This window comes from Arthrobacter sp. LAR12-1-1.1 (assembly GCF_040676555.1).
In the GTDB taxonomy this organism is placed as follows: Bacteria; Actinomycetota; Actinomycetes; order Actinomycetales; family Micrococcaceae; genus Arthrobacter.
The window spans coordinates 57206-112741 of the sequence record NZ_JBEGIG010000078.1; the positions used below are offsets into that span (position 1 = coordinate 57206).

General features: G+C 67.1%; 52 protein-coding genes and 1 riboswitch (2 of these 53 only partly in view). Of the genes, 25 read left to right on the forward strand and 27 right to left on the reverse strand.

Going from position 1 to position 55536, the window contains the following annotated elements:
• The 4 genes from MRBLAR12_RS22365 to MRBLAR12_RS22380 form a co-directional block, all read left to right on the forward strand.
• Positions 1-527: the 3' portion of a hypothetical protein gene (locus MRBLAR12_RS22365; RefSeq protein ID WP_364748549.1), read on the forward strand. Its footprint begins 1369 nt before the window's first position; only the last 527 of its 1896 coding nucleotides appear in the window; its start codon lies off the left edge, out of view; it ends in the stop codon at positions 525-527.
• On the forward strand, positions 517-894 hold the full coding sequence (locus tag MRBLAR12_RS22370; protein WP_364748552.1) for a hypothetical protein: 378 nt from the start codon (positions 517-519) through the stop codon (positions 892-894). The genes MRBLAR12_RS22365 and MRBLAR12_RS22370 overlap by 11 nt, the downstream gene beginning before the upstream one ends.
• Positions 891-1070, forward strand: coding sequence for a hypothetical protein (locus MRBLAR12_RS22375; protein ID WP_364748554.1), 180 nt, complete (start codon positions 891-893; stop codon positions 1068-1070). The genes MRBLAR12_RS22370 and MRBLAR12_RS22375 overlap by 4 nt, the downstream gene beginning before the upstream one ends.
• A gap of 71 nt (positions 1071-1141) precedes the next feature.
• Complete coding sequence (locus tag MRBLAR12_RS22380; RefSeq protein WP_364748557.1) at positions 1142-1870, forward strand: hypothetical protein; 729 nt, start codon at positions 1142-1144, stop codon at positions 1868-1870.
• A gap of 31 nt (positions 1871-1901) precedes the next feature.
• On the opposite strand, the gene MRBLAR12_RS22385 is transcribed toward MRBLAR12_RS22380, so the two are convergent.
• Positions 1902-2504 carry a phosphoribosylanthranilate isomerase gene (locus MRBLAR12_RS22385; protein ID WP_364748560.1) on the reverse strand — a complete coding sequence of 201 codons (603 nt, stop codon included), beginning with the start codon at positions 2502-2504 and terminating at the stop codon, positions 1902-1904.
• A 169-nt stretch (positions 2505-2673) separates the two neighbouring features.
• Here MRBLAR12_RS22385 and MRBLAR12_RS22390 point away from each other — a divergent pair, with 169 nt between their 5' ends.
• Positions 2674-3366 (forward strand): HutD family protein, encoded by a 693-nt coding sequence (locus tag MRBLAR12_RS22390; protein ID WP_364748563.1) that lies wholly within the window; start codon positions 2674-2676, stop codon positions 3364-3366.
• Here MRBLAR12_RS22390 and MRBLAR12_RS22395 read toward each other — a convergent pair.
• The 4 genes from MRBLAR12_RS22395 to MRBLAR12_RS22410 all read right to left on the reverse strand — a co-directional run bounded on the left by MRBLAR12_RS22395 (position 3363) and on the right by MRBLAR12_RS22410 (position 7512).
• Positions 3363-4190, reverse strand: coding sequence for an ABC transporter permease (locus tag MRBLAR12_RS22395; RefSeq protein WP_229994084.1), 828 nt, complete (start codon positions 4188-4190; stop codon positions 3363-3365). The genes MRBLAR12_RS22390 and MRBLAR12_RS22395 overlap by 4 nt on opposite strands.
• A gap of 13 nt (positions 4191-4203) precedes the next feature.
• On the reverse strand, positions 4204-5133 hold the full coding sequence (locus MRBLAR12_RS22400) for an ABC transporter permease (protein ID WP_229994083.1): 930 nt from the start codon (positions 5131-5133) through the stop codon (positions 4204-4206).
• 70 nt (positions 5134-5203) lie between these two features.
• A complete protein-coding gene (locus MRBLAR12_RS22405) occupies positions 5204-6391 on the reverse strand; it encodes an ABC transporter substrate-binding protein (RefSeq protein WP_229994082.1) in 1188 nt (395 codons plus the stop codon).
• 5 nt (positions 6392-6396) lie between these two features.
• Entirely contained in the window at positions 6397-7512 is a 1116-nt protein-coding gene (locus MRBLAR12_RS22410) for an ABC transporter ATP-binding protein (protein ID WP_229994081.1), read from the reverse strand.
• Between the two features lie 244 nt (positions 7513-7756).
• Here MRBLAR12_RS22410 and MRBLAR12_RS22415 point away from each other — a divergent pair, with 244 nt between their 5' ends.
• The 5 genes from MRBLAR12_RS22415 (at position 7757) to MRBLAR12_RS22435 (ending at position 11356) form a co-directional block, all read left to right on the forward strand.
• Entirely contained in the window at positions 7757-8497 is a 741-nt protein-coding gene (locus MRBLAR12_RS22415) for a FadR/GntR family transcriptional regulator (protein WP_229994080.1), read from the forward strand.
• Between the two features lie 175 nt (positions 8498-8672).
• Positions 8673-8740: riboswitch (guanidine-III (ykkC-III) riboswitch) on the forward strand.
• A 9-nt stretch (positions 8741-8749) separates the two neighbouring features.
• Positions 8750-9073 carry a DMT family transporter gene (locus MRBLAR12_RS22420; RefSeq protein WP_229994079.1) on the forward strand — a complete coding sequence of 108 codons (324 nt, stop codon included), beginning with the start codon at positions 8750-8752 and terminating at the stop codon, positions 9071-9073.
• Positions 9073-9495, forward strand: a complete 423-nt coding sequence (locus MRBLAR12_RS22425) for a DMT family transporter (RefSeq protein WP_229994107.1) — start codon at positions 9073-9075, stop codon at positions 9493-9495. Before MRBLAR12_RS22420 ends, MRBLAR12_RS22425 begins: the two co-directional genes overlap by 1 nt.
• A 178-nt stretch (positions 9496-9673) precedes the next feature.
• Positions 9674-10684, forward strand: a complete 1011-nt coding sequence (locus MRBLAR12_RS22430; RefSeq protein WP_229994078.1) for an aldo/keto reductase — start codon at positions 9674-9676, stop codon at positions 10682-10684.
• 21 nt (positions 10685-10705) lie between these two features.
• A complete protein-coding gene (locus MRBLAR12_RS22435; protein ID WP_364748570.1) occupies positions 10706-11356 on the forward strand; it encodes an MBL fold metallo-hydrolase in 651 nt (216 codons plus the stop codon).
• Positions 11357-11479: 123 nt separating this feature from the next.
• Here MRBLAR12_RS22435 and MRBLAR12_RS22440 read toward each other — a convergent pair whose 3' ends face one another.
• Both MRBLAR12_RS22440 and MRBLAR12_RS22445 read right to left on the reverse strand, forming a co-directional pair.
• Positions 11480-13384 carry a DEAD/DEAH box helicase gene (locus MRBLAR12_RS22440; RefSeq protein WP_229994076.1) on the reverse strand — a complete coding sequence of 635 codons (1905 nt, stop codon included), beginning with the start codon at positions 13382-13384 and terminating at the stop codon, positions 11480-11482.
• A gap of 343 nt (positions 13385-13727) precedes the next feature.
• Complete coding sequence (locus MRBLAR12_RS22445; RefSeq protein WP_229994075.1) at positions 13728-14045, reverse strand: hypothetical protein; 318 nt, start codon at positions 14043-14045, stop codon at positions 13728-13730.
• A gap of 198 nt (positions 14046-14243) precedes the next feature.
• Here MRBLAR12_RS22445 and MRBLAR12_RS22450 point away from each other — a divergent pair, with 198 nt between their 5' ends.
• The 4 genes from MRBLAR12_RS22450 to cycA all read left to right on the forward strand — a co-directional run bounded on the left by MRBLAR12_RS22450 (position 14244) and on the right by cycA (position 18427).
• The gene (locus MRBLAR12_RS22450) at positions 14244-15284 is read left to right on the forward strand and encodes a class I SAM-dependent methyltransferase (RefSeq protein ID WP_364748572.1); all 1041 of its coding nucleotides are present in this window, start codon (positions 14244-14246) and stop codon (positions 15282-15284) included.
• Between the two features lie 17 nt (positions 15285-15301).
• On the forward strand, positions 15302-16015 hold the full coding sequence (locus tag MRBLAR12_RS22455) for a class I SAM-dependent methyltransferase (RefSeq protein WP_364748575.1): 714 nt from the start codon (positions 15302-15304) through the stop codon (positions 16013-16015).
• A 202-nt stretch (positions 16016-16217) separates the two neighbouring features.
• Entirely contained in the window at positions 16218-16424 is a 207-nt protein-coding gene (locus tag MRBLAR12_RS22460; RefSeq protein ID WP_229994072.1) for a CsbD family protein, read from the forward strand.
• Positions 16425-16921: 497 nt separating this feature from the next.
• Positions 16922-18427: a D-serine/D-alanine/glycine transporter gene (gene cycA / locus MRBLAR12_RS22465; RefSeq protein ID WP_364748577.1), complete on the forward strand. Its 1506-nt coding sequence runs from the start codon at positions 16922-16924 to the stop codon at positions 18425-18427.
• 103 nt (positions 18428-18530) lie between these two features.
• Here cycA and MRBLAR12_RS22470 read toward each other — a convergent pair whose 3' ends face one another.
• Together MRBLAR12_RS22470 and MRBLAR12_RS22475 are read right to left on the reverse strand one after the other, a co-directional pair.
• A complete protein-coding gene (locus MRBLAR12_RS22470; RefSeq protein ID WP_364748750.1) occupies positions 18531-19877 on the reverse strand; it encodes an MFS transporter in 1347 nt (448 codons plus the stop codon).
• Positions 19878-20179: 302 nt separating this feature from the next.
• A complete protein-coding gene (locus tag MRBLAR12_RS22475; RefSeq protein WP_364748752.1) occupies positions 20180-21211 on the reverse strand; it encodes an Lrp/AsnC family transcriptional regulator in 1032 nt (343 codons plus the stop codon).
• Between the two features lie 212 nt (positions 21212-21423).
• Here MRBLAR12_RS22475 and MRBLAR12_RS22480 point away from each other — a divergent pair, with 212 nt between their 5' ends.
• Both MRBLAR12_RS22480 and MRBLAR12_RS22485 read left to right on the forward strand, forming a co-directional pair.
• Positions 21424-22689 carry a M20 metallopeptidase family protein gene (locus MRBLAR12_RS22480; RefSeq protein WP_364748580.1) on the forward strand — a complete coding sequence of 422 codons (1266 nt, stop codon included), beginning with the start codon at positions 21424-21426 and terminating at the stop codon, positions 22687-22689.
• Positions 22690-22712: 23 nt separating this feature from the next.
• On the forward strand, positions 22713-24002 hold the full coding sequence (locus MRBLAR12_RS22485) for an MFS transporter (protein WP_364748583.1): 1290 nt from the start codon (positions 22713-22715) through the stop codon (positions 24000-24002).
• A 110-nt stretch (positions 24003-24112) separates the two neighbouring features.
• On the opposite strand, the gene MRBLAR12_RS22490 is transcribed toward MRBLAR12_RS22485, so the two are convergent.
• Entirely contained in the window at positions 24113-25375 is a 1263-nt protein-coding gene (locus MRBLAR12_RS22490) for an MFS transporter (protein ID WP_364748586.1), read from the reverse strand.
• Between the two features lie 103 nt (positions 25376-25478).
• Between MRBLAR12_RS22490 and trmB the strand changes: the two genes are divergently transcribed.
• Complete coding sequence (gene trmB, locus MRBLAR12_RS22495) at positions 25479-26435, forward strand: tRNA (guanosine(46)-N7)-methyltransferase TrmB (RefSeq protein WP_364748588.1); 957 nt, start codon at positions 25479-25481, stop codon at positions 26433-26435.
• 104 nt (positions 26436-26539) lie between these two features.
• Complete coding sequence (locus MRBLAR12_RS22500) at positions 26540-27346, forward strand: DUF1206 domain-containing protein (RefSeq protein ID WP_364748591.1); 807 nt, start codon at positions 26540-26542, stop codon at positions 27344-27346.
• Between the two features lie 2 nt (positions 27347-27348).
• Here MRBLAR12_RS22500 and MRBLAR12_RS22505 read toward each other — a convergent pair whose 3' ends face one another.
• Entirely contained in the window at positions 27349-28032 is a 684-nt protein-coding gene (locus MRBLAR12_RS22505; protein ID WP_364748593.1) for an anti-sigma factor family protein, read from the reverse strand.
• Positions 28029-28529, reverse strand: a complete 501-nt coding sequence (locus MRBLAR12_RS22510; RefSeq protein WP_229994318.1) for a sigma-70 family RNA polymerase sigma factor — start codon at positions 28527-28529, stop codon at positions 28029-28031. Before MRBLAR12_RS22510 ends, MRBLAR12_RS22505 begins: the two co-directional genes overlap by 4 nt.
• A gap of 188 nt (positions 28530-28717) precedes the next feature.
• Here MRBLAR12_RS22510 and MRBLAR12_RS22515 point away from each other — a divergent pair, with 188 nt between their 5' ends.
• On the forward strand, positions 28718-29245 hold the full coding sequence (locus tag MRBLAR12_RS22515) for a hypothetical protein (protein WP_229994319.1): 528 nt from the start codon (positions 28718-28720) through the stop codon (positions 29243-29245).
• A gap of 113 nt (positions 29246-29358) precedes the next feature.
• Here the strand turns inward: MRBLAR12_RS22515 and MRBLAR12_RS22520 are convergent, their stop codons facing one another.
• Positions 29359-30270, reverse strand: coding sequence for a DMP19 family protein (locus MRBLAR12_RS22520; RefSeq protein WP_229994320.1), 912 nt, complete (start codon positions 30268-30270; stop codon positions 29359-29361).
• A 196-nt stretch (positions 30271-30466) separates the two neighbouring features.
• Between MRBLAR12_RS22520 and MRBLAR12_RS22525 the strand changes: the two genes are divergently transcribed.
• Complete coding sequence (locus tag MRBLAR12_RS22525; protein WP_364748597.1) at positions 30467-33916, forward strand: DEAD/DEAH box helicase; 3450 nt, start codon at positions 30467-30469, stop codon at positions 33914-33916.
• Between the two features lie 39 nt (positions 33917-33955).
• Here the strand turns inward: MRBLAR12_RS22525 and MRBLAR12_RS22530 are convergent, their stop codons facing one another.
• Together MRBLAR12_RS22530 and MRBLAR12_RS22535 are read right to left on the reverse strand one after the other, a co-directional pair.
• Positions 33956-34420: a hypothetical protein gene (locus MRBLAR12_RS22530; RefSeq protein WP_229994322.1), complete on the reverse strand. Its 465-nt coding sequence runs from the start codon at positions 34418-34420 to the stop codon at positions 33956-33958.
• 9 nt (positions 34421-34429) lie between these two features.
• A complete protein-coding gene (locus tag MRBLAR12_RS22535) occupies positions 34430-36352 on the reverse strand; it encodes a primary-amine oxidase (RefSeq protein ID WP_414645565.1) in 1923 nt (640 codons plus the stop codon).
• A gap of 118 nt (positions 36353-36470) precedes the next feature.
• Between MRBLAR12_RS22535 and MRBLAR12_RS22540 the strand changes: the two genes are divergently transcribed.
• Both MRBLAR12_RS22540 and MRBLAR12_RS22545 read left to right on the forward strand, forming a co-directional pair.
• Positions 36471-37061 carry a TetR/AcrR family transcriptional regulator gene (locus MRBLAR12_RS22540; RefSeq protein WP_229994324.1) on the forward strand — a complete coding sequence of 197 codons (591 nt, stop codon included), beginning with the start codon at positions 36471-36473 and terminating at the stop codon, positions 37059-37061.
• A 147-nt stretch (positions 37062-37208) separates the two neighbouring features.
• A complete protein-coding gene (locus MRBLAR12_RS22545; RefSeq protein WP_364748601.1) occupies positions 37209-38180 on the forward strand; it encodes a helix-turn-helix domain-containing protein in 972 nt (323 codons plus the stop codon).
• Positions 38181-38371: 191 nt separating this feature from the next.
• On the opposite strand, the gene MRBLAR12_RS22550 is transcribed toward MRBLAR12_RS22545, so the two are convergent.
• The 4 genes from MRBLAR12_RS22550 to MRBLAR12_RS22565 form a co-directional block, all read right to left on the reverse strand.
• Positions 38372-39385: an isopenicillin N synthase family dioxygenase gene (locus tag MRBLAR12_RS22550; protein ID WP_229994326.1), complete on the reverse strand. Its 1014-nt coding sequence runs from the start codon at positions 39383-39385 to the stop codon at positions 38372-38374.
• Between the two features lie 248 nt (positions 39386-39633).
• A complete protein-coding gene (locus MRBLAR12_RS22555; protein WP_229994327.1) occupies positions 39634-41103 on the reverse strand; it encodes an APC family permease in 1470 nt (489 codons plus the stop codon).
• Positions 41104-41267: 164 nt separating this feature from the next.
• Positions 41268-42578, reverse strand: coding sequence for a flavin monoamine oxidase family protein (locus tag MRBLAR12_RS22560; RefSeq protein ID WP_364748603.1), 1311 nt, complete (start codon positions 42576-42578; stop codon positions 41268-41270).
• 11 nt (positions 42579-42589) lie between these two features.
• On the reverse strand, positions 42590-42934 hold the full coding sequence (locus MRBLAR12_RS22565; RefSeq protein ID WP_229994329.1) for a cupin domain-containing protein: 345 nt from the start codon (positions 42932-42934) through the stop codon (positions 42590-42592).
• Positions 42935-43103: 169 nt separating this feature from the next.
• On the opposite strand from MRBLAR12_RS22565, the gene MRBLAR12_RS22570 reads away from it, so the two are divergent.
• Both MRBLAR12_RS22570 and MRBLAR12_RS22575 read left to right on the forward strand, forming a co-directional pair.
• Positions 43104-43682: a TetR/AcrR family transcriptional regulator gene (locus MRBLAR12_RS22570; RefSeq protein WP_229994330.1), complete on the forward strand. Its 579-nt coding sequence runs from the start codon at positions 43104-43106 to the stop codon at positions 43680-43682.
• Positions 43683-43829: 147 nt separating this feature from the next.
• A complete protein-coding gene (locus MRBLAR12_RS22575) occupies positions 43830-45239 on the forward strand; it encodes an aldehyde dehydrogenase family protein (RefSeq protein ID WP_229994331.1) in 1410 nt (469 codons plus the stop codon).
• Positions 45240-45253: 14 nt separating this feature from the next.
• On the opposite strand, the gene MRBLAR12_RS22580 is transcribed toward MRBLAR12_RS22575, so the two are convergent.
• The 8 genes from MRBLAR12_RS22580 to MRBLAR12_RS22615 form a co-directional block, all read right to left on the reverse strand.
• Positions 45254-47416 carry an elongation factor G-like protein EF-G2 gene (locus tag MRBLAR12_RS22580; protein ID WP_229994332.1) on the reverse strand — a complete coding sequence of 721 codons (2163 nt, stop codon included), beginning with the start codon at positions 47414-47416 and terminating at the stop codon, positions 45254-45256.
• Positions 47417-47507: 91 nt separating this feature from the next.
• Positions 47508-47906: a hypothetical protein gene (locus MRBLAR12_RS22585; RefSeq protein ID WP_229994333.1), complete on the reverse strand. Its 399-nt coding sequence runs from the start codon at positions 47904-47906 to the stop codon at positions 47508-47510.
• Between the two features lie 680 nt (positions 47907-48586).
• Positions 48587-49009, reverse strand: a complete 423-nt coding sequence (locus MRBLAR12_RS22590) for a heat shock protein transcriptional repressor HspR (RefSeq protein ID WP_229994334.1) — start codon at positions 49007-49009, stop codon at positions 48587-48589.
• A gap of 15 nt (positions 49010-49024) precedes the next feature.
• A complete protein-coding gene (locus MRBLAR12_RS22595) occupies positions 49025-50008 on the reverse strand; it encodes a DnaJ C-terminal domain-containing protein (protein WP_229994335.1) in 984 nt (327 codons plus the stop codon).
• Positions 50009-50272: 264 nt separating this feature from the next.
• Positions 50273-50947: a nucleotide exchange factor GrpE gene (grpE, locus tag MRBLAR12_RS22600; RefSeq protein WP_229994336.1), complete on the reverse strand. Its 675-nt coding sequence runs from the start codon at positions 50945-50947 to the stop codon at positions 50273-50275.
• A 2-nt stretch (positions 50948-50949) separates the two neighbouring features.
• The gene (dnaK, locus tag MRBLAR12_RS22605) at positions 50950-52818 is read right to left on the reverse strand and encodes a molecular chaperone DnaK (RefSeq protein ID WP_229994337.1); all 1869 of its coding nucleotides are present in this window, start codon (positions 52816-52818) and stop codon (positions 50950-50952) included.
• A 351-nt stretch (positions 52819-53169) separates the two neighbouring features.
• Positions 53170-53625 carry a hypothetical protein gene (locus MRBLAR12_RS22610; RefSeq protein ID WP_229994338.1) on the reverse strand — a complete coding sequence of 152 codons (456 nt, stop codon included), beginning with the start codon at positions 53623-53625 and terminating at the stop codon, positions 53170-53172.
• Positions 53626-53716: 91 nt separating this feature from the next.
• On the reverse strand, positions 53717-54493 hold the full coding sequence (locus tag MRBLAR12_RS22615) for a TetR/AcrR family transcriptional regulator (RefSeq protein WP_364748611.1): 777 nt from the start codon (positions 54491-54493) through the stop codon (positions 53717-53719).
• A gap of 122 nt (positions 54494-54615) precedes the next feature.
• On the opposite strand from MRBLAR12_RS22615, the gene MRBLAR12_RS22620 reads away from it, so the two are divergent.
• Positions 54616-55536 carry the 5' portion of an NAD-dependent epimerase/dehydratase family protein gene (locus MRBLAR12_RS22620; RefSeq protein ID WP_364748615.1) on the forward strand. The gene runs 42 nt beyond the window's last position, so 921 of the gene's 963 nt are visible here — the first part of the coding sequence; its start codon is at positions 54616-54618; its stop codon lies off the right edge, out of view.

A 55536-nucleotide genomic window follows, 5' to 3' on the forward strand; every position in this document is an offset into this window, starting at 1 on the left:
CCGTGTGCCTGGCGGTCCTGCCGCTGATGTCAGAAAACACTGCCGGGCTGAGCCTGCGCCGAGCCCTTGGGCTGCTGCTGATGGGCGCGGTACTGGCCACGGCCACGGTCGTTTCCCGCTACGGAAACGACGGCATGGAGAGCTTCAACGACGACGAAATCGCCGTAGTGAACCGCCTCTATTCGACTGCGCCCACCGGCGCCGTCCTCATTGAAGCAGTTCGCAACACCCCGTGGAGATACCAGCACTACGCGGACTATGACTACCGGGCGCTCGTTGCTGCCGAGCCCATTCCTAACGCCGCGCCGCTCAGCTGTGACGCGGTCAACCAGATCGCCCACAAAGCGGGCGCGTACCTCATCGTGACCGAAAGCCAGAAGGAGGCAGGCGAACTTCGCGGCTCGACTCCCATCGGCGATCTTCAACGTTTTACCGCCATATGCGCCACCAGTCCTGGCTGGACGAAGGTTTATGAAAACGCCGGCGGCGTGATTTTTCACATCGAAGGAGTTAGCAATGGCAACTGAACGCAGCTACGTGAGCTATGCGACGGCAGCCGTCGCCCTAGCCGCCTTACCGCTCTCGTTTGTCGGTCCCGAGGGCCTGCGCCTGGCGGTGATCGGCCTCTTGATGCTGGCCGGGCCTGGAACCGCGCTGGTGCTGCTCCTCCGCTTCGACCCCCCGCGCTCAGCCCAGGCCACTGGAGCGCTGCCCCTCAGCATCGCCATCGCAATTGCTTTCAGCCTCGCGATGTCCACCCTCGTGGCGACGGCGATGATCTATGCACGGCTCTGGTCGCCCCCGGCAGGCGTCTGCGTCCTGTCGTTGGTAACGCTCGCCTTCCTGGGCCTTGAGCTCAAAAGGCCAAAGCGGGCCCTGGTGCGTGCGAAATGATTATTTTCCTGACAGGGCTGGCCACAGTGACGGCACTCGTGAGTTGCGAAGTGCTGCGCGTGTTGAAGCCGGACAAGGCACTGCCGCGCGCCGTGGTGATCATCACCGCAGCCCTGCTGGCCATAGTCGGCGTCGCGGCGGTCGTGCAGTTGGTGCATCTGGCGCAGCTTGCATGACAGAAGCCGCCCTCCCGGTGCCGCGGCACTAAGGGCACAACAAGTCGAACCAATCACGGAAAGTATCTTCAATGAGAAAACTAAGAACCCTCAGCATGGTTGGGACGCTCGGATTGCTCGTAGCCGGTTCCCTTGTCTTCGGTTCCGCCCAGGCTGCTACCGCCGCAACGTGCAGCCCCGCGCCGAAAAACTCCTATCCCGGCACCATTGTGCTCGCCACGAGTTTTGAAGCGGGCGGCTTTTGCGGCCTCATCCCCAAAGTGTCGGGCACCGGCACGGCAACGATTTCCAGTTCGCGGGGGCATACCGGGACGCATTCAGCCAAGCTGCACGTGACCACGGATTCCGGTTCGCTCGCAAACCTTTCCGCCCCGGCTTTCACCTCGGGGACCAAGACCTCGTACGCAGACGGCTGGTTCAACATCACTGTGGCCGGCGTTTCCGGCAATGACGTCCCGTACTTCCGCTTCTTCTCTGGCTCCACCCGCGTCGCGGACATCTACCGCTACAACAGCAACGGGCAGCTGTGGCTCCGCGTCACCTCACCGAGCGGCACCTTTGTCTATACGAAACTGATCTCAGGGAGCATCTCCCTTGGCGCCTGGCACCATGTCAGCATGCGGGTGACCGCCAACGGCAGCGCCTCAACAATCCAGGTATGGTTCGACGGCGTGCAGCGATACAGCAGCTCGAGCGTCAAAATGCTGGGGAGCAGCCTGAGCAAAGTTCAGCTCGGGGCCGAGCACAACCGGCAAAAGGGCGACGAATACATCGATGACGTCATCATCAAACGCTCCTAGCTCCCTCCGATAGTGGGCGGGCGGTCCGGACTCATTCGGACTCCTTGGCCGCCCGCACGAAGTCCCCAATTTTGGCAAGGTCCTTGATGCCGCGCGCCGACTCGACACCGGAAGACACATCGACGCCCCAGGCCCCGGCCTCCGCCGCTGCCCGGGCCACGTTGGCGGGATCCAGGCCACCGGCGAGCAGCCACTTGCGTCCGGCCAGTGCCTTGGCCCGGACGGAGCCGTAGTCCCAGGCTTCCCCGGAGCCGGGGACAGCGGCGTCGATCAGGAGCAGCTCCTCACCCCAATGGTCGAAGGCTTCCGCAGGGGCAGCCATGGTGACGCCCCGGATCAGCTTCATCCCGGCGTCGTGCACCGTCCGGACGTCCGCCGGTGAACGGTCGCCGTGGAGCTGGACCCAGACCAGGCCCGCCTCACGGGCGACGGCGACGGCGTCGGCGGCCGGTTCGTGCCGGAACACGCCCACCGCGGGCAACCCGTTCGGGACGTGGGCGAGGAGGTTCCTGACCTGTTCCGGCGTGACCTCCCGGGGGCTGCGGGTCAGGACGAAGCCGACAGCGTCCGCGCCGGCACCTGCCGCGACGCGGACCGCATCCGCGGTGCTAAGGCCGCACACTTTGACAAACATTCAGGCTCCTTCCGCATGCTTCCTGCCTCTGACGTTAGCAAGACCGGACCGCCGCCGCCGACTTCGCGTCGGCGCCGGCAGGAGCATCGCCGTCGGCATCGGCATCGGCGGCGGCGCCGGCAGGAGCCACGGCGGCCGGGGCCCAGAGCCGGGCCGATAGGCTGGGGCCATGGAGATCATCCGCTATGCCGAGCTCAAAGCCCACCCCTGGCGCAACGGCGGCGGGGTGACGCGCGAAGTGGCACGCCATCCGCGGGCCTCGTCCGCGCAAACCGCCGCGCAGGAAAACGCATGGGACTGGCGAGTTAGCATTGCCGAGGTATCCAAGGCCGGCCCCTTCTCCGCCTTCGCCGGAATGGACCGCGTGTTGACGGTGATTGACGGCGAGTTGTTGCTCCTAAACGTGGACGGCGCCGAGCACCCGCTGGAGAAGTACCGGCCATTCCGGTTCTCCGGCGACGCGGCCTCGGCCGGGGCACTGCCCACGGGCGACATCCGGGATCTGAACGTCATCACCCGCAACGGCGCCTTCAAGGGCTACACGTCAATCATCGAGCTGTCCAAGAAACGCGCCCATCCGGTGTTCGAAGGCCAGTTCGGCATCCTCCTGCAGGGCCAGGGGACCGTCAGCCCCGGGACTGCGGGCCGCCCCGCGCCCGCAGCCGACACGGGCACAGAGCCGGTCCCCACGGCGCCGATCCCCACAGCGCCGACGGGCGCCGTCGCTGCTGAGCCGGAGCGCGTCGAGCTGAACCGTTATGACGCCGTCGTCGGCGCTGATACCGCCACGCCGGAAATCCTGGGCCGTGGCTTCCTGGCGGTCGTTTCCATCGATCCGGCGGCGGAGGCCGGCTCGGACTAGCGCCCGTCCGCCTTCACCCTGGCCTCGCTGACTCCCACCGAGTCCCCCGACAAGCGCTGGGCGAGCCAGATGGGGACGATCGAGACCACGATCAGCACGACGGCCACGACATTGACCACGGGCGCCTGATTCGGGCGGAAGAGGTTCTGCAGGATCCAGATCGGCAGCGTGGTCTCCCCGGCCCCGATCGTGAACGTCGTGACGATGATTTCGTCGAAGCTCAGCGCGAAGGCCAGCAGGCCGCCGGCCAGCAGGGCAGAGCGCAATTGCGGGAAGGTCACCAAGCCGAAGGTGGTGAAGACGCCGGCGCCGAGATCGGACGACGCTTCCTCCAGGCCGGCGCTGGTGCGGCGGAGCCGTGCAATCGCGTTGTTGAACACGGTCACCATGCAGAAGGTCGCGTGGGCGATCACCACTGTCCACAGGCTCAGCGGGACGCCCAGGATGGTGGTGAACATGTTGTTCAGGGCGATGCCCGTGACAACGCCGGGCAATGCGATGGGCAAGATCACCAGGAGGCTGATGACGTCGCGGCCGAAGAACTCATAGCGCTGCAGTGAGATCGCCAGCAGCGTTCCCAGCACCAGCGAGACGATGGTCGAGACCAATGCCACCCACACGGAGGACACGACGGCATCCCGTACGCCGGGAGAGTCGAAAGCCTTGCCCCACCATTCCAGCGTGAAGCCCTTGGGCGGCCAGCCGAACGTCCGGTCCGCGTTGAACGAGTTCACCACCACCAGCAGCAGCGGCGTGTAGATGAACAACAGCACCAGCCCGGTTATGACGCCCAGGACCACTTTGGCGCTACGGGAAAGTCTCATGAGGCGCCTTTCGCTACAGGCTGTTCAGGGCGCCGGTACGCCGGACGATGAAGAGATAGAACATGATGATGGCGATCGGAACCAGCGAGACCGCGGCGGCGAACGGCAGGTTGTTCGCCGCCCCGACGTTTGCGTAAACCACGGTGCCCAGCATCTGGGTGGTCCCGCCGACGATCTGCGCGGTGATGTAGTCACCCAGGGACAGGGAGAACGTGAAGATCGTGCCCGCGATGATCGAAGGGACCAGCAGCGGAAGCATGACAAGGCGCATGGTGGTCAGCGGCTTCGCGCCAAGATCCCCGGAGGCCTCAAGCAGGGAGTCGGGCACCCGGTCAAAGCCCGCGTAGATCGGCAGGATCATGTACGGCAGCCAGATGTAGGACAGGGTCACGATGACGGCGGTCTCGCCGTAGCCCGGCGACGACAGGCCGATCGGCGCCCCCAGCCACTCCAGCAGGCCACCCTCGGAAAGGACATTCCGCCAGGCGTAGGCCTTGACCAGGTAGCTTGCCCACAGCGGCATCAGCACGGCCACCACGAGCAGTTTCTCCCAGCGGGCCGGAGCCACCTTGGCGATGAAGAACGCGATGGGCAGGGCAAGGATCATGTCGATCACGGTGACCGCCACGGCAATCCACACTGTCCGCAGAGTGATCCGCTGGTACACCGGATCCGTCAGGACCGTGACGATGTTTTCAGTGGTCCACTCCGTGGACACCTCTCCGGTGAAGGTGTCCACGGTCCAGAACGCCGTGATCAGCAGTGCCGCCAGGGCCGCGACATAGACAAGGACCAGCCAGAGCGCCGGGGCCGTGAGCAGCCCGGCAAGCCGCAGCCTGGGCGAGCGGTGCAGCAGCGCCGAGAAGGAATTGGCTTTCGCCCGGGGTACAGCCCCGGCACTCTGCGGTGAGCCGGGCGGAAGCTGCTGCAATTGTTGTGCCATCTCGCCTTTGTTTCTGCCGACCCTCGGGCCGGCCGTTTCTTCCGGATCCCTTGCGGCCCGATGTCCGGAATCAGCCCTTGATTTCCGTCCAGGATTTGGTCCATTCCGAATAGTCGGTGCACTTGACGTCCTTGCGGCCATCGAGGCACTGGGCGACCGGGGTGGTCCAGTACCAGATCTTCTCGGCGTAGGCCGTATCACCGGAGTGGTACGTCTCGCAGTGCTTAGGGTCAGTGGTCAGCTCGCAGCTTTTCGCGTTGGCCGGGGATTCGCCAAAGTACTCGGCCACCTGGGCATTCGGCTTGGGGCTGGCGATGTAGTCAAGCCACTTGTAGGCGCAGTTCACGTTCTTGGTCTTGGACCCGATCATCCAGGTGTCCGACCAGCCGGTGGCACCCTCGTCAGGGACAAGGGTTGCGACCTTGGCGCCGTCGGCCGTGGCGATGTTGGCCCCCACCTGCCAGGTGGTGCCGACCACGGTACTCCCGGACGTGAAGGCCTGGACTTCCTTGAGGACGTCGCTCCAGTACTCGCCGATGTGCGCGCGCTGCTGCTTGAGCAGGTCGACGGCGGCGGCCAGCTGGTCCTTGTCGAGGGCATAAGGGTTCTTGATGCCCAGGTCCGGCTTGTGCGCCATGAGGTAGACGGCGGCGTCGGCGATGTAGATCGGCGAATCGTAGGCCGTGACCTTGCCGGTGTTCTGGGCAGCATCGTCAAACACCGCGCTCCAGGAGGTGGGCGCCGGGGTGACCTTGTCCGTGGTGTACATCAGCAGGTTGGCGCCCCAGCCGTGGGGCATCCCGTAGTTCACACCGTTGACGGTGTTCCAGGCCTTGTCCTTCAGGAACGGATAGATGTCCGGATAGTTCTTCAGCAGGCTCATGTTGACCGGCTGCACATCCTGGCCAGCGATCAGGCGCAGCGAGGCATCCCCGGAGGCCGAGACGACGTCGTACTGACCCGTGCGCATGAGCGTCACGGCCTCGTCCGAGGTGCCGAACGGCTTAAAACTGACCTTGCACCCGGTCTCTTGTTCGAACGGATGCACCCAGTCCACCGCCGGATCGTTGCTGCCGTCCTCGGCATACCCGGGCCACCCGAGGATGGACAGCTGGCCCTCACCGGTGCCGATCTCAGTCTTGGTAGCTTGCGCCGACGCTGAGGTACCCGATCCGCCGCTCGTTCCGCAGGCTGACAGCGCGAGGGTTGCCGCCGCGACCACCCCGACCACGAGGGAGGCCTTTGTTCCAGGAGCCATGATCCTTACCTTTCGATCTGTGGTGAATCGGTCTGCGGTGAATCGGTGTGGGAACCGCTGGCCGGAAGCCAAACGACGGCGTCGTCGTCCCAGCTGACCGTGACAGGCCCGTTTACCAGTTCCGCGTCGCTGCCGGGCAGCTTTTCCGGCACAAGGGCGACGACGGCGGGCCCGCCGTCGAGCTGCACCCGCACCTGGGTGGCGTGCCCGACGTAGACGAACGACGTCACCGTCCCGGGCCGGGAGGTGGTGCCGGAACGGTGCTCGGGTTTCCCGGTCCAGGCGACGCGCAGCCGCTCGGGACGGATGCAAAAGGGATCTGGCCGGCCATAGACCGCCTGGGCCTGGGCGGCGTCGAAAATGTTGGAGGTGCCGACGAAGGTGGCCACAAAGATGCCACCGGGCCGCTCGTAGATTTCGTGCGCGGTACCGATCTGTTCGATGCTGCCGTTGTTGAAGACGCCGATCCTGTCGCTCATGGTCAGGGCTTCCTCCTGGTCGTGGGTGACAAAGATGAAGGTGATGCCCAGCGAGCGCTGCAATTCCTTGAGTTCGACCTGCATCTGTTGCCGGAGCTTGAGGTCCAGGGCGCCGAGTGGCTCGTCCAGCAGGAGGACCTTCGGCTCGACCACGAGCGCCCGGGCCAGGGCAACCCGCTGCCGCTGGCCGCCGGAGAGCTGGGCGGGTTTGCGGCCGAGGAACTTCCCGAGCTGAACGCGGTCCAGGGCCTCCCTGGCCCGCTGCCGGCGCTGGCTTCCGGGCATGCCGCGCACCCGCAGCCCATAGGCGACGTTGTCCACGAGCGACATGTGCGGGAACAGGGCGTAGTCCTGAAAAACGGTGTTGACGTCCCGCTGGAACGGTGCCATCGCCGTGACGTCCTTGCCGTCGAGTTCAATGCTGCCGGAGGTGGGCAGCTCGAAGCCGGCGATCAAGCGCAGGACCGTGGTCTTACCGGAGCCGGACGGGCCAAGCATGGAGAAGAACTCCCCGTGGCGGATGTCCAGGTCCACGCCATTTACCGCGACCGTATCCCCGAAGACCTTGGTGAGCTTACGCAGGCGAATCGCCGGAACCTCTTCGGTTCCGGTCGAGCTGCCGGCGGCCAGTGTTTCGGTCATGGGGTGCGCCTTACTCCGTTGCCGGATCGTCCACCAGAGAGCCACACAGCGCAATGTGAGCCAGTCCACACGGGCTGCTTGGCCAAATGCTATTACTTCATAGGTTTTATGCATAGACCCTCCGGCAAAGCCCGCATTAGGATGACATCAGCCCCGGCGACGCGCGGCGGCGCCGCCCGCGGAAGCTGCACGGACGCCCCGGACGGGGCGGGGGCGGATACCGCCGAAGGGAAGGGAGGCCCGGATGTTGTTGTCGCCGAATGGCGCCTCCCGGAGCCTGGCTGCGGTCTTCACTCCGATCAAATCACGCGGGCTCGTCGATGAAGTGTGCGGCCGGATCGAACAGGCGGTGGAAACCGGGCTGCTGACCAGCGGCCAGCGGCTGCCGAACGAAACCGAGCTTGCCGCGGCTCTCGGAGTGTCCGCAGTAACGGCGCGGGAGGCCCTTTCCCAACTGCGTGCCTCGGGAATCATCCGGACCGCACGCGGCCGCAGCGGCGGAAGCTTCATCGCCGACAACGTGCTGCCCTCCCGGGAACGGGCACTGGCGCAACTGCACGAGTTGAGCCGGCTGCAGATCAGGGACCTCGCGCTGCACTACCAGGCGATCGCCGCGGCCTGCGCGGGGGTGGCGGCCCGGCGCTCCGACGCCGCCGACATCGCCACGCTGCGCTCGTTCATCCCCTCAGCCGACGATGACTCCCTGAGCTGGCGTCTGGCCCTCTCGGAGTTCCTGCTGGAAGTCGCGGCCATTGCACGTTCCGCCCGGCTCGCCCGCGAGCTCATCCGGCTACAGGCCGATCTTGGCACCCTCACGCTGCTGCCCTGCACGGACGACGGGTACCGCGGATGCACCACGGTAATCCTCGAGGACGTGGCAGCCGCCATTGAGGCCCACGATCCAGGCGCCGCCGAAACGGGGGTCAAGGCCCTCATCTCGGCCACCACCGACTGGCTGCTGACCGAGCAGGCCAAACGCTATTGACCGACACCGCACCTTTGAGCCACGATCTTGACTGCCTACCTTTGACCGCCCGGAGACCTTATCTCGCCGGACGAGCCGTGCGTGCACTACCCTGTGGGGCGCACATTCATGCTCTGGAGCGACGCCGTCGGCCTGTAAGTCGACCGGCTGCGACGCGGTTTTGCTAGACTTGGAGGCCAAGGCCCCTTCTTCCGGGCCTCCGGACGACGGTTCAGTACCCGGCACGCGACAAGACTGGCCACAGGAGCCGTCATGTCGTGGTTAATTCTCATTCTTTCCGGAGCGCTGGAGGCCGTCTGGGCCGCCGCCCTGCACCGCACGTCGCAGGCCACCGGCCGGCGCCGGCTGGTCCCGGGCTTGGTCTTCCTCGTCTCCGTCATTGCGAGCACAGGCGGGCTCGCCGTCGCCATGCAGTCCATCCCCACCGGAACGGCCTACGCCGTGTGGGTGGGGGTCGGCGTCGTCCTGACCTCCGGCTACGCGATGATCGCCAAAGTTGAGCGCGCGACGGCGGCCCGCATCCTGCTGCTTGGCGGGATTGCCGCGAGTGTCGTCGGCCTGAAGCTGGTGGCGTGATGATGGCCGCCAACTACCCCCAGGAAAACCGTTCAACTCCGGCCCTCGCGTGGATCATCCTGCTCGCCTCCGCCGTGCTGGAGGCGGTCTGGGCCACGGCGCTGGGCCTGTCTGACGGGTTCACCCGCCCGCTGTCCACCCTCGTGTTCGCGGTGACGTTCACCCTGAGCATGGTTGGGCTCGGCATGGCAGTAACGCGCATCCCGCTCGGCACCGCCTACGCCGTCTGGGTGGGGATCGGCGCGGCACTGACGGTGGGCTGGGCGATGGCCACCGGCGTCGAACCGGCCAGCCCGCTCAAGCTGCTGTTCATCGCCGGGATCGTCGGCTGCGCCGCAGGCCTGAAGCTCCTGCCGGCCGAGAAACGGGCGGCGAAAGAGGCAGAGCAGTCACCGTCCCCCGCGCAATCTCCCCACGTATGAGCCAGTACGACGGCGCGTCCCCACGACGCGCCGTCGTACTGGCCACGCCACGGTCAAAGGTGGGGAGAATCGTCGGCCCGGCCAACCGACCGGTCAACAAGCGTGAGCCGGAATAGCCGCGCGCGCCCCGGGGTTCTTGGCAGGGACGGAACCACTCAGTGCGCGAATGGAGAAACAGATGACGGCAGCAACAGTCCAGCTCGGCGACGGCCTCACGGTCAGCCCCCTGGGGTTCGGCGGCATGGCCCTGACCCCTGTGTACGGCGAGGTGGACCCGGCCGAGGCCCTGCGTACCCTGCATCACGCGGTGGACGCAGGCGTCAGCTTCATCGACACAGCGGACATCTACGGCGGCGGCAGCAACGAGGAGCTGATCGCCCGGCTGCTCAAGGAACGCCGCGGCGAAGTCCAGCTGGCCACCAAGTTCGGCCTTGTGGGCACCCCCTCGGCGGGCTACACCGACATCCGCGGCGACGCCGCCTACGTGAAACAGGCGGTGGACCGCAGCCTGCAACGGCTGGGCACCGACTCGATCGACCTGTACTACATGCACCGCCGTGACCTCCGCGTTCCGATAGTGGAAACCGTGGAGGCCATGGCGGGGCTGGTGCAGGCCGGCAAGGTGCGGCATCTGGGCCTGTCAGAGGTGACGGCCGAGGAGCTGCGCGAGGCCAGCAGCGTCCACCCGATCGCCGCGGTCCAGAGCGAATGGTCCATCTGGAGCCGCGACGTGGAACGCAACGTGGTTCCCACCGCCGCCGAACTCGGGGTGGGTTTTGTGCCCTATTCGCCGCTGGGCCGGGGATTCCTCACCGGCACCGTGGACGCCTCGACGCTGGGCAGCAACGACTTCCGCCGCAATATCCCGCGTTTCGCCGCGGACGCTGCCGTCGCCAACCAGGGTGTGGTGGACGCCGTGCGGGCGGTCGCTGCGGAACTAAGCGTTGCCGGGCGGGCTGCAACTCCCGCCCAGGTGGCACTGGCCTGGCTGCTCGCGCAGGGCCGGAAACTGGGGCTCCCCGTGGTCCCCATCCCCGGCACGCGCAAGGCGGACCGGATCGACGAAAACCTGGGCGCCCTGGCACTCGTCTTCACCGCAGCGCAACTGAAGACGCTCGACGCCGCCGCGGACGCCGTCGTCGGCTCCCGCTCCGCGGATCCCAACTGGGTGTCCCAGGGCCGTGAATAGCCCCTCCGTAGACTGAAGCCCATGGACTCGCTTATTCACTCTTTACGCGACATCACCATCCGCCGGATTTCGGTCAGCGAGATGGACAACAACGTGTACCTGCTCACGGCCAAGGCGTCCGGCGCGCAGCTCCTGATCGATGCGGCCGATGATCTGGCCGCCATCCAGGCGCTGCTCGCGGACGCCGCCGCGGATACTTCCGCGACGCCGAAGCTGGCGCTGATTGCCACCACCCACCAGCACTGGGACCACGTGCGGGCGCTGCCGTCCCTGGTGGAAGCCACGGGTGTGAAAACGGCGGCCGGGACAGAGGATGCCCCGGCGCTTCCGGTGCCGGTGGATGTGCTGCTGGATCACGGGGACGTCGGCTACTTCGACGGCTTCGACGTGACGGCTGTGCATCTGCGGGGCCACACACCGGGTTCGATCGCCCTTGTGTACCGGGACCCCGCGGGCCCTGCGCACATCTTTTCCGGCGATTCGCTCTTCCCGGGAGGAGTAGGCAACACGCAGAAGGACCCGGCGCGGTTTGCCCAGCTGATCACCGATGTCAGCGAGCGGTTGTTCGACGTGTATCCGGATGACACCGTGGTGCACCCGGGCCACGGCAAGCCCACCACACTGGGTGCGGAACGCCCGCATCTGGAAGAGTGGCGCGCCCGCGGCTGGTAAGTCTCAGCTTTGCGCCGCGCTTTCGGAAGGCCGCCACGCTTTCGGAAGGCCGCCACGGGGATCCCCGTAGCGGCCTTCCGTTTGCGTAGCGCCGGCTATTGTGGCCGGCGGAAACCCGGAACCTTAGCGGCTGCGGCGTTCGTTCGAGGCCGGAGCCGACGCGCGGCGCGGGCCGGCGCCGCGGGCCGGACGTCCCTCACCGGAGCGGCCGTTGCCGCCGCCGGCGTAGGATCCGCCGGAGGTGCCACCGGTGTTGGAGGACCAGACAGCCGCGCTGCCTCCGGATTTGCTCCCAGCGGACTTGGCACCAGCAGCTGCACGCTGCCCGGTTGCCGGACGTCCGCCGCGCTGGCCGCCGGCCGAAGCGCCCGTGCGGGGAGCGCCTCCCGTGCGGGGTGCTCCGCTGCGGGGAGCCGAAGCGCCCCGGGCGTCGCTGCGTCCCTCGGCGGCGCGTCCGTCCGAACCGCGGCCGGCCGCGGCACGGCCGCCGGCAGCCGGGACATCGTTGTGGTGCCCGTAGGCGGTCACGCGGCCACGGCCGCGCGCATTCCGGCGCTCGGCGCGCTCGGCATCGGCACGGTCCTGGTTCTGCTCGGCGACACGGTCGGCGGCGTTGCGGGCAGCGGCCTTGCCTTCGTAGGCGACGGCGCGGCGCTCGGCGCGCGGCAGATCGGTCCGGGGAGCCTCGGCTCCGACGCGTCCACGTCCGCCACGGCCGCCCCGGCCACCCGCGGTGGGTGCTGCCTGGGTGGTGCGGCGGGCGCGCTTGCGCTCGGCGTTGGCACCGGTGGAGGTGCCGCCGCCGTGCTGCGCGGCCTTGGCGGCCAGCAGCGCGGCGCGGGTACGCGGATCGATCTTGTCGGCCATTTCGCCGACCAGTTCAGCAACCAGCGGGGAGTTGGCGGTGACGCGCTCGAAGTTGACCTCGACGCCGGCAGCCTTCATCAGCTTCTTGACGTCGGACTGCTGCTCGGGCAGGGTCAGCGTGACCACGGTGCCGTCGGAACCGGCGCGGGCCGTACGGCCTGAGCGGTGCAGGTACGCCTTGTGCTCCGTGGGCGGATCCACGTGGATGACCAGCTCGACGTCGTCGACGTGGACGCCGCGGGCCGCGACGTCGGTGGCCACCAGGACGCGGACGTCGCCGGAGGAGAACTCGGCCAGGTTGCGGTCACGGGCGTTCTGCGAGAGGTTGCCGTGGAGATCGACGGCGGGGATGCCGGCGTCGGTCAGGGTCTTGGCCAGCTTCCGGGCGTGGTGCTTGGTGCGCATGAAGAGCACGCGGCGGCCTGCACCGGAGGCGAGCTCGACGATCAGCTGCTTCTTGACGGTCTGGTCGTTGACCACCAGCACGTGGTGTTCCATGGTGGTCACCGCGGCCTGCGGGTCGTCCACGGAGTGGGTCAGCGGGTTGGACAGGTAGCGCTGGACGATCTTGTCCACACCGTTGTCCAAGGTGGCGGAGAACAGCAGGCGCTGGCCCTGGGTGGGGGTCATGTCCATGAGCTTCTTGACCACCGGGAGGAAGCCAAGGTCGGCCATGTGGTCGGCCTCGTCCAGCACGGTGATTTCGACTGCTTCGAGGGTCAGGATGCGCTGGCGGATCAGGTCCTCCAGGCGGCCCGGGCAGGCGATGACGATGTCGACGCCGGCGCGCAGGGCCTTTTCCTGGCGGGCCTGGGAGATGCCGCCGTAGATCACGGTGGTGGTCAGGCCCATGGCCTTGGCCATCGGCTCGATGGTCGCGTTGATCTGCGTGGCCAGCTCGCGGGTCGGGGCCAGGACCAGGCCCATCGGGCGGCCGGGCTTGCGGAAGTGCTTGGCTTCCCGCTCGGCGAGGCGTGCCACAAGCGGGATGGCGAATGCGATGGTCTTGCCGGAGCCGGTGCGGCCGCGGCCCAGGACGTCGCGTCCGGACAGGGTGTCAGGGAGGGTCTTGACCTGGATCGGGAAGGGCTCCACGATCCCCTGGGCGGTCAGGGTGTCGGCAAGTGCTTTGGGCGTGCCGAGGGCAGCAAATGTAGTCATGTGTTTCAAAGTCTTTCAGGCGGTATCCGTGCGGATATCGGCCCCCGATGCCGGTTGGCTCAAGGGTTCGCCGAAGAAAAGTCAGGTGATCAACCGGGCTGTTGCCAAACTTCAGCAAGCGGCCGCCGGGACCAAATGGAACGCGTTCATCGACGCAGGATGTGCCTCTCACATGAAAAAATCCCACTGCCTGCGTGTGGATTCCCGAAGGAAACCGGCAGGGATCCCGTTGACGGACCGAAGTCGGTCAACCGAATCAAAGTGGGCATCACTGCACATCAAGTTTTAGTAGTCTACCATCTGGCGGGGCAGGGTCCCGTATCCGGGGCCATCGGCTCGGCTCCTAGCCGGCCAGGCTGGGGGCTTGGAACAGCGGCATGTGGGACGTCTCGGTGGGCGTGCGGGCGGAAGTGTGGGCGGGTGCCCGTGACGGCGCCTCGGCCGAGCCGGGTCCGGCGGGCCGCAGGATCACGAGCGCCTCGGCGTCGATGAGCCGGCGGGATCCCGTCCGGGCATCCAGGATCCAAAACAGGTCCACGCCCGTGACGGTCTGGGTTACCGCGCCCCGGTGGAAGAGCTTCCCGTTGTGCCAAGCCTCGATCTGGTCCCCTACGTTCAATTCAGCGGAGCTGCGGATTTTCCGTGCTTCATCAACGTCCATGATCATTGCCTCCCCAGTGTTCAATGTCTTGTGCCCAGCATTCACGACACAGGTTTCGGATTCGTTTCCGGGGGGTGATTTCTACGTGTCCCTCCGCCTTCATGTCGTTCTAAGGCAAGCCCAGAGCGTGTATTGACCACCATTGCGTCCCGGAGGAGCATGGTGGGCGGGCAAGGCGACGAGAGGAGACGGGGCACGATGCCGGGAATTCTCGCCGCTGGCTTCTTTCGGGTCATCCAAGTGGCGCTGCTGCCCCTAGGGGCGGCCGGCTATGCCGCATCAGTCCCCCGACTGCTTAACTACAGCCGGCGTGCGGGCGTTTCGGCCACACTGTTCGCCTCCCTCTACACGCGCTACATGCAGCACCGGCTGGGGACGAGGGCGGATGAGCCTGCGGCCCGGCTCATGGCGGTCATGCCGAATGTGTCCCAGGAAGGGTTCCGGCTGGAGACGGCCCCCACGCTCGTGGGACACCTGCTGACGGGATTCGTTCCCAGGATCTACCGCTATCCGTACCAAGGGCGGGCACCGATGCGCCATCAGTCGACAGCACGGACCAGCTACTACGATGCTGCCCTCCAGCGGCATCTGGCCGAAGTTGACCAACTGGTGGTCCTCGGTGCGGGATTCGACACCCGGGCGTTCAGGCTGTCATCAAAGGACCGTGTGCGCTGCTTTGAAATCGACCTGCCAAGGACGCAGGCCTACAAACTCGCGATGCTCGAGAAAGCGGGCCTGTCGGCACGCCTGGCCACCTACGTGTCCGCCGATTTCGAGACCGAGGACTGGATGGACAAGCTCGTGGCGTCGGGTTTCGACCCCGGCAGGCCAGCACTGTTCCTGTGGGAAGCGGTGACCATGTATTTGGACCGCGACTCGGTCGAGGCAACACTGCGCAGGATCGCCGGCACCGCCCCGGGCAGCGTCGTGGCCTTTGACTACTTCTCCAGGGAAACCATCGCCTCGCGTTCGCCCTACATGCGGTACGCCCGGGCTGCGGCGAGATTCGTCGGCGAGCCGCTGACCTTTGGCATCGACAACACTCCCCCGGCGAGGAAAAGCGCCGCGGACTTTGTTGGGTCCTTCGGGCTGGTCCTGGAGGAGCACCGGAATTTCGGCCGGGAGACCCGACGGCGGTCCGCGCCGGCCGGGTTCGTCACCGCCGTCGTGGCGCCCGCCGTGGCGCCCGGTGCCGGCCACGGCCCGCAGGAAGACCGCCAGCCAAACCCGTCGGACTAACGAGATGAGGGGAAACCATGACAAAACGCAGCCAGAGCCAGAGCCACAGGCAAGGAAACAGCCACACCCCCAGCCACGAGCACGACGCCGCCGAGCATGCGGCGCCCGGCACCGCGGCCAGGGTATGGGATGAAAAGTACAGCAGCCGCCCCAAGATGTGGAGCGGGGATCCGAACCCGCAACTCGTCGCGGAGGTGGCGGACCTGCCTCCCGGCGACGCCCTGGATCTGGGGTGCGGCGAAGGTGCGGACGCCATTTGGCTCGCTGCCCGCGGCTGGACCGTGACGGGCCTGGACGTTTCCGCCGTCGCCCTGGAGCGTGCGGCCGTCCACGCCCGGGAACACGGCCAGGATGCTTCCATCGAGTGGGTGCAGCAGGATCTTGCCACGTGGGTCCCGGACCGGCTGTTCGACCTCGTCACGGCACAGTTCCTGCATTCCACCCAGATGCCGTGGCAACAGGCACTGCAGCTCGCCGCGGCCGCGGTGCGGACCGGCGGGACGCTGCTGATCGTCGGCCATCACCCCGACGGGCTGCCTCCGTGGGGCGCGCACCATACGCCGGAGAAGTTCTTCACCGCCGAGGACCTTGCCCGGGAGCTCCGGATCGAGGAGCCGCTGTGGCGCGTCGCGGCCCTGGACAGCCGGCAACGCAGCGCCATCGGGCCCGAGGGCGAGGCAGTGTCCCTCACGGATGCCGTGCTGCGGGCCACCCGTCTGGCGGCCCGGTAGGCTGCCGGGCAATCGGTCGAGGGAGCATCCCCCGGGATCGCGGACGCCGTCGCTGAACCCACCGTCGAAATCGATACGCTGCCGGGCCATCCACTTCGGGTTCTGTTCCGAATCCCCAATGTGGCTGGACCTGACCGCGCCCGTTGGCCCTGTGGACGTACAGCAACACCGCATGACCTAGCAATCAGGGGAAGGGAACATCATGGGAATCGACGGCAAGGCCAAACTCACGGTCATCCACCACATCGGTGCAGCCAAAGAAGGTACCGGCACGATGACTGGCAATGAGGACCTCAAGCGCGATGGCCAGCATGAGCAGGCCCGGCCCAAGCGGGCGCAACTGAACTGCCCTGCTGAGCCGCGCTACTTAACCGCGCTACTGAGCCGCGCTACTGAAACCCGCAGCTGAGCCCCGCAACTGAAACCCGCAGCTGACCCCCGCAACGGGATGGCCCCGCCCAAGGCGGGGCCGTCCCGTTTCCGCCGTCGTCGCAGTTGTCGCCGCGCAAAAATGTGACAAAGGACAGCGGACGACAACTGAAGCTAAGATGATCGACAGTTGTCGAACCTGCCCACGGCGGCTGATTTGCGGAAACGCGAAACCGGAGCCGGCAGGCGGCGGCCCGTGCCGGCGCCGCATATTCCCCTAGGGCCCGCGAAGGATGTGGACTCCGGACCTGCTCCGGCGCCTTCCGGGAGGTCCGTTCCGCCGGGAGCGCCACGGCAGATCACCGGCCGGCCGGGCCACCTGCGCGGGCCGTCGCGACAACACGGACCGCGAAATACCGGCCCTAACCTTGATTTACCCGCCAAAACTGTTACCTCCGTCACACACTGACGGATCTGTGCGGCCCGCACTGCGGAACCCCCGCCCGGGGCGACCGCCTGTGACAAGGAAGAAGCCTCATGTCTGAACGCACCACCTCGGCCGCTCCGGCCATTTCAGAATCTGACACTGCCGCCTCCGCCAACGGTGACTCCGGCGCCGGGAGCCGCGAGCCGCACCTCGCCCGCGCCCTCGGCAACCGCCACATCCAGTTGCTCGCCATCGGCGGCGCAATTGGCACCGGCCTGTTCATGGGTTCCGGAAAGACCATCTCGCTCGCCGGGCCGTCCGTCATCTTCGTCTACATGATCATCGGCTTCATGCTGTTTTTCGTGATGCGTGCGATGGGCGAGATCCTGCTCTCCAACCTGAACTACAAATCCTTCAGTGACTTCGCCGGCGACCTGCTCGGCCCCTGGGCCAGCTTCTTCACCGGCTGGTCCTACTGGTTCTTCTGGGTAGTCACCGGGGTGGCGGACATCGTCGCCATTGCCGGATACGTGGACAAGCTCGCGCCCGGCACGCCCCTGTGGATCCCGGCGCTGCTCACGCCCGTGGTATTGATCCTCCTGAACCTCCCCACCGTGAAGGCGTTCGGTGAGGCGGAGTTCTGGTTTGCCATCATCAAAGTGGTCGCCATCGTGGCCCTGATCATCACCGGCGCGGTCATGATCGCCACCCATTTCACGTCCCCGAACGGGGCCGAAGCCAACCTCGCCAACATGTGGAACGACGGCGGCATGTTCCCGCACGGCATGTTCGGCTTCGTCCTCGGCTTCCAGATCGCCATCTTCGCCTTCGCCGGGATCGAACTGGTGGGCACAGCCGCCGCCGAAACCAAGGACCCGGAGAAGAACCTGCCGCGGGCTATCAACTCCATCCCGGTCCGCGTCCTCCTCTTCTACGTGGGCGCCCTGGTGGTCATCATGGCGGTCAATCCGTGGCGCACCATCGACCCCGCAAGCAGCCCGTTCATCGGCATGTTCACCCTGGCCGGACTGGGGATCGCCGCAGTGGTCATCAACCTTGTGGTCCTGACCTCCGCCGCCTCCAGCGCCAACTCCGGCATCTACTCAACGTCCCGGATGGTCTACGGCCTGGCCCAGGACGGGAACGCGCCCAAGGCATTCGGAAAGCTCAGCATCCGCAAGGTACCGCAGAACGCGCTGCTGTTCTCCTGCATCTTCCTGCTGGCCGGTCTGGTCCTGCTCTATGCCGGCGACTCCGTAATCGGCGCGTTCACGATCGTCACTTCCGTGGCCTCCGTGCTGACCATGTTTGTGTGGTCCATGATCCTGATCAGCTACATCGCCTTCCGCCGCCGGCGGCCGGAACTGCACGAGGCTTCGGCCTTCAAGATGCCCGGCTCCGCCTTCATGCCGTACGTGGTGCTCGCGTTCTTCGTCTTCATGCTGGTGGCGCTGGCGCAGGCCGATGACACCCGCCTGGAACTCTTCGTGACACCCGTGTGGTTCCTGCTGCTGGGTGCGGCCTGGCACTTCAACCGGAAAACCCCGTTGCAGCAGGCCCGGATTGTGGAATGGAAGGCCGTCCGCTCACAGGAGGAAGCCCGCGCGGCTGCCTGACCCTTACTTCTGATACACAAGGAGCCCCGGCCGGATCATCCGGCCGGGGCTCCTTTGCCGTGCCGTGCCGTTACGGTGCCGTGCCGTTATGGTGCCGTGCCCGTTACATGGTTGTCCTGACGGCGGCCACGCGCGGGGCGACGGCCACGGCGGCGACGCCGATCACCGCAGTGAGCGCGAAGACTCCGGCAAACGAGGCCGACGGAGTCGCCGTCGCGAATGCGGCGAACACGATCCCAGTGCCGGCGAGGGCCAGGGCGCCGCCGAGGGAATCCGAAATGGACATGGCCGAACTGTTGAAGCCCTCGGTGTCCTTGGTGGAGAGGGCCAGGGTCATGACGCTAAGGCGCGGATACATCAGGCCCATCCCGCCCCCGGCGAAGATCCAGCCCCCGATCGCGACGGAGGCCGGCCAGGCCAGCACCGTTGTCACGAGGGCCAGGACGACGGCGCCAAGGACGAGGGCCGAGCCGATCCGCACCGCCCTCCGGTGCTCCAGGCGGGTCCCCAGCCTGCCCTGGATGGCCGAGGCCGCCGCCCAGGCGATGGCGCCGCCGGTGAGCGTGAGGCCTGCAAACGTCGGGGCGAAGGCGTAGCGTTCCACGAGCAGGTACGGCAGGTACACCTCGGCGCCGAAGAAGGCGGCGGACGCGAGCCCGCGGGTGAGGATCACGCTCGGGAGGCCGCGCCGGGCGGTCAGCGTTCCGCGCGGCATGAGGGGACGGACGGCCAGGAGTGCGACGGCGACGGCGGCCGCCGCCAGCACCGCGCCGGCCCCCGGTACCGCGGCGGACAGGTTCAGGCCCAGCACGGCGAGCGCTGCCAGCGCCGCCAGCCCCAGCTTTGCAAGGCCGCCCGGCGGGCCGCCGGCTGCGGTCTCCACGCTTCCCGGGGCGGCGGCGCCGGAGCTTCCGTTCAGACCGCGAAGGGCCGGGGCCGTCAGGAGCAGGGCAGGGACCACGAGTCCGACCACGCCGAGAAAGACCCACGGCCAGCCCGCCAGTTGCGCCACGGCGCCGGCCGCGAACGGACCCACGAGGGACGGGATGACCCAGGCCGCGGAGAAGGCGGCGAAGATTTTCGGATGCAGGACCGGCGGGTAGACCCGGGCAATGACAACGTACAGGGCCACGGTGAGCCCGCCCCCGCCGAGTCCCTGCACGAGCCGCCCGGACACAAGGACCGGCATGGTTCCGGCGGTACCGGCGATGAGCAGGCCGAGCACGAACATGCCCACCGCGGCCAGGAGCGGCGCCACCGGCCCCTTGCGGTCCGACCAGCTTCCTGCGGCCACCATGCCGATCACCCCGGTGGCCAGCGGTCCGGCGAAGGCCAATGCGTAGAGGCTCGCGCCGTCCAGTTCCCGGCTGACGAGCGGCATGATGGTGGTCACCGCCAGGGATTCGAAGGCCGCCAGGAACACCAGCGCGCAGGCGCCGAGTGTCACCATCAGGTAGCGGCGGTGGAAAATTCCGGCCGATTCCGGGACGGGTTTCGGACTGGATTTCTGAAATGGTGGGTCGGTTCGGGACACGGGCGGGACCTGATCGGTAGACATGGACGCAGCCCTAAAACCTCAACTCGGCTTGAGGCCAAGGCCAGTCCGGGCGGGAACGGGGCTGGCGGCGCGGCTCCTGACGCAGCAAGTGAAGCAGGTGCAGGGCGCCTACGGGAAGCATGCCACAACTTGGAACCGCGGCACGCCGTGCCCCGGTTCTCAGCTGTCAGTCAGCCCCGGTGGGTACGCCGCGGTCAGCCTGCCGCGTCGGACCCCTGGGCCGGAACCACGACGGCGCCACTTGCCCTTGAGTCCGGGTTCAGCATCCAGCCCACGCGCTTGACGGTGCTCAGCATGACGACGCTTTCCACGAGCACGATCCCGGGCACTTTCTGCTGCAGCGCCACCTCGATGTTCATGACGTCCGCCAGGGACTGCAGCCACATGATGATCACGAAGTTCGTGGGCCCCGTGGTGGAGGCGCTGAGCCGTACGTTCCGCATGGTCCTCAGCTCGGCTGCGGCTGCCTCGTGCCGCCCCGCGGGGACATTGACGAACCATTGGCAGGTCACGGGGAAGGCCGAGAACTTCTGGGCCACCTCGCACCGGAAGGACAGGATGCCGCTGGCGAGCACGCGGTTGAGCTGGCGCTGGACGGTGGCGGGGTGCCTGCCCAGCCCGCGGGCAATGTCCGCCGCCGTGGCCCGTCCGTCCCTGGCCAGGAACGGCAGGAGCGCCAGGTGGCTGTCCGGCAGCGCTTCCCGGGCGGCAGCCCGGGCAACCCCGGTGGCCTCGGGGCCGGCCAATGCCCGCACGGCAGCCTGCTGTGCGCGGCTCAACACATTGAGCCGCCAGGAGCCGCCGCTCGCGTGCAACCTGGTGCACAGGGCGGTCTGATATTTGAGGAGGCCGTCGATCTCCTTCAGCCGCGAGATGACCTTCAGGCTGAAATCGTCCAGGGAGGGCGTAATGACGGTCAGCATGAGATCCCGGTTGCTGGCCGCCTCCTCCACCGTGACGATTTCCGGCATCTCGGCGAGCCTGGCGGTGACTTCCTCGCGCCGGTGCATTTCACAGTCCACGGCGACGAATGCCAGGCACATCTGCTGAGGGTCGCCGATCAGGTGGGCCGTGACCCAGGAAACGCCAGATGCCAGCAGCCGCTCCCAGCGGGCGGCGAGCGTGGTGGCGTGAACGCCCAGCACCTGGGCTGCATCCGCCCAGCTCAGGCGCGGGGCAATCTGCAGGACGTTGATCAGGGCGAGGTCGTCCTCGCTGAGTTCCATCATTCTTCCCTTTATTCGTGCACGAAACCTGCGGTGGCGGCACTTTTTTGCATTTTTTCTGGCCTTGAACCGCATGTGAACCATGTCACTTGAGAATAGACGCAGGACGTCCTCACCGGACGCGAACCAAGCCAAATCACAATCTAAATCCCAAGCCAGTGCCACAACCCAGCGACTTCGACAAACAAGATTTCGACAAACAAGGAGAACACGTGCCGATCACCGCAGATGCCCGGGAAATGCAGGCGGACCTTGCCCGGCTCCGCCATGAACTGCACCGGGAACCCGAGATCGGCCTGACGCTGCCCCGCACCCAGGAAAAGGTGCTCAAAGCCCTGGACGGGCTTCCCTTTGAGATCACCCTGGGCCAGGACACGACGTCGGTCACCGCGGTACTTCGCGGCCAGGCGTCCGGAACCGGCGCCGGCTCCCGCCCGGCCGTGCTGCTGCGCGCGGACATGGACGGCCTGCCCGTCCAGGAGAAAACAGGCGTGGACTACACGTCCCGGATCGACGGCGCCATGCACGCCTGCGGTCATGACCTGCATACTTCCATGCTGGCAGGGGCCGCCACGCTCCTGGCCGAACGCCGGCACCGGCTGGCCGGCGACGTCGTCCTGATGTTCCAGCCCGGCGAGGAGGGCTTCGACGGTGCCAGCCACATGATCCGCGAAGGCGTGCTGGATGCCGCCGGCCGGCGCGTGGACGCCGCCTACGGCATGCACGTGTTTTCCGCATTGGAACCACACGGCACGTTCTGCACCAAGCCCGGCGTCATGCTCAGCTCGTCCGACGGCCTGATGGTCACCGTGCTCGGCGCCGGCGGCCACGGGTCTGCCCCGCACTCTGCCAAGGACCCCGTGACGGCGGCTGCCGAAATGGTCACCGCCCTCCAGGTCATGGTCACCCGCCAGTTCAACATGTTCGATCCCGTAGTCCTCTCCGTGGGGGTCCTCCAGGCCGGCACCAAGCGCAACATCATCCCGGAAACCGCACGCATCGAGGCCACTATCAGGACCTTCTCCGAGGAAGCCCGGCAGAAGATGATGGACGCCGTGCCGCGCCTGCTGAAGGGAATCGCGGCGGCGCACGGCCTCGACGTCGACGTCGACTACCAGCAGGAGTACCCGCTCACCATCACGGACGAGGACGAGACGCACATCGCGGAAAATGTCATTGCGGGCCTGTTCGGGGATTCCCGGCTCTCCCGCTGGGCCACCCCGCTCAGTGGTTCCGAAGACTTCTCGAGGGTTCTCGCCGAGGTCCCCGGCACGTTCATCGGGCTGAGCGCCGTCCCCCGGGACGCCGACCACGCCGCATCCGCGTTCAATCACTCCCCGTACGCCACGTTCGACGACGGCGTGCTGGCCGACGGCGCCGCGCTCTATGCGGAACTCGCCATTTCGAGGCTGGCCGCACTTGCGGCGGCCGATGCTCCCGCCGCGGCCAACACCGCCGCTTCCTCCACCCTTTCCTAGCCCACCCCCTGAGGGAGAAGACCATGACTACAACCGCGAGCACGCCGCTGGCGACCCGGACGTCCACCCGTAAGACGATCATCGGCACCGGCATCGGCAACGCTGTCGAATGGTACGACTGGGCCATCTACGCCACGTTCACGCCGTTCATCGCCAGCCAGCTTTTCAGCAAGTCGGATCCTGCGTCCGCGGTGCTGTCCACGCTGGCAATTTTCGCCGTCGGCTTCGTTGCCCGCCCTTTCGGCGGCTTCCTGTTCGGGTGGATCGGTGACCGGATCGGCCGCAAGGCATCCATGACCCTGGCCGTGGGGCTCGCGTCGGTGGGCAGCCTGATGATCGGCATCGCGCCGACGTTCGCGGCCGTCGGCGTATGGGCATCGCTCACGCTCCTGGTGGCACGCCTGATCCAGGGCCTGGCGCATGGCGGCGAGCTGCCGTCGTCGCAGACGTACCTGTCCGAAATGGCGCCGAAGGAACACCGCGGCTTCTGGGCCACCCTGATCTACACGTCCGGCACTGTGGGAATCCTGTTCGGAACCCTGCTTGGTGCCGTGCTGAACATGGCGCTGAGCACCGAGGTCATGAACGCGTGGGGCTGGCGCATCCCGTTCCTGATCGGCGCGGCCATGGGTCTCTACGCGCTGATCATGCGGTCACGGCTGCATGAAACGGACGTCTTTGAGGGCGAAGCCACTGCGGAAAAGCGCGCCCCGATCTGGCCGCAGATCGTCCGCCACCGCAAGCAGGCCCTCCAGGTGATCGGCCTGACCGTCGGCCTGACCGTCATCTACTACATCTGGGGCGTCGTGGCCCCCAGCTACGCCACCACCGCCCTGAAGATTGACCGCGGCGAGGCCCTGTGGGCCGGTGTGATCGGCAACATCGTATTCATCGCGGCGCTGCCGTTCTGGGGCAAGCTGTCCGACCGGATCGGACGCAAGAAAGTGCTGTGGGCCGGTGCAATCGGCGCAGGCGTCATGCACTTTCCGATGACCGCCCTGCTGAAGGATTCCGCCTGGCAGCTGGCCGTCAGCATGTCCGTCATGCTGATCTTCATCGCCGCCAGCGCGGCGATCGTCCCGGCCGTGTACGCCGAACTGTTCCCCACGAGCATCCGCACGGTGGGCGTCGGCGTCCCCTACTCCATCTGCGTAGCGGTGTTCGGCGGAACCGCGCCCTATCTCCAGCAGTGGCTCGGCACCACCGTGCAGATGCCCCAGCTGTTCAACGTGTACGCCGTGATTCTCCTCGCCATCTCCGCGATGTTCGTCTTCACCATCCCGGAAACGAAGGGCAAGGACCTCACCCTCTGATCCTGTCCCGCCAGGTTGAGCTATCGGTTGTTGCTGTTCTGGAAGGCTCAGGACAGCAACAACTGATAGCTCAACGTGTTTTTGGGGTCAGTTGGGGGGCAGCAGGGCGGTCAACCGCCGACAAAACGGTCGCGCCCGGCCCTGTACCCGAACACGGCGGCGAGCGAGCCCACCAGTAAGAACAGCACGCCCGCTACGGCGAAGGACCCGGTGGACTGGTGGAGTTGGCCCACCAGGAGGGTGCCGCTGGAGCCAAGCCCGTAGCCCACGCCCTGCATCATCCCGGAGAGCTGGGACGCGGTGTGCCCGTCGCGGGTGCGGACCATGATCAGGGTCAGCGCCGCGGCGGTCAGGCTCCCCTGGCCCAGGCCGAGCAGCCCGGTCCACAGCCAGATCAAGTCCAGGGGGCCGAAGATGCTCAAAGCGAACCCTCCCCCGGTCATGAGCGCCACGGCCGTGTTGATGCCGCGCTGGTCCCGGAACCGCGTGGCCAGCGCAGGCGCGAACAGCGAGCCCAGCATCTGCAGCACAATCGAGGCCGAGACGATCAGGCCGGCCGTGCCGCCGTCCACGCCGCGTTCGCGCAGGATCGGGGCCAGCCAGGCAAAGACACTGAAGGACATCATGGCCTGCAGGACCATGAACGCAGTCACGTTCCAGGCCACGGCGGAGCGCCAGACGCTGACGCCTCCGGCTGGCCGCGGCGGCCCGCCGGGACCTGCCCGGAGCGCCGGCGGCAGGAACAAGAGAAGGACGACGCCGGCCGGCAGCGCCCAGAACCAGAGCGCGGCCGTCCACTGCCCTGTTGCGCGGAAAACCGGGAACGTGAAACCCGCACCAAGGGCGGCCGAGGCGCAGATGGCCGTGGTGTACAGGCCGCCCATGAGGCCCAGGCGGTGCGGGAAGTCACGCTTGACGACCCCGGGAAGCAGCACGTTGCACAGCGAAATCGCGGCGCCGCACGCGGCGGTTCCGGCGAGCAGGGCCGGCAGATGGCCGGCCGCGGGCAGCTCCACGGGCCGCAGCAGCAGCCCGGCCGTGAGCACAGCCATGGCACCCAGCAGCACACGCTCGGCGCCGAACCGGCGCGCCAGCCACGGGGCCAGCGGGGCGAACACACCCAGCAGCGTCACCGGCACAGTGGTCAGCAGCACGACCGCCCAGGCCGGAAGCCCGGCGTCGGCCGTCACCTCGGGCAGTACCGCCGCGAAGCTCGAAAACACGGTGCGGAGATTCAGCCCGATCAGGACAAGGCAGAGGCCCATGTACGCGAGCATGCGGCGGCCGGGGGCGCGGGGCGCTCCGGGTGTGTCATCCCGGACAGCAACGCTGGCCGAAAGGTCCTGCTCGTCAGTTTTCCCAGCTGAAGTCACCCGCCCAATTCTTGCAGGCCCCGTCCCGCCGCCCCTTCGCCGGGAGGTCGCGGGGTCCCCCCGGGGGCGCCCCGGCCCCGCAAACTCAACTATTCTGGTAGGGATGAGCGAATCCCCAGAATCCCCCGGCACCCCGGCAGACCCGGATCCCGGCACCCCTGAAGAGACCCGACTTCCGCGCCCCGTGACCCCCGGCAGCCAGGCCTCGTTCGGCACGTACGGAGGCCGTCCGGTGAGCTTTGTGCGCCGCGGCACGCGCCTGCAGGGCCGCCGCCAGGCCGCATGGGAGGAGCACGCGGACCGCTGGGCGGTTGAGGTCCCCCGCCATGTCGCCAACACCTCAGTGCACCCGGACTACATGTTCGACGCGGAGGCCGAATTCGGCCGGACGGCTCCGCTGATTGTGGAGATTGGCTCCGGACTGGGCGACGCCGTATGCCACGCCGCGGAGGAAAACCCGGACAATGACTTCCTTGCCGTGGAGGTTTACACCCCCGGCCTGGCCAACACGCTGATCAAGATCAACAGCCGCAAACTGAGCAACGTGCGGGTAGTGGAGGCGAACGCCCCCGAGGTGCTCGCGACCATGCTCCCCGCCGGCTCCGTCACGGAACTATGGGTCTTCTTCCCGGACCCGTGGCACAAGTCCCGGCACCACAAGCGCCGCCTCATTCAGCCGGACTTCGTGGATCTCGCCGCCCGGGCCATCAAGCCCGGCGGCATCTTCCGGATCGCGACCGACTGGTCCAACTACGCCGTTCACGTCCGCGAGGTCATGGCGGGCTCGGCGGAGTTCGAGAACCTGCACGAGGGTGAACGCGCCGGTGCTGACAGCCCCCTGACCCAGGTGTGGGAATCCGGCGTCGAGTCCCGCGTGGGCGGGGCGCCCGTCAAGGAAGGCCGGGCACCCGTCAGCACCGAGCACACCGGGCCCAACGAGGGCGTCGACGGAACCGGCGGCTGGGCGCCGCGGTTTCACGGCCGGATCCTGACCAGCTTCGAGAACAAGGCGCACGAGGCCGGGCGCCTGATCTTCGATCTCAGCTACCGCAGAATTTAGGCACCCCGGGCCCCGCAGGCATCTGTTCCTGAGCGGCTTGGCGTGGCACGATTACGGAACGAACCACGCTGGGTAGCACTAAGGAAACGATCATCAAAGAAGAAATGAAGGACGCCGCGGACGTCGCCGAGGACGTCACCAATTCGAAGCCCCTCGAAATCGCAGCACGGGCCGGTTTCGCTGTGTCCGGGTTGCTGCACTTCCTGATCGGGCTGGTCGCGATCCGGCTCGCCATGGGTGGCCGGGGCCAGGCCGACGTCAGCGGCGCGGTGGAAGAGCTCGCCGCGCAGCCGGCCGGGCCGTTGCTGCTCTGGACCGCTTTTGCCGCCTGCGTTGCGCTGGCCATCTGGCAAGCATCCGACGCGATTTTCGATTTCGGGCACCTGCCGACCAAGAAAAAGGTCGGCAAGAAACTCAAGGCAGCCCTGCAGGCCGTGGTGTACGCCTTTTTCGCGCTCACGCTGGCGTCGGTCGCCACCGGGGCCGGCTCCGATAACCGTGAGTCAACTTCCGATATGACCGTAAACCTCATGAAGGCCCCGGGCGGCGTGGCGCTCCTGATGGTCATCGGCGCCGCGGTAGCCGTCACGGGGATCGTCTACGCGATCCGCGGCTTCCGGAAGTCCTTCCTCAAGTACCTGCGCATGCCGGCCCAGAAGCAGGCGCGTACTGCTGTGACGGTCATCGGCGTCGTCGGCTACGTCGCGAAGGGCTTCGCCCTGCTGCTCGTGGGCCTGCTGATCATCATCGCCACGGTGACGGCACACCCCGAACAATCAACCGGGCTCGACGGCAGCCTGAAGGCCCTGCGGGAGCAGCCGTTCGGTGTGTATTTGCTGGCCGCCGTGGGGGTCGGCCTGATCTGCTACGGCATCTACATGGCGGTGCGCGCCAAGCTCGCGAAGATGTAGGGCTAGCCCTGAGGCACGGCGATAACAGCTACGGTCTGCTGCTGCTCGTCGCGCATCTCGACACTGGCTATCCTGGCCAGCTGCACCGGCGTCGCCCCCGTGATCCGCACCCTGCCGCTCGGCGTCGCCGTCCACGCGCAGGCACGGTCTTCGCCGCCGTCACGGTCCTTCACCCACAGCGAGAGGGTCCCGTCGTGGGGCAGGCTCCGTCCGTCCACCGCCAGCTCGGTGCCCCAGGTTTTCTTGACAAGCCCCACCGTAACCTCAAGTCCGCTGCTGGCCTCAACGGAATAGCTCGCGTCCGGTTTGGCGGGTTGGTTCAGCAGCGGAGCGGCCATGACCCCCAGCACCAGGCATGCGGCGGCGGCTGCGGCCACGGCCGTCGCCCACAGGCGCCGCACTCGCCGGCGGCGGGCGGCGAGCTCGTCCAGGAGCCGGCGCGGGACAGGTACCGGTTCCGGCGGAACAAGTGCCCGCTCGCGGGCAGCCGCAGCCGCCGCGGTGAGCGCGATGGCGTCGGACACCGGGATCGCGTCGAGCAGCGCGGGGAGGCTGGCGAGATCGTCCAGCTCCTGGCGGCAGTCGGCACACACGGCAAGGTGCTGTTCGAAGGCTGCGGCCTCGGCTGGCTCCAGCCCGCCGAGCAAATACGCGCCGAGGAGTTGATGCAGCTCGGTCCCGTTCACCGCTGCACCCCCATTTCGTCGAGGATCGTCCGTAGGGCCCGCACGGCGTAGAACGCCCGGGACTTCACCGTGCCGCTGGGGACTTTCAATTGGGCGGATGCCTCCTGGACTGTGTAGCGGCGGTAGTGGAGCGCCACAAGGACTTCGCGGTGCTCCGCGCTGAGCCGCAGCAATGCCTCCTCCATCAGGACCTTGTTGAGCAGGTCATCGATGCGCCCGGCGCCGTCCGCAACGTCCGGGACATCGCGTTCGCCGGCTTCCTGCGGACGTCGTTGGGCCTTGCGGTAGTTGTCGATCATGATGTTGCGGGCCGTTCGGAACAGGTAACTGCGCAGGCTGCCGGTGATCTGCGGCGCCTGCTGCCAGACCCGCAGCACGGTCTCCTGGACGACGTCGTCGGCGAGCTGCGGATCCCGGGAGGCGCTAAGGACGAAGCGCTTCAAGGCCGTCCCATGGTCGCGGTAAATAGCAGCCACGACGTCTTCGTCCAGCGGCATGTCCCACCTCCCGGGATTTCTTGTTCTGCCCCTGTACGACGTACGGGCGCACCCAATAGTTCAGTGTGCCCCCAGGACAGCCCCGACATAAACATGTCAGCTCCGCCTTGAACCATTCCGCGCTCAATGGCGTCGTATCTCGTAGCGCCGGCCTCCGAGTTGGGCTGGCTCGAGCCTAGGAGCAGCAAATGAAGAAGCACCTCAGCATTGGCTTGTCCGCATTCGCCCTTGCCGCGCTACTGTCCGGCTGCGGCGGCGGAACGACCACGACGCCGACATCGGCGGCACCGGCCACCTCCGCTCCCGCAGAATCCAGCGCACCGGCGACTTCGGCCCCCGCGTCCATGTCCGCTGCGGAGCTCTCGGTGGGCGAGTCCAAGGCGGGCCAGATCGTGGTGGCCGGCCAAGGACTGAGTGTCTATTACTTCACCAAGGACACGAAGGACTCCGGGACCAGCGCCTGCACCGGCGACTGCCTGGTGGCGTGGCCCCCGGTCACCTCGACGACGGCGACCCCCACCGTTAACGGCGTCACCGGCAAGGTCGGAACCATCCCCACGGCCGATGGAAAGATGCAGGTGACCATCAACGGGATGCCGATCTACTACTACGAAAAGGACAAGGCCGCGGGAGACATCACGGGCCAGGGCGTCGGTGGAGTCTGGTACCTCGTGGCGCCCTCCGGGGAGATGATCACCGCACCGCCCGCAGGGTAGGCTCACAGGCCGCGGTTCCGTCCAGTCCGGCTCTTCTGACCCGGCGAACCGGGCGGCGTACTGCCGGCGCCTGTTTTTGGGGGCAGGCGCCGGCCGTACCGGGGGAAGACCGCTTACGCGCCTGCCTCTTCAAACTGCACGGCTTCTTCGAACTCGACGGCCGCGAGGATTTCCTGGGTCCGGGGGTTGAGCATGAAGGCCTCTTCGTCGTCTTCGAGCATGAGGAATTCGCCCTGTTCCGTGGTGAAGTGCCAGGCCAGGGTGGTTTCCCCGTTGTGCTCGTAGTTCGGATCGCCCATGGTGATCCGCTCCAGGCTGTGGCCGGCAATATCGCACAGCTCCCGGATAATCTGTTCGAACTCCGGCGCGTCCAAGAGCGCTTCCTCGGCGGCTGCCGCCTGGCGCTCCGCGAGATCGGAAAGCCGAGCCACCCGCCCGGCAATGTGGACGTCGAGGTCGTCGTCGCCAAGGACCAGCAAGTCCGCCTGGCCGCGCAGCCAGGCGGCGTTCAGCGCCGCGATGTCCTCTGTTGCGAGGACCGATTCGAATTCCTCGTCCAGTTCTTCGATGCGCCGAACGGCGTCGGAGACTCCGTCCCCCGGTTCTTCTCCTTCTGTGTCGCCTCCGGCGTCCCAGCCGCTGCCGCCGTCGAGGTAAGTGTCGACGTCGGTGTCGGTCAGGGCGCCGAAGGCGGCCACCGTGCGGTTGAAGAGATCCAGGTGCGCGGCGGCACCCATGGCCGCCAGGCCTTCGCGGACGTAGGGATCGACTTCCTCCCGTTCGGGCGCCGTGAACACGTACTGCGCGAAGCCGCCGGCCAGCGCCTGCGTCAGGTAGAAGTCCACGTAGTAACTGCGCAGCGCGGCCGGGGAGATCTCGTCCGCGTCCAGCAACTCCTCGAACATGGCGTTGACCACGTTGACGTTCGCGTCGACAACGTCCTGGCTTCCGCCTTTGAGGCTTTCCGTGGTCAGCACGGTCGGGTAGTTGTGGGCGGACTGATTGGTGGGCACACCGTTGGTCATGCGGAATCCTTACTGCTGGCACTGCTGATACTCCGGACCTCTCCACGGTAGGTCCGTCTTCACGGCGGGCAGCCGAGCCCCAGTTGAACGTCAAGCGAAGTTTGAGCGGCGGTTCCGCGGCCACCGGCGAAGTTCCAGCGCCTGCTAAGGCTCGGTAAGATGGATCAGATGACCACCTGCCGAAAGTAGCACGCACATGCCATCCCATCCGGACGAGAGTGCGGCACTGGCAATTCAGACTCCCGCGATCAACGACCGCTCCCTCGCGGCCGGGCTTGCCTACGCCATGGGGAGCCGCGTTTCGGGGATCTCCTTCGATGCCGCCACCGGCCTGCTGCTGGGCAAAGTGCGGGGCGGTTCCGACGTGCCCTATTCCACGACGGCGAAGCTTGTCCGGAAGGCGGGCGGATGGAGCTGCACGGTGGGTGTCTGCAGCTGCCCGGTCCGCAAGGACTGCAAGCACGTGGCGGCCCTGCTCTTCGCGGCCGAAGACAACCCAGCAACCCGGCAGCAGTTGCTGGCCCCCGCAGAGGGTACACGGCTGTCCCGCCAGAGCGCGCCGCCGGAAATGGCCGACTGGGAGCAGGCCCTTGGCCCCCTGATCGCCCACCCGGGGATCACGCCGTCCGCCAACGGCACCCCGCTTGCACTCCAGTTCGACGTCGAGGAACCCGCCCCGCACTTCTCCTACACGGGCCGCCGCGATCCGCTCCGCAGCGTCCGCCAGCTCAAGGCACGCCCCGTCATCATGGGGGCCAAGGGCAAGTGGATCCGCGGCGATGTCTCCTGGAGCACGCTGAGCTACCTGAACTACCGGCGCGAATGCAACGAGGCGCATGTTGAGTGGATGCAGGAATTCCTCGCCTCGCACACAGCCGTGGCGAACCGCCAGCACTCCGGCACCGGATTGTGGCTGGGACTGAACACCTACGCCGGCAAGAACCTGTGGAGCCTGCTGTCCCAGGCCAAGAAGATCGGCGTCGCCCTGGTCCACAGTCGCGGCGACGAGGCGGTGCGGTTCGTCGAGCAGCCTGCCGCCGTCGGGCTGAACCTGGCGCGATTCGGCACCGGCGGCGACGACGGCGGGCTCGAGCTCGCGCCGACCATCACGGTCGAAGGCGAAGTGGTGGATCCGGCGTCGGTCGGGACCATCGGCCGCCCGGCGCACGGGATCTTCCTGGCCTCCGACGGCGACGCCCTGCCCGGCATCGCCCCCGCCGACCCCGTCATCACCCTTGCCCCGCTGGAAAGCGGTCTCAGCGAGGAATTGCTGACCTTCGTCACGGGCGGGACCACCCTGCACATCCCCGCACGGGACGAAAGCCGCTTCCTGACCGGCTTTTACCCCAAGCTCAAGCAGACCGCCCGGGTCACCGCCTCCGACGAGTCCGTGGAACTGCCAACCCTTGCGGTCCCCACCCTGTCCCTGCTGGCCAACTACGGGGCGGACCACCGGGTCCGGCTGCATTGGGAATGGCACTACACGTCCGGGAACCTCGTCACGGCGCAGCCGCTGTGGCGGCATCCGGGCGATCACGGCTACCGGGACGACCCCGCCGAGGCGCGCATCCTTGAGGGGGTCGGGCAACCTTGGGACGTGGTACCGGCCCTGGGCGAATCCGCGACCGGCGGCTGGGGCACGCCGCGCCTGGCAGCCACGGCAGAACTGGCCGGACTGGACACGCTAGCCTTCACCGAGGACGTGCTTCCCCGGCTCCGCGACCTCCCCGACGTCTCCGTGGATACGTCCGGCGAGATTGCTGACTACCGCGAAGCCGAAGAAGCCCCGGTGGTGGCGATCTCCACAAAGGCGACGGACAGCCGCGACTGGTTCGATCTGGGCATCGTCATCACCCTGGAAGGCCAGCCGGTTTCCTTCGTGGCGCTGTTTTCCGCCCTCGCCGCCGGCCAGACCCGCATGCTGCTGCCCAGCGGGGCGTACTTCTCGCTGGACCTGCCAGAGCTGCACCAGCTGCGGGCGCTGATCGACGAGGCCCGCTCCCTGCAGGACAACCCCGGCGACAAGGACGCTCCGCTGCAGATCAGCCGCTTCCAGGCCGGGCTGTGGGACGAGCTGGCTCACCTCGGCATCGTCGACGAACAGGCGGCCGCGTGGCGCGAGTCCGTGGGTGGCCTACTCGAAGGCGGCATCAAGGGCCTTCCCCTGCCCGGGACGCTGAACGCCGAGCTGCGCCCGTACCAGCTGGAGGGCTTCAACTGGCTGAGCTTCCTGTACCGCCACGGCCTCGGCGGCGTGCTGGCCGACGACATGGGCCTGGGCAAGACCGTGCAGGCCCTGGCCCTGATCTGCGCCGCGAAAGACGCCGCCGGGACCGCTGCAGACCCCGATGCACAATCCGACGCACTCCCTGCCGGCCAATCCTCGGCGGGCCCTTCCGCCGGGACCGCCCCGTTTCTCGTCGTCGCCCCCACTTCCGTGGTGGGCAACTGGGAGGCGGAGACGGCACGGTTCGCGCCGGGACTGAGCGTGCGCGCCATCGGCGAAACCTTCGCCAAGAGCGGCTCGCATCCGGCCGAGGCGATGGCCGGCGCCGACATCATCATCACCTCCTATGCCCTGTTCCGGATCGACTACGAGGCCTACGCCTCCCAGGCCTGGGCCGGCCTGGTCCTGGACGAGGCGCAGTTCGTCAAGAACCACCAGTCCAAGGCCTACCAGTGCGCCCGCAAACTGCCGGCCGCCTTCAAACTCGCCATCACGGGCACCCCGCTGGAGAACAACCTGATGGAGTTCTGGGCGCTGACCTCGATCGTGGCCCCCGGACTCTTTTCCAGCCCCAAACGGTTCGCCGAGTACTACCAGAAGCCCGTGGAGAAGAACGGCGACAAGGGGCAGCTGGACAAGCTCCGGCGGCGGGTCCGGCCGCTCATGATGCGGCGCACCAAGGAGCAGGTCATCCGGGATCTGCCGCCCAAGCAGGAGCAGATCCTGGAAGTCGTGCTGAATCCACGGCACCAGAAGGTGTACCAGACGCACCTGCAGCGGGAGCGCCAAAAGATCCTGGGCCTGATCGAGGATGTCAACAAGAACCGGTTCACCATCTTCCAGTCACTGACCCTGCTCCGGCAGCTGAGCCTGGATCCCTCGCTGATCGATCCGTCACTGTCCGGTGTGCGCTCCAGCAAGCTCGATGTCCTGTTCGAGCAGCTCGCGGACCTGGTGGCCGAAGGACACCGGGCCCTGATTTTCAGCCAGTTCACCGGTTTCCTGGGCAAGGTCCGGGAGCGGCTCGTCGAGGAGAACATCGAGTTCTGCTACCTCGACGGCGGCACACGCAACCGCACCGACGTCGTGAACGAGTTCAAGAACGGCGCCGCGCCGGTGTTCCTCATCAGCCTCAAGGCCGGCGGCTTCGGCCTGAACCTGACTGAGGCCGACTACGTGTTCCTGCTGGACCCCTGGTGGAACCCGGCGTCGGAGGCCCAGGCCGTGGACCGGACCCACCGGATCGGCCAGGCCCGGAACGTCATGGTCTACCGGCTCGTCGCCAAGGACACGATCGAGGAGAAGGTCATGGCGCTCAAGGCCAAGAAATCCCAGCTCTTCGCCGACGTCATGGAAGGCGATGCGCTCACCGGCTCCGCACTGACGGCGGAAGACCTCGCGGGGCTGTTCAACGACTGACGCGGTTCACGACTGACACTGTTCAACGACTAACACTGTTCAGTCGTGGGCCTGTGCGCGGAACCGGGCCACGAGCGTCGCGGCGAGCAGCGCCGTCGTCATTTCCAGCGCGATGACCGCCAGCAGCGCCCCGGAGCCTGCGGGCACCGCTCCGGCCACTGCGGCAGCGGTTCCCGCTCCGGAGTGAAGGTGGCCCGAGCCGCCGGATCCGGTGCCGAGGAGCAGGACCGCGTGCACCCCGGTCATGGCCAGCGCCGCGGCCATCACCTGGCGCAGGGCCGTGATCCTTCCGTGGCGCCAGATGTGCACGGCGCACGGCAGGCACACTGCCACCATGGCGAGCATGAGCAGGTTCAGCCATGTCCCGTGCTGGTTCCCGGCGGCAAGCCCCAGGTGGGTAAGGCACGACGCCGCCGTCACGGCGGAACAGATCCGCGAATGGAAAACGATGCCGCCCCGCCGGCCCACGCCGCCCGCAACGCCCACGCCGCCTGCAACGCTCATGGCGCCGGGCTAGCTGTGGCAGTGGCCGGCCGGCTGTGCACTCGCGGGCACATCCAGCACGGGGCTGCGGTCAAAGAAGCCCTCGGGCCGGAGCTTGAAGCCGACCGTGTCCACCGGCATGATGGGCCAGTCCTCGGGACGCGGGAAGTGGGTCAGGCCGAAAGTGTGCCACAGAACGATGTCCTGGCCGTCCAGCTCCCTGTCCTGTGCCACATACTGCGGCAGCCCGGCTCCGCCGGCGTGCTGGTTGACGAAGTCGCCTGTGGGGTAACGCTCCTCCTCCGCGAACCGGGTCACCCAGAGATCCTTCGTGGCAAAGGCGGCCCGCCGTGCGATGGAGGACTCCGGGTCGGCCAGCAGGGTGGGCTGGTTCTGGGAGTGGAGCTTGTATCCCACGGGGTCGCCGAGACGGTTCCGGGACTGCGGGTTGGAGATGACCCAGGTCCGGCCGCTGCGGGCATCGGCCTCACGCGCGCCCTCGGCTTCGCGGGCAATGACGGTGCGTTTCCGGGAGAAGGCATTGCCGCGTTCGTTGCCCTCGCCCATGGCCTGCCGGACCACGTCTTCTTCCTCGACCCGGTTGGTGAAGCCATCGATCGCCATGTCCAGGCGGGCGCTGAACAGGTGCTGGTGGTACGGGGCGCCCAGGCCGGGGGCGAGTTGGGAGATGTTGGCCGAGCCGCCTTCCGGGTAGGCGGAGGTGAAGACGACGCCGGTGGCTTTGGCCTCGAACTCGATGGTGCCGTCGAGGTAGAGGTACCAGTAGAAGCCGTAGTCGTAGTTGCCGATGGTGGTGAAGAAGGAGATCACCAGGCGGCGGTTGCGGCGGGTGTAGTTGATCCCGGTCCAGAGGTCGCTGTGCTTGGCCAGGATTCCCCAGTCTTCCTCATGCATGCAGATGCCGTTGCGGATTTCCCGGGGGTTGCCGAAGGCGTCGCTGATGACGGGGCTGAGGTAGGTGATCTCGCCGAGGCAGTCGCAGCCCAGTTCCAGCGAGTTGGCGTACTGGCCCACGAGGTATTCGCCGGTGTCGAAGTAGTTCTGCCACGACCGGATCGGCGACGGGTCCCCGTACGGGACCACCATTTCGGCGATGGATGCCCGGTTGATAATGGGCCGTTTGCGGTCGCCGTCCTGGAAGGCAAGGTTGTGCAGCACCACGCCTTCGCGGACGTCGAAGCCGACGTCGACGCTCCACTTTTCCCATTCGACGTGGTTGCCGCCGGTGACGGTGAAGCTGGGTCCGTCCGGCTGGGTGATGCTGATGGGTTTCTGCGTGGTGCGCAGCGGGCCGGTGAGTTCCGGATCGGTGTAATTTCCGTGTTCGGCGGGAACCGGGACGGCGCCGGTGTCCAGCACCTGCGTGACTTCCTGGCTGACGACGTCGACGTACGCCACCAGCCCGTCCACGGGGTGCGCCCAGGCACTGTCTTCGGGGAAATCCTGCACGAAGGCCAGGCCACGCAGGATCCGGCGGCCACGTTCCTCCGGGTACTCGAACACCCCGGCGGACAGCGGGGCGACGCGGACCTTGCTGACGTCCAGGCCCCGGCCGGCCAGCGCCTTGAGCCACCGTTGGTCCGTGGCCAGGAGTTGTTCGACGACTTCGAACTCCTCCTCCAGGACAGGAAGCTCGCCGGTCAGTACCGTGTCCAGCTCGACGGCGGAAATCACCGCGCCGCTGGAAACCGAGACGGTCACGTCGGCCGGCCTCCCTCCGGAGATGTCGTGCAGGAAGACCCGGAACCGGCGGTCCTCGGTTCCCGCCGGCGCGTTCCTGGTGGGGTCCACGAGGCCGAGGTACGCGATGCGCTTGGTCTCGCCCAGCAGGCCCGCGGTGCGCAGAATGCTTTGGACTGCGGTGATTTCGGCGTTCGTGGCCAGACTGTACGGGCTACACGGGGTGCGGATGTCGGTTAGTGCGGTCATCATGACGGCCTTCGTTCGGGGACCCTGGCGGGTCGGAACTTTATTTTCTATAGTTGTAGAGAATACGGAAATGTAAGCTGTGCCACAAGAGTCCGACGCAAGAAAATTGGGGAGCTATCCGGTGCCAAAGATTGTCGACCACGACCAGCGGCGGCTCGAACTCGTCGACGCCACGTGGCGGACCATCGCCCGACTCGGCATTGAAAGCGCCACGATGCGCGAAATCGCCCTCGAGGCCGGCTTCGCGAACGGGGCCCTCAAACCGTACTTCCCCACAAAGGATGACCTGCTGACGTTCGCGTTCGGGCACGTCTTCAACCGCACCAACGAACGCATCGCGAAAGTCACCGCCGGGCAGTCCGGCCTGGCGGCTTTGAGGTCGTTTTGTGTCGAGGTGCTGCCCCTGGATGAGGAGCGGATCAACGAGGCCCGGATCGTCATTCCCTTCTGGCAAAAGGCCATCAACGATCCCGGCAAGGCCCGGATCCACCGGGATTCGATGCAGCAGTGGCTTGCATCGATCAGTCAGCACCTTGCCCATGCGCGGCAATCCGGCGCCGTCACCACAGCCGTCGCCGACGCCGCACTGGCCGGGCAACTGCTCAACTTCCTCCTCGGGGCGCAGATCGCGGCGGCACTCGCCCCCGAAGGCCAGGTGGAGCTAGGGCTGAACGAGCAGCTGGAGGGCTTCCTGGCACTGCTGGCCAGCTAGGCGCGGCCGGCACACCGGGCGGGCAGTCGGCTCAATCTTTTTTCGCCGGTTGTCGAAAAAAGATGACATCGGCGGGTTGCGGCGCTACCCTGAAGGGACTGTGTCCCACGACACAGTCCCAGAAATACGACGGCGTCAGGATCTTCGATGACCGCAGTTGCAGCCCGCCCCGTGGCCAACCCCGCCGGACAGGATGTCATTACCAGCACGGCAGCCTCATTCGACCACTGGAGGCACCTCGTCGCGGAGTCCTTCGTTCCCCTGGCCGCCTCGAGCACAGATGCGGACAACTTCCGCGGCCGCATGCGGGCCCGCAGGCTGGACCGTGTGGCGGTCGTCGAGGTCTCCTCCACGAGCCATGAGGTCCACCGCACGCCGGCACTGATCGCCCAGTCCAACCAGCGCTACTTCAAGCTCAATCTCCAATTGCAGGGCACCGGACTCCTCATCCAGGACAACCGCGAGGCGCTCCTGCGCCCGGGCGACCTCTCCATCTACGACACCAGCCGCCCCTACACGCTTGCGTTCGAGGGGGACGCCCGGCTCATGGTGGTGATGTTCCCCTGGGACGCGCTGTCCCTGCCGCCGGACTGCATCGCTCAGCTTTCGGCCGTGCGGATGGCGGCGGACGGCGGCCTCGCCGCGATCGTCGGGCCGTTCATCTCCCACCTCGCGGAGAACCTGGATGCGCTGAGCGGCCCCAGCGGGTCACGCCTTGCCACGAACGCCCTCGATCTCGTGTCCACGATGCTGCATTCGGAACTGGACATGTCCCCGGACCGGATGAGGCCGCAGGCCCTTCTGGCGGCATCCGTGCGTGAGTACATCGACGCGCACTTGGCCGATCCGCTGCTCTCGCCCGCCTCCATCGCTGCAGCCCATTTCATTTCCACCCGGCACCTGCACAACGTCTTCCACGAATCCGGGACCACCGTGGCGAGCTGGATCCGGACCCAGCGGCTGGAAGGGGCACGCCGCGAGCTGCGCGATCCGCTCCTGGCCGGCCTGACGGTGGGGGCCGTGGCCGGGCGCTGGGGCTTCCTGGATGCGGCCCACTTCAGCCGCTCCTTCCGGGACGCCTTCGGCGAGTCTCCCAGCGACTGGCGGCGCGGCGCCTGAGCCTGACCTGCACCCGCCGCTGAGAGCACCTGCCATTGTCAGCGCCCGCTGTGGTTCCTCATTGCTGCCAGGGAGGCTGCCGGAGCAGCTGCGCGGGCTGGTTTCGCCGGCCAGATTTGCTACGAATCCCGGCCTGGCCTTCGGAGAGAACGGGCACGGGTTCCGGCCGGATTCAGGAGTGTGCACCGACGTCAGTTCGTCATCAGATCCGCGTGGTGAACTGCGACAACGTTTGGGTGGGCCCTGAGCCGGTAGCGCAGGGCATTATCCCCGTAGGTCTCCAGAATGGGGCTGTTCGTCGGGTCAACCGACAGGCCGCGGGCCTTGGCTTGAAACTCCGGGCTCACCGCGAGCTGGGGCATGGTCGCGTCCAGCGCCGGGTTGTAGAAGAACGGGAGAGAAATCCTGTCAGTGCCGCGAAGGGGCGAGATCACGCGGTGCAGAGTCGCCTTAAGGTAGCCGTTCGTGGCCAGCTCAAGCATCTCGCCGATGTTGACCACGAATGTTCCTGGCACCTGGGGTGCGTCGATCCATTTCCCCTGGTACTCGACCTGGAGTCCGCCCTTTCCGGGTTCCACGAGGAGGAGCGTCAGCACACCGCCGTCGCGGTGGGACCCGACACCCTGCTTGGGTTCCGGGTTGGACTCCCCCGGATAGCGCACAACTTTGAGCAGGGGGAACGCCCGTGCGGCGAATGCCGCGTCGAAGGTGTCCTCGGGCGCTCCCAGGGACACGGCAAGCGCCCGCAGAAGAGCGAGGGAGATGGCACTCAGCCGCTCGGTCCACTCATGGACGATCGCCCGCATCTCGGGCAGTCCACTTGGCCACAGGTTGGGTCCCTCCAGACGCCAGTAATCAGCGACGCCGGCGCCCGGCTCCACGGCGTCACGCTCGACGCCGATGTCGATCTGCTCGCGCCAGTCGACCGCCCCATCCGTGAGTTCACCGCCGACGCGGGTGTAGCCGCGGAACTGCGGGCTGTGGACGTTCTCGACCGCGAGCTTCTGTTCGTCCGGCAGTTCGAAGAAGCGGCGGGAGACGTCGAGCATGGCGTCAATGAGCTCCTGCGGGATGCCGTGGCCGGCCAGATAGAGGAACCCGACCTCATGCATGGCATTGCGCAGTTCGTCCCGAAACCGGGAGGCCTCTTCCGGGCCAGCACTCAATCGAGAGAAGTCCAGGACGGGCAATGATTCGAGTGACAACGTCAACTAGTCCTTTACAGCGAACTTGGCAAGCCGGAGCCTGTATTAGTTCCAATGTTACGGACCGGGCTGCAGCGATGAGGATTTAACGTGTCGAAATAAGACATCCGGAGTAGGTCAGCGCCCTGGGATAAGGCGACGTTGAACCGCACCTCCGAAACTTGGACTCTTACTTTCAAGTCCAACTTTCGGGGTGCGGTTCAGGCACTTCCGCTTCTGTGTCTAAGTCCGGCGTCCAGGGCCGATCGTTAGGCAGGAACCCCTGCGCGCGCGGCCCGGCGCTCCACGGCAACTTCCACCAGCACGCCGGCGGCAAACACAATGGGGACGGTCATCAGCAGGCCCACGGCCGTTTCCGCACTCCCGCCGATCAGTGCGGTGAAGTTGCTGATCACGAGGGACAGGACCCAGCCAAGCAGCGCAGTGGCGAGCACCGGCGCCACCACGGTTTGCCAGATCTGGCCGGCCACCTTTTCGCGCCGGAAGTACGCGACGACGGCCAGGGAGCAGAGCATGTAAAGCACCAGGAGCGCCGCCACGGCCAGCCCGCTGAACCAGGAAAAGAGGGTCAGGACAGGATCCAGGGACAGCAGGGCGAACGGCGCAACGAGCAGGAACGCAACCGCCGTCTGGATTCGTGCGGCGACGGCGGGGGCCTTGTGCCGGTTGGTCCGGGCCACGACGCGGGGCATCGACCCGCGCAGGGCCAGCGAATGGAGGTAGCGGTTGATGCCGTTGTGGAAGGCGATGATGCCGGCCAACAGGGACGTCACGAGCAGGATGCCGGTGACGGTCCCGGCCCACGGCCCGAACAGCTCCACCATCGGCGTCAACACGAAGGAGGTGGAGTCGCCCGATTCGAGGGCCGCGCCCGCGGCATCAATGACGTGCGAGGGGCCGTAGTAGCTGACCAGCATCCACGAAATGAAGGAGAAGAAGACCGCGATGACGCCCACAGAAAGATACGTGGCACGGGCCACCGTGCGGTGGGCGTCCTTGGCCTCGGCCGAGTAGATGGCTGTGGATTCGAAGCCGAACATGGAGGCGACAGCGAACATGATGGCTACCCCCGGGGCCCCTGCGCCGATCGCCGCGGGAGAGAACGACGCCGCCAGGCTGAGCCCTTCCGGTCCGCCGCCCCGCAACAGCACGGTGAACCCGAACATGAGCAGGATCGCGACCTCCAAGCCTACGAGCACCGCCAGGACCCGCGCCCCGAGCTCGATGTTGAGGGATCCCAGCACCTGCACGCCGGCCATGGTGACCATGGCCAGCAGCCACCAGGGAACCACGATCCCTGCGGTTCCGAAGACGCCTGAGAATGCGGCGCCGTACAGCCCGTACATCGCGGCCTGGACCGTGCTGTATGCGAGAAGCGCGAGCCATGCCGCTCCCGCGCCGATCTTCCGCCCAAAGGCGGCGGTGACATAGGCGTAGAAGGCGCCGTTGGCTTGGATCTTGCGGCTCATTGCGACGAACCCGACGGCGAAGATCACGATCACGATGCCCACCACCAGATACGCGCCGGGCGCGCCGGGGCCGTTGCCGAGGGCCGCGGCCAGCGGTGATGCTCCGACGATTCCGGTCAACGGCGCCTGGGCGGACAACACAAAGAAAAGTATGCCCATGACGCCGACGCTGCCGGCGCGCAGCGCAGTGGAGTGCTCCGTGCGGGGACTGTCTTCTGCGGTCCGGGACTCGGATTTTGAAATACTCATCGGATCCTTCTTAACGGTCATGAGTCTGGGGAATTTCGGTCTGGGAATATGGGGGTGCGTTGCACCGTGAAATCCAGCATGGCAGGTGACGCCCGTCACCCTCTTGTCGATCAGCGATCGGTTGTTGTTCATGAGCGAAGTTTGGTTGAGAACAGCAGTGACGTTCAGGAATTGTGCAGCGCCAAGAGGGAGGCTGCGTCACGGGCGGCGCTCATGCCGCTCTCGATTGCGCCGTCAATGAATCCGCACCAGCCGTTGGCGATATCCGAGCCGGCAAACAGCACCAGACCGTGCGCCGCCTGCATGGCCGGGAGGTAGGTCGAGAGAAAACCGGCGCGGTGCATGGGCCAGGTTTCACCGGATAGCGGATCGTCCACCCAGTTGTGGCTGGCTACCGCAACCACCTCGACTGCTGGCACCAGACGTGCGAGCTGAGCTTGGACGGCAACTGGATCCTCCACGTCGATCTTCGAGGCGTCAGGACCGAACCCGACGGCGATCGTGTCGCCGTCGAGCGTGTACTCCACCTGGAAGAAATTCAGGGGCCAGTCGGCACCCCCCAGCGCTACGAAAGGTGCATGCTTTCCGCGAAGCCTGAACCAGACCTTGGCACCTTTGGAGACCTGCCCAAACCTGGAGCCTTCGGCCTTGGCCGATGGCAGGGGCGGCTCAAAGTCAACCGCCGCCAGGGCAGGGAGCGGAATCGTGACAATCGCCGTCCGGGCACGGACGTTCCGGCCGTCCGCACCCCGGATGTTCACGAATGCCGCGTCATCCGAGATGGTTTCAACGGTGAAGCCGTACTCGATGCCGGCCCCGGAATCCGCGAGGATCGCTGCCGCCAGGGCGGCCGTGCCGCCAACGATCTTGTAGGTGGCGCACGCTTCGAAGTTCACCGCCCAGTCGCCGTTGGTGAGGGCAACCCAGCGCAGTGCCTGGGTCAAGGCCGCGTTGTCCAGCGGACCATTGAAGTTCAGGGCCCAGAATGATTCGAGGATGTCCCGGGTTCCGCCGGCGGGGAATTGCTCACGGATTCTCTCCTGGACGGACACATCGTCGATCGCCTTGAAATCGTCGCGGGCCAGCGGCCTGAAAGGCTCCGGAAAATACTTGCGGGAGTCCTGGACGAACTCCTCGTTTGTCTGGGCGATGAGCCCGAGCAACTCGTCGGGCCCGCCCTCGTGACGGCGGCCGTCCGCCCACCAGAAGGCACGTTCCGGCTCGGGACTGGGTGTGGTCTCCAAGCCGTAACGCGTCAGTTCAGCCCAGACATGCGGCTGGGTCCAGTGCACCCAAGTGCCGCCGATTTCCAGGTCCCGTCCCAGGCGCTTATCCACCCACGTGCGGCCACCGATCCTGTCGCGGGCTTCCAGGATGAGCACAGTTGCGCCCTGCCTGGTGAGCTCACGGGCAGCGGTGAGACCGGCAAATCCGCCGCCGACCACAACCACGTCAAACGTCTCTACGTTGTTCATTCGGACACTTCCTAGGAGTAGACGAAAAATTCGATGGTCGGCTCAAGCACTGTCCACCGGGTGCGGGCGCCCCTGTTGAACGACGCGGCACCGCCCGGCAAGAGGTCATAGACGTCTCCGCCCTCCACCTCAATAGTTAGGTGGCCCTGGACGATGGAGATTGTCTCGTCGGCCTCCATCACAAGGTCGAAAGGCTCGGGTGCCTCGGCGGGTGTGACGTGCCAGTAGCCGCAGGCAAGGGCGGGCCGCTCTCCGTCACCAAAGCGACGGATCCACTGAACAGATCCCAGTTCGAATGGCTCGTTCTTGTTGGCGTCGAGTGCAGAGGAAGTAGTAAAGGCCAGGGTGAGAGGCATGCTGACTCCATGGAGTTGTGGGCGCCGAGCGCCGTTAGGGGGCCGAATGGAATGGCAAATGGCCGTGAGGCGACGTGATCTGTCTCACGTGGAATTCAATCTCAGCATTTGCTTAGTTTTATGTCAATAGCTCCGAGGTGCACCGCGGCGAACTCGATAGACTCGGTCCATGACTGCCACGCCTTCGAAGTACGGAACCGGAAAGGAAGCCCTATTGCGCGCCGCCGTTTCGGTGGTGGCTGCCAAGGGATTGCGGGGGCTGACTTACCGCTCAGTGGCGGAAGCTGCCGGAGTCAACAACACGTTGGTTGCCCACCACTTCGGATCCCGCGACGCCCTCATAGCCGCAGCCCTGGACTGGGCTGCCGAGCAATCCATCAGTGCGTCCAAGCTGCGGGAGGCGGCCACGCTGGGCCACTCATTCACGGACTCGCTGCTGGAGCTACTTCTGGCAGAACCGGAACTGCAGGTGTTTCAGTACGAGATGATCCTCGAGGCCCGCCGGCGCCCCGAGCTTTCCGAAGCGGTGACCGCCCTCTACGAGAACTACGTCAGCGCCCTGGCCGACGGGCTGACGGCCTCAGGCCTGACCGGCAACGTGAGGGTTGTGGCCCGCACACTTTTTGCCGCCCTCGACGGCCTCGTTCTCCAGTACCTGGCCGGCGTCGATCGGTCAACCATTGCTGCGTCTCTCGAGGAAGTCCACGACATACTCCTGCTCCGGACGCCCTCCGGTCCGCAGCCGTAGGGAATGCCCGCGGCGTTCCGTTCGCTCCCGCACAACAGCTCTTCGCGGATTGACAAGACCGTCGGTGCCTCGCCGGAGCACGCTTGGAGCAGCACTCTTAGGCCGTACCGGCCGCGCTCTCTGAACTACTCGATGTGGAGTACACCCATGGAAACCTACGACGCCCTTCTCGCCGCGATCGCCCCGACGTCCGGGGAAACCCGGACCATCCTGGACCCCGCCACCGGCCAGCCGGTCGGGCAGGCCCCGGTCCACACCGTTGAGGACCTCGAGGCCGCCATCGCCGCCGCGGCAACCGCCCAGCCCGGGTGGGCCGTGCTGGGCCACGACGCCCGGTCCGCCGCGCTCCTGAGGGCCGCCGACGCCGTCGAACGCTCCGCCGAGGAACTCGCCCGGCTGCTCTCCCGCGAGCAGGGCAAGCCGCTCAACGGCCCGAACGCCCGCTTCGAGGTCGGCGCCTGCGCCGCCTGGCTCCGCGTCGCCGCCGCCACCGTGCTGGAGGCGGAAACCGTGGTCGACGACGGCGAAACCCGCGCCGAACTGCACTACCGGCCCATCGGCGTCGTCGGCGCGATCGGGCCCTGGAACTGGCCCATGATGATCACCGTCTGGCAGCTCGCCCCCGCCCTGCGGATGGGCAACGCCGTCGTCATCAAGCCCTCCGAATACACCCCGCTCTCCGTCCTGGCCCTGGCCCATGTCCTGAACCAGGAACTCCCCGAGGGCCTGCTGTCCGTGGTCTCCGGCGGCCGCGACGTCGGCGAGGCCCTCGCCTCACACCCCGGGATCGGCAAGATCATGTTCACCGGCTCCACCGCCACCGGCAAGGCCATCATCAAATCCTCCGCCGACACCGTCAAACGCCTCACCCTGGAACTCGGCGGCAACGACGCCGGCATCGTCCTGCCCGACGCCGACCCGAAAGCGATCGCCGAGGGCCTGTTCTGGGGCGCGTTCATCAACACCGGCCAGACCTGCGCGGCACTCAAGCGCCTCTACGTGCACGACGCCATTTACGACGCCGTCTGCGAAGCCCTCACCAGCGTCGCCGCGGCCATGCCTATGGGCAACGGCCTCGACGAGAACAACGTCCTGGGCCCGCTGCAGAACCGCCAGCAGTTCGACATCGTCTCCAGGCTCGTTGAAGCCGCCCGCGACTCCGGGGCACGGATCCTGCTCGGCGGCAACCCGGACCAGGACCAGCCCGGCCACTTCTACCCCGCCACGATCGTGGCGGATATCGACAACAGCAACCCGCTCGTCGCCGAGGAACAGTTCGGCCCCGCCCTGCCGATCATCCGGTACAGCACCGTGGACGAGGCCGTCGCCATGGCCAACGCCCTCGACGTCGGGCTCGGCGCCTCCGTCTGGTCCGCCGACCCCGCCGAAGCCCGGAAGGTCGCGGCCCGGATCGAGGCCGGCACAGTCTGGATCAACAAGCACGGCGCCGTGGACCCGCGCGTCCCCTTCGGCGGTGCCAAGCAGTCCGGCTACGGACTCGAATTCGGCGTCGAAGGCCTCAAGGCCCTCGGCGTTCCGCAGGTCATCAACGGCTGACCTTATTAGGGCCATCAGTGCAGCGCTTGCGGCACGGGTTCGTGCCGCAAGTAGCTGCGCCGGAACCGGCCGCTGCCGGCGGTCAGGGCCCGTAACTCCACCGAGTACCTCAACAGTTCCTGGTCCGGAACCTCGGCGCTGATCTCGGTGCCGTCGGCCCCGGCGGAGGTGGTTCCGGTCAGGCGTGCCCGCCTGGAGGACAAGTCGCTCATCACAGCGCCCACGTGGTCCTCCGAAACGCTGATGGTCACGGACGAAACCGGTTCCAGGAACTGAATGCGTGTTGCTGCCGCCGCTTCCCGGAGGGCCAGCGCGCCGGCCGCCTGGAACGCCGCGTCCGAGGAATCCACGCTGTGCGTCTTGCCGCCGATCAGCGTGACCTTGATGTCCACCACGGGGAACCCGGCCGACACGCCTTTCTGCATCTGGGTCCGCACGCCCTTTTCCACCGACGTGACGAACGGCCCGGGAATCACCCCGCCCACAGTCTTGTCGACAAACTCGAACCCGGCGCCACGGTCGAGGGGTTCCACCTCGATGTCGCAGACAGCGTACTGGCCGTGGCCGCCGGATTGTTTGACATAGCGTCCGTGCCCGGCCGCCGGCGCGGCAAACGTCTCCCGCAGCGGCGTGATCACTGGGACGGTCTGCAGGTTCACACCCTGGTCCCGCAGCCTGCCCAGGACGACGTCGGCGTGCGCCTCGCCCATGCACCACAGGATCAGCTGGTGGGTTTCGGAGTTGCGTTCCACCCGGAGCGTCGGGTCGCCGGCGGTGACTTTCCCCAGGTTCCTGGCCAGGGCGTCCTCGTCGCCGTGCGTGGCAGCTTCGATGGCTACCGGCATGAGCGGGTCCGGCATGTCCCAGGGGGCCACCAGCAACGGCAGTTCCTTGGCCGAAATCGTGTCGCCGGTCTCGGCGGTGCCCAGCTTGGTCAGCGCACAGATATCCCCGGCGACGCAGAATGGCACCGGCCGCAGTCCCGATCCCAGCGGCGAGTACAGGTGTGTGACCCGCTCGTCGCTGTCGTGGTCCTCATGGCCGCGGTCCGCCATTCCGCGGCCACCCACATGGATGGCTGCGTCCTCCCGCACAACGCCGGAGAAAACACGCACCAGGCAGACCCGGCCGAGGAACGGGTCGATCGTCGTGCGGACCACTTCACCGAGCAGCGGGCCGTCGGGGTTGCAGCCGAGCGGGCCGGCAGGCGCCCCGTCGAGGTCCGTGGCTGCTGGAACACTGTGCTCCGCCGGGGTCGGAAACGCGCGAACCAGAACCTCGAGCAGCTCCGCCAGGCCAAGCCCGGACTCCGCTGACGTCGGCAGCACCGGGTGAAAGGACCCGCGGGCCACGGCCGTCTCCAGATCGGCGATCAAGACATCGGGAGCGATTTCTTCACCCCCTAGGTAGCGGTCCATCAGCGCCTCGTCCTCGCTCTCGGCAATGATCCCCTCGATCAGCGCGCCCCGCGCTGACTCCGCCGCGGCAAGTTCGACGCCGGTCGCGGCCCGGGTGGCCGACGCCGGTTCCGCCGCACCGTACTCGGACACCGTCCCGGTCAGCAGCCCCAGCAACCCGGTTACGGCACCGTCCGCGCGGACCGGGAGGTAGAGCGGAACGATGGCGTCGCCGAATGCCAGACGGCAGCGGGCGACGGCGGCGTCGAAATCCGCGCGCGGATGGTCCAGCCGGCTGATGACCACTGCCCGCGGCATGCCGAGCCGCTGGCACTCATTCCAGAGCGCGGTGGTCGCGGCGTCGACATCGTCGGTGGCCGAGACGACGAACAGCACTGCATCCGCGGCACGGAGCCCTGCACGCAGCTCGCCGATGAAATCCGTATAGCCCGGAGTGTCCAGCAGGTTCACTTTGGTCTCCCCCACCGTCACCGGCACCACTGCCAGCGCCACGGAGCGCTGCTGCGTGATGGCGGAAGGATCCGAGTCGCTCACCGTAGTGCCCTCGGCGATCGAGCCTTTACGGGTGATGGCTCCGGTGGCGGCAAGCAAGGCCTCGGTGAGCATTGTTTTTCCGGAACCCGAATGCCCCACGAGGGCCACATTGCGGATCTTGTCCGGCTGCTCCGGCGGCGCGGCGCCATTGGCGTCGGCCCGCCGGAGGTCAGAGGTACCCCGGACCGGGCCCCTTGACGGGGTTTTGGCGCCCTTCGACGGCATGAGAACCTCCCGGCGTCGCATCCACTCGTGCCCCGCAGGGCCTTGTGTTAAGGATTGGACACCCTGGGACGCCCGGACAGCAAGGGCTTTTTCACGCCGTGGCCGGGGCCGCCATGGACCCCGAGGCGGCCCGAGTCCTGAGCCAACGGCCCAGGGCCCGGCCTTTGCCCTTCCACCAGCTGTCTTCGTCGGTGTCATAGTGCCACCGGAAGATCACGGCAACCAGGATGAAGACCCCGGCGCCCACGTCCTGCCAGGAGCCGGAGGCGGCGTCGATGAGCACACTGAACGCCATGACCAGGATGGAAGGCAGGGCAAGTGTCCGGAACCAGGTGTTGGCGACGTACCGGCTGCGGGACCGCGGCACGGACACCGCGCGGACGAAGTCGAAGCACAGGCAGACGACCACCAGGGCCTGTCCCAGGGACATCAGGATGTGCCCTGGCAGGGAGCCGGCAAACAGGACGGCCGCCTGGAGTCCCGGGCTCACGGCGTGCCCATCAACGCAGCCGGCCGCAGCCAGGACCCGCCCCGGAGGGGCGAATGAAACCTGGGCGGATCAAACTGCGAAGGATCGCCAGTGGACGGATCAAATTCGGCTGAATCATGCATGCGATGCCCCCCGGCGTCTACGCTGCTCCTGCGCTGGCTCCGCGCCCGGGCTTCCCGTAGGAGCTGTGAGCATGTCATGCCAGCATTTCTGACACTCCAATTCAACGCGCGGCACGGGCATGAAGTCACGCAAATCAGGTACCCGACTATCGGATGGCCGGGTACTTGTTCGCGTTCCGGTGTACTCAGTCCGCTCCCGCGACTACTTGCCCGGACGCCTCGAAGTAACCGAAGGACGTGACGCTGAGGAGCACAGTCACGCAGCCACACGGTAGGCAGGCCGAGCAGGGCTCTCGGCCGCAATCTCCGGCTTCCTCCCCCTCATCGCAGCAGCCACGGCAGCGGCCTGGGGCTGGAGCGGCGTGGCAATTGTCTATATGGCATGCGGAGCCATCGGGCTCATTGCCGCCCTGGTCACCCGGGAGACCTGGGGGAAGCGCGAACGGGCCGCCGTCGACCAGCTCATCGCGGCCGGCAAGTAGGCCCCGGCGGCAGCACCCCACCGCACGCAACGACAGCAGTGCCCGGGACCATTGGTCCCGGGCACTGTTGTTTGTCCTAGTCGATGCCCCGCGGCCGCCACACCACCAGCGCCTGCGACCTCGCCTGGGGGCGCTTGCCGCGGGCCAGGCTGACGACGTCGCCAGCCGTTCCGGCGGCGAAGATCCGCGAATCGGCGCCCTGGCGGCGCCGTCCCAGCTCCTGCGTCAGTTCGCTGACACGGCGCTGCAGGGCGGCCACTTGGTTCTCCAGCTGCAGGATCCGCTTGATGCCCTCCAGCGAGACCCCCTCCTGGGAGAGCCTCTGGACCTCGCGGAGCATGTTCACATCCCGCTGCGAGTAGCGCCTCGACTTGCCCGGGGCGCGGCTGGGCGAGACGATTCCCAGCCGGTCGTACTGGCGCAGTGTCTGCGGGTGCATGTCCGCCAGTTCTGCGGCAACGGAGATGACGAAGATCGGCTGATCGAAGTCGATGGCCATGGCTGGATCCCGTTCCTAGAGCCGGGCCTTGGCTGCCAGGCCCGCGCGGACGTCTTCATCGGCGGTTGCCGCGGCGAAGGCCTTCACGGCCTCCTCCGCTTCCTTGTTCAGCCTCCGCGGAACAGCGACGTCGATTGTCACCAGCAGGTCGCCGGTGGCCTTGGCGTGCTTGACGCCGCGGCCCTTGACGCGCAGCGTCCGGCCCGAGGGCGTCCCTGCGGGGACCCTGACCTTGACCTTGTCGCCGTCGATCGTCGGAACCTCGATATCCGCGCCCAGGGCCGCCTCCGGGAAAGACACCGGGACGTGGATGCGGAGGTTGTCGCCGTCGCGGACGTAGAACTCGTGGGGCTTCACCGAGACGGTGACCATGAGGTCGCCATTGCCGGCGGCAGCGTACTGTCCCTTGCCGCGGACACGGACCTTTTGTCCGTCCTTGATTCCGGCCGGGATGCGGACGTCGATGACCTCGCCGTCCGGTTCGCGCAGGCCGATCGTGGTGCCGCGGATTGACCCGGCAAACGAGATCGACGTGGACGCAGTGCGGTCCGCGCCCTTCTGCGGAGCCCGCTGGAAGGACTGGCCCCCGCCGCCGAACCCGCCGCCGCCGAAGAGATCTGCGAACTCGGGCGGAATGCCGCCGGCCGTGCTGTAACCGCCGGAATGGCGCCCCCCGCCGCCGGTGAAGAGCCCGCCGAAGAGGTCCTCGAAGCCCGCTCCGCCGGCAGCCCCGCCGCTTCCGCCGGGGGCAAAGCGTGCGCCGCCACCCATGGCCCGGATGGCGTCGTACTGCTGGCGCTCATCGGGATCCGAGAGCACGGAATAGGCCTCGGAGATGTCCTTGAATTTTCTCTCCGACGCCGAGTCACCGGCATTCCTGTCCGGGTGGTGCTGCCGGGCAAGCTTGCGGTAGGCCTTCTTGATGTCGGCGTCGGAAGCGTCCTTGGCGACACCAAGGATCTTGTAAAAGTCCTTGTCCACCCAGTCCTGGCTAGCCAATGGCGTTTCCTTTCAAATTCTTTGTGTTGCGTTTGAGCTCCGCTGGATAGGGGGCCGTGCCCGCTTCGCGGTGCCCGCCACGCCGCGGCCCCCTATCCAGCTCCGCTGCGATCATCTCACCTTAGGCGAGACAACCGCTGAGCGGAGCGAGACAAGGGGCCCGGGAGTGGCATCGGGCCTGCCGGAGCCGGGTGGCCGAGGATCGCAGATCCTTGGCCACCCGGCGGAGGGGCGGGGCCCCTTGTATCGCTTCGCGACAGGCGACTACGCCGGAACCGCCACGATCACCTGGGCCGCGCGGAGCACGCGTTCGCCGGACTTGTAGCCCGAGCGCAGCACCTGGCTGACGGTGTCGATTTCGATATCCGTGCCGGGCTGCTGGATGAGGGCCTCGTGGATGGTCGGATCGAACTCCACGCCGGTCTCATCGATGCGGACCAGTCCGTACGTCTTCAGCGCAGCCTCCAGCTTGGCGGCGATCGCGGCGAAAGGACCGTCCGCGAGGTCGCCGTGCTGGCGGGCGGCGTCGACGTCGTCCAGTACCGGCAGCAGCGCGTTCAGGACGCCGATGACGGCCATCTCGCCGGCCACGGCACGGTCGCGCTCGACCCGCTTGCGGTAGTTGACGTACTCGGCCTGCAGCCGGCGGAGGTCATTCCTGAGCTCCTCCGCCGCGGCCGCGTCAACGCCCTGCGCCACCGATTCCTCGGCGGGCACCTCAACACTGTTGAGGATGTCCTCCGCCTGGGACAGGGCATCCCCGGAACGGGAGTCCGCAGCGCCGGCCTGCTCCTGGCCGGGGTGGCGGGCCTGGCCGGTCTTCGGGTCAACCTTGCGGTGATCGTGGATCACCGGCTTCTGCGACTCGCTCTCCTGCTGTTCGGCGTCGCGCCGGCCCTCGGAAGAACCGTGCTCTTCTTCGTTACCGTGGTGCGGCATGATTACTTCTTCTCGTCTTCGTCAACGATTTCGGCGTCGACGATGTCCTCGTCGGAGCCGGAGCCGGCTGCCTGCTCGCCTGCGGGGGCACCCTGCGCACCGGCGTGGCCGTCGGGGGAACCGGCGTGGGCGTAGATGGCTTCGCCGAGCTTGGTCTGGGAAGCCTGCAGCTTCTCAAACGCGGTCTTCACGGCGGCGTCATCGGTGCCTTCGAGGGCCTTCTTGAGGGCGTCGACGTCGGCCTTGACCTCGGTCTTGACCTCTTCGGGCAGCTTGTCGGCGTTGTCAGCGATCAGCTTGTCCACGGAGTAGGCGAGCTGCTCGGCCGTGTTGCGGGTGTCGGTTGCCTCGCGGCGGGCCTTGTCCTCGGCTGCGTGCTCTTCGGCGTCGTGGACCATGCGGTCGATGTCTTCCTTGGACAGCGCGGTGCCGCCGGTGATGGTCATGGACTGTTCCTTGCCGGTGCCCTTGTCCTTCGCCGAAACGTGCACGATGCCGTTGGCGTCGATGTCGAAGGTGACCTCGACCTGCGGGACGCCGCGGGGAGCCGGAGCGATGCCGGTCAGCTCGAACGTGCCCAGCGGCTTGTTGTCGCGGGTGAACTCACGCTCGCCCTGGAAGACCTGGATGGCCACGGACGGCTGGTTGTCATCCGCGGTGGTGAAGGTCTCACTGCGCTTGGTGGGGATGGCGGTGTTGCGCTCGATCAGGTGCGTCATGATGCCGCCCTTGGTTTCGATGCCAAGGGACAACGGGGTGACGTCGATCAGCAGCACGTCCTTGCGCTCGCCCTTGAGGACGCCGGCCTGCAGGGCTGCGCCGACGGCGACTACCTCATCCGGGTTGACGCCCTTGTTCGGCTCCTTGCCTCCGGCCAGTTCCTTGACGAGGTCGTAGACGGCCGGCATGCGGGTGGAACCGCCGACGAGCACGATGTGGTCGATCTCGGAGAGCTTGATGCCGGCTTCCTTGATGACGTCCTGGAACGGCTTCTTGGTGCGGTCCAGCAGGTCCTTGGTGAGGTCCTGGAACTTGGCGCGGGTCAGCTGCTCGTCCAGGTGCACCGGGCCGTCCGGGGTGACGGACAGGTACTGGAGCGAAACGTTGGTGCTCGAGGAGGAGGAGAGTTCCTTCTTGGCCTGCTCCGCTGCTTCGCGGAGACGCTGCAGGGCAATCTTGTCCTTGGTCAGGTCGATGCCCTTGACCTTGAGCTGGTTCAGCAGGTACTCCACGACGCGCTGGTCCCAGTCGTCGCCGCCGAGGTGGTTGTCACCGGCGGTGGCGCGGACCTGGATGGTGGAGAAGTTGTCCTCGTCCTTGCCGACCTCAAGGAGGGAGACGTCGAACGTTCCGCCGCCGAGGTCGAAGACCAGGATGAGCTCATCTTCCTTACCCTTGTCCAGGCCGTAGGCCAGGGCGGCCGCGGTGGGCTCGTTGACGATGCGCAGGACGTTCAGGCCGGCGATTTCTCCGGCCTCCTTGGTGGCCTGGCGCTGGGCGTCGTTGAAGTAGGCCGGCACGGTGACGACGGCGTCGGTGACCTTTTCGCCGAGGTAGGACTCGGCGTCGTTCTTGAGCTTCATGAGGATACGGGCGGAAATTTCCTGCGCCGTGTACTTCTTGTCGTCAATGGCGACCGTCCAGTCAGTGCCCATGTGGCGCTTGACGGATGCGATGGTGCGGTCAATGTTGTTGACGGCCTGGCGCTTGGCGATCTCGCCGACCAGGACCTCGCCGGACTTGGAGAAGGCAACAACCGACGGCGTGGTGCGGCCACCCTCGGCGTTGGCAATGACGGTGGGCTCGCCACCTTCGAGAACGGAGACGACGGAGTTAGTGGTTCCGAGGTCAATACCTACTGCACGTGACATGGATTGCTTCCTTACTTCCTTGGAATCTTGCGGAGATGGCCGCGGACCCACAGTGGTTCCAACCGGGTCCGACCGTTATTGAGCGATCTGCACTCAACTTTACCCAGACGCGGTCATAAGTCAATTCAAAGTTGAGCGACATCGACTCAACTTTGTTTCGCGTCCGGCCCGCGGCCGCTCATCACCGCCCAGATTCCCCGGAATCCAGCCCCTCCGCCGCTTCCCTAGGAAGCATTTCGCCCTGCGCGAACCCGTGCACTGACCACCCGCAGAGGCCCGCTCCCTGTGCACTGGCCCGCGCCGCAGACCAGCCGACGCCTGCGCCGGCTGGTGCCGCCAGCTTCCTTCGCGCTAGCTATCGCCTCGCGCGGCGTCCTCGTCGGCCGACTCCCCCACTGCCGGCCGGCCGGGTTGCTCGGGACGGGCCGTTCCGGCGGTCCCGTAGTCACCTTCGGGGTACTCCCCCTCCTCGGCGACGCCGGCGGGCTCACCGGAGACCCCGCCCTCGCCGTAGTCGCCCTCGGGATAGTCGCCTTCCACCTCGCCAACGACGGCCGCTCCGGCCACGCCGGCACTGCCGTAGTCCCCAGCCGCGTACGCCCCCTCGACGGCCGTGGGCGGGACTTCGCCTGCCGTGCCGGCGGAGCCGTAGTCGCCCTCGACGTACTGCCCCTCCGGCGCCGCCGCCTCCGCTTCATCCACAGTGGGACCCGCATCGGCGTCGTGGGACACCGCTTTTCCGGACACGTTCTCTTCAGACAAGTTCTCTTCAGGCCTGCTATCTTCGGGCCTGTTCTGTTCAGACATGGATGGATCCTTCCTGGACGCATCGGGCGCGCCCGTGCGGGCGCAGTGGCAGTCTATCGAGCGCCACCGCGGGGCAACAGGGGAACCTGGTTCATACGGCAGCGCCGGCCGCCGGCAGTCCGGCGACGTCGGCCAGCACCGCCAGCTGGTGGTCAAAGAGCTCCTCCCGGGCAGTGAACGTGCCGGCGCCGTACTGGCCAAAGACTTCGAAGCTGACGGCGCCGAAGAGTGAGGTCCAGGCCAGGGCGCCGCGGGCCAGGAGGTCATCCGGCACCGCCAGACCGAACTCCGCCCGGATTTTCGCCAGATCCCCTGCCAGCCCGGCGGCCACGGCAGGACTCCGCCGACCCGTCGCGACAACCCGCCCGGCCCGGAAGGCGCCGTCGAGGATTCCAATGAGGGCAGTAATCACCCTGGTGCCGGGACCGGTGGTCCGCTCGGCCGGGGCCTGGTAACCGGGCACCGGACTGCCGAAGAGCAGTGCGTAGCGGGAGGGCTCGCGCAGCGCCCAGTCCCGCACCGCGCGGCCCAGCGCCGCAAAGCGGCCGCCGAAGTCTGCTTCCGGCAGCGCCCCGACGGCGGCATCCACTTCATCGCCAAGTTCGTTGTACGCATCAATCAGGAGAAGGGTCAGCAGCTCTTCCCGGTTCTCCACGTAGCGGTAGACCGCCGAGGAGACCACGCCAAGATCCCGGGCCACGGCACGGAGGGACAGCGCGGCGGCCCCGTGCACGGCCAGATGCTCCCGGCCCAGCCGGACAATATCGGCGACGGTCTGGGCCCGGGCACGCTCGCGCGGGGTGCGGGGCCGGGAAGCCGCGGCTGCCGGAAAAACATCAGCGTCGGCTTCAATCCTGTCTTCTGGCATGAGTCCAGCATTTCACAAACAAGAGCACTGTCAACAAAAGTGAGCACCGCTCTTGACTTGCCGCTCCGGGCGTCGCATCCTGAAGGGAGAGCACTGCTCTCATATCATCGAAGGAGATCGAAATGTCCGACCCTGCTGCCTCCGGGCGCCCATCGGCCAGGCTCTATGTCGTCACGGGGGCCGGCCCGGTGGGCTGGACCGTCGCGGAACAGCTGGCCGCGGCGGGCCACCGCGTACGCATCCTGACAAGGTCCGGCAGCGGACCCGCCCACCCGCTGGTCGAAAGACTGTCGATTGATGTTTCGGAGCCCGCCCAACTAGGTGAGGCCTTCCTCGGCGCCACGGCGGTCTTCCACTGCATCCACGGCTCGCGGTACAACGCCGACGTGTGGGCCAGGGAACTGCCGGCCGCCGAGCAGAACGTGCTCGCCGCGGCGGGCGAGGCTGGCGCCGTCGTCGTCTTCCCGGAGAGCCTGTACTCCTACAGCGCCCCGGAGAATGTCATGGCCGAGGACAGCCCCCGGCAGGCGCAGGGCGGCAAGCGCGGCGTCCGAACCGAGCTGCTCGCCGCCCGCGCGGCATCCGCCACCGCCACCGTGAGCATGGTGGCCGGCGATTTCTTCGGGCCGCGGGTCCGCATGTCGCACGCCGGCGAGCGCATGGTCCGTCCTGTCGCGGCCGGCAAGCCAGTACAGGTGATCGGGCGGGCGGACCAGCCGCATTCCTTTACCTACGTTCCCGACCTCGCGGCCGCCATGATTGCCGCGGCGGACAAGCCGAAGGTGTGGAACCGGGTGTGGCATGCGCCTACCGGACCTGCGCTGACCCAGCGCGAGCTTGCTGGGGCATTCGCCAAGGCAGCCGGCGCCCGGGCCCCGCGGGTCACGGCGATACCCGGATGGGCGCTGAAGGCGATGGGGGTGTTCTCCCCCGACATGCGGGAAATCGCCGAGACGCTGTACCAGTTCGAGCGCCCGTTCGTGATGGATTCGACCGCGAGCCAGGCCGCCCTGGGCGTGGCCCCGACCCCGCTGCACGAGGCA

Bases quoted from the DNA above. Each gene is read 5' to 3' on its own strand.
- MRBLAR12_RS22520 (WP_229994320.1), bottom strand. From the start codon at position 30,270: ATGACCAACGGTGTGCCCACCAATCAGTCCGCCCACAACTACCCGACC.
- MRBLAR12_RS22580 (WP_229994332.1), bottom strand. From the start codon at position 47,416: ATGCCGTCGAAGGGCGCCAAAACCCCGTCAAGGGGCCCGGTCCGGGGT.
- MRBLAR12_RS22560 (WP_364748603.1), bottom strand. From the start codon at position 42,578: ATGAACAACGTAGAGACGTTTGACGTGGTTGTGGTCGGCGGCGGATTT.
- MRBLAR12_RS22530 (WP_229994322.1), bottom strand. From the start codon at position 34,420: ATGAGCGTTGCAGGCGGCGTGGGCGTTGCGGGCGGCGTGGGCCGGCGG.
- MRBLAR12_RS22470 (WP_364748750.1), bottom strand. From the start codon at position 19,877: ATGGTGACACTCGGCGCCTGCGCGCTGGTGTTCCTGGCGGCCTTCGAA.
- dnaK (WP_229994337.1), bottom strand. From the start codon at position 52,818: ATGTCACGTGCAGTAGGTATTGACCTCGGAACCACTAACTCCGTCGTC.
- MRBLAR12_RS22430 (WP_229994078.1), top strand. From the start codon at position 9,674: ATGACGGCAGCAACAGTCCAGCTCGGCGACGGCCTCACGGTCAGCCCC.
- MRBLAR12_RS22510 (WP_229994318.1), bottom strand. From the start codon at position 28,529: ATGCCGCTGGACGAAGACGTCGTGGCTGCTATTTACCGCGACCATGGG.
- MRBLAR12_RS22410 (WP_229994081.1), bottom strand. From the start codon at position 7,512: ATGACCGAAACACTGGCCGCCGGCAGCTCGACCGGAACCGAAGAGGTT.
- MRBLAR12_RS22390 (WP_364748563.1), top strand. From the start codon at position 2,674: ATGGAGATCATCCGCTATGCCGAGCTCAAAGCCCACCCCTGGCGCAAC.
- MRBLAR12_RS22370 (WP_364748552.1), top strand. From the start codon at position 517: ATGGCAACTGAACGCAGCTACGTGAGCTATGCGACGGCAGCCGTCGCC.
- MRBLAR12_RS22475 (WP_364748752.1), bottom strand. From the start codon at position 21,211: ATGGAACTCAGCGAGGACGACCTCGCCCTGATCAACGTCCTGCAGATT.
- MRBLAR12_RS22425 (WP_229994107.1), top strand. From the start codon at position 9,073: ATGATGGCCGCCAACTACCCCCAGGAAAACCGTTCAACTCCGGCCCTC.
- MRBLAR12_RS22515 (WP_229994319.1), top strand. From the start codon at position 28,718: ATGAAGAAGCACCTCAGCATTGGCTTGTCCGCATTCGCCCTTGCCGCG.
- MRBLAR12_RS22460 (WP_229994072.1), top strand. From the start codon at position 16,218: ATGGGAATCGACGGCAAGGCCAAACTCACGGTCATCCACCACATCGGT.
- MRBLAR12_RS22610 (WP_229994338.1), bottom strand. From the start codon at position 53,625: ATGTCTGAACAGAACAGGCCCGAAGATAGCAGGCCTGAAGAGAACTTG.
- MRBLAR12_RS22575 (WP_229994331.1), top strand. From the start codon at position 43,830: ATGGAAACCTACGACGCCCTTCTCGCCGCGATCGCCCCGACGTCCGGG.
- MRBLAR12_RS22590 (WP_229994334.1), bottom strand. From the start codon at position 49,009: ATGGCCATCGACTTCGATCAGCCGATCTTCGTCATCTCCGTTGCCGCA.
- trmB (WP_364748588.1), top strand. From the start codon at position 25,479: ATGAGCGAATCCCCAGAATCCCCCGGCACCCCGGCAGACCCGGATCCC.
- MRBLAR12_RS22485 (WP_364748583.1), top strand. From the start codon at position 22,713: ATGACTACAACCGCGAGCACGCCGCTGGCGACCCGGACGTCCACCCGT.
- MRBLAR12_RS22445 (WP_229994075.1), bottom strand. From the start codon at position 14,045: ATGGACGTTGATGAAGCACGGAAAATCCGCAGCTCCGCTGAATTGAAC.
- MRBLAR12_RS22440 (WP_229994076.1), bottom strand. From the start codon at position 13,384: ATGACTACATTTGCTGCCCTCGGCACGCCCAAAGCACTTGCCGACACC.
- MRBLAR12_RS22395 (WP_229994084.1), bottom strand. From the start codon at position 4,190: ATGAGACTTTCCCGTAGCGCCAAAGTGGTCCTGGGCGTCATAACCGGG.
- MRBLAR12_RS22385 (WP_364748560.1), bottom strand. From the start codon at position 2,504: ATGTTTGTCAAAGTGTGCGGCCTTAGCACCGCGGATGCGGTCCGCGTC.
- MRBLAR12_RS22380 (WP_364748557.1), top strand. From the start codon at position 1,142: ATGAGAAAACTAAGAACCCTCAGCATGGTTGGGACGCTCGGATTGCTC.
- MRBLAR12_RS22435 (WP_364748570.1), top strand. From the start codon at position 10,706: ATGGACTCGCTTATTCACTCTTTACGCGACATCACCATCCGCCGGATT.
- MRBLAR12_RS22525 (WP_364748597.1), top strand. From the start codon at position 30,467: ATGCCATCCCATCCGGACGAGAGTGCGGCACTGGCAATTCAGACTCCC.
- MRBLAR12_RS22565 (WP_229994329.1), bottom strand. From the start codon at position 42,934: ATGCCTCTCACCCTGGCCTTTACTACTTCCTCTGCACTCGACGCCAAC.
- MRBLAR12_RS22545 (WP_364748601.1), top strand. From the start codon at position 37,209: ATGACCGCAGTTGCAGCCCGCCCCGTGGCCAACCCCGCCGGACAGGAT.
- MRBLAR12_RS22535 (WP_414645565.1), bottom strand. From the start codon at position 36,352: ATGATGACCGCACTAACCGACATCCGCACCCCGTGTAGCCCGTACAGT.
- cycA (WP_364748577.1), top strand. From the start codon at position 16,922: ATGTCTGAACGCACCACCTCGGCCGCTCCGGCCATTTCAGAATCTGAC.
- grpE (WP_229994336.1), bottom strand. From the start codon at position 50,947: ATGCCGCACCACGGTAACGAAGAAGAGCACGGTTCTTCCGAGGGCCGG.
- MRBLAR12_RS22375 (WP_364748554.1), top strand. From the start codon at position 891: ATGATTATTTTCCTGACAGGGCTGGCCACAGTGACGGCACTCGTGAGT.
- MRBLAR12_RS22615 (WP_364748611.1), bottom strand. From the start codon at position 54,493: ATGCCAGAAGACAGGATTGAAGCCGACGCTGATGTTTTTCCGGCAGCC.
- MRBLAR12_RS22570 (WP_229994330.1), top strand. From the start codon at position 43,104: ATGACTGCCACGCCTTCGAAGTACGGAACCGGAAAGGAAGCCCTATTG.
- MRBLAR12_RS22450 (WP_364748572.1), top strand. From the start codon at position 14,244: ATGCCGGGAATTCTCGCCGCTGGCTTCTTTCGGGTCATCCAAGTGGCG.
- MRBLAR12_RS22455 (WP_364748575.1), top strand. From the start codon at position 15,302: ATGACAAAACGCAGCCAGAGCCAGAGCCACAGGCAAGGAAACAGCCAC.
- MRBLAR12_RS22420 (WP_229994079.1), top strand. From the start codon at position 8,750: ATGTCGTGGTTAATTCTCATTCTTTCCGGAGCGCTGGAGGCCGTCTGG.
- MRBLAR12_RS22405 (WP_229994082.1), bottom strand. From the start codon at position 6,391: ATGGCTCCTGGAACAAAGGCCTCCCTCGTGGTCGGGGTGGTCGCGGCG.
- MRBLAR12_RS22415 (WP_229994080.1), top strand. From the start codon at position 7,757: ATGTTGTTGTCGCCGAATGGCGCCTCCCGGAGCCTGGCTGCGGTCTTC.
- MRBLAR12_RS22400 (WP_229994083.1), bottom strand. From the start codon at position 5,133: ATGGCACAACAATTGCAGCAGCTTCCGCCCGGCTCACCGCAGAGTGCC.
- MRBLAR12_RS22500 (WP_364748591.1), top strand. From the start codon at position 26,540: ATGAAGGACGCCGCGGACGTCGCCGAGGACGTCACCAATTCGAAGCCC.
- MRBLAR12_RS22555 (WP_229994327.1), bottom strand. From the start codon at position 41,103: ATGAGTATTTCAAAATCCGAGTCCCGGACCGCAGAAGACAGTCCCCGC.